Annotated in this window: 58 protein-coding genes (1 of these 58 cut by a window edge); 39 read left to right on the top strand and 19 right to left on the bottom strand. The window is 61.9% G+C overall.

The window, feature by feature from the left end; all coding sequences use genetic code 11:
• Positions 1-70: 70 nt before the first annotated feature.
• The 3 genes from ETC27_RS08870 to ETC27_RS08880 form a co-directional block, all read right to left on the bottom strand.
• Positions 71-1,306 (bottom strand): M23 family metallopeptidase, encoded by a 1,236-nt coding sequence (locus ETC27_RS08870; RefSeq protein ID WP_136254659.1) that lies wholly within the window; start codon positions 1,304-1,306, stop codon positions 71-73.
• The gene (locus ETC27_RS08875; protein WP_035414192.1) at positions 1,303-1,980 is read right to left on the bottom strand and encodes a DsbA family protein; all 678 of its coding nucleotides are present in this window, start codon (positions 1,978-1,980) and stop codon (positions 1,303-1,305) included. The genes ETC27_RS08870 and ETC27_RS08875 overlap by 4 nt, the downstream gene beginning before the upstream one ends.
• Positions 1,981-2,081: 101 nt before the next feature.
• Positions 2,082-2,996, bottom strand: a complete 915-nt coding sequence (locus ETC27_RS08880; RefSeq protein ID WP_136254660.1) for a cation diffusion facilitator family transporter — start codon at positions 2,994-2,996, stop codon at positions 2,082-2,084.
• A gap of 206 nt (positions 2,997-3,202) precedes the next feature.
• Between ETC27_RS08880 and ETC27_RS08885 the strand changes: the two genes are divergently transcribed.
• Entirely contained in the window at positions 3,203-4,585 is a 1,383-nt protein-coding gene (locus ETC27_RS08885) for a DegQ family serine endoprotease (protein WP_136254914.1), read from the top strand.
• A gap of 137 nt (positions 4,586-4,722) precedes the next feature.
• Here the strand turns inward: ETC27_RS08885 and cadR are convergent, their stop codons facing one another.
• Positions 4,723-5,130, bottom strand: coding sequence for a Cd(II)/Pb(II)-responsive transcriptional regulator (cadR, locus tag ETC27_RS08890; RefSeq protein ID WP_035414187.1), 408 nt, complete (start codon positions 5,128-5,130; stop codon positions 4,723-4,725).
• A gap of 97 nt (positions 5,131-5,227) precedes the next feature.
• On the opposite strand from cadR, the gene ETC27_RS08895 reads away from it, so the two are divergent.
• Together ETC27_RS08895 and ETC27_RS08900 are read left to right on the top strand one after the other, a co-directional pair.
• Positions 5,228-6,124 carry a cation efflux transmembrane domain-containing protein gene (locus ETC27_RS08895; RefSeq protein ID WP_136254661.1) on the top strand — a complete coding sequence of 299 codons (897 nt, stop codon included), beginning with the start codon at positions 5,228-5,230 and terminating at the stop codon, positions 6,122-6,124.
• Between the two features lie 193 nt (positions 6,125-6,317).
• Complete coding sequence (locus tag ETC27_RS08900) at positions 6,318-6,539, top strand: hypothetical protein (RefSeq protein WP_035414183.1); 222 nt, start codon at positions 6,318-6,320, stop codon at positions 6,537-6,539.
• Here ETC27_RS08900 and ETC27_RS08905 read toward each other — a convergent pair whose 3' ends face one another.
• The 3 genes from ETC27_RS08905 to ETC27_RS08915 all read right to left on the bottom strand — a co-directional run bounded on the left by ETC27_RS08905 (position 6,540) and on the right by ETC27_RS08915 (position 9,726).
• Entirely contained in the window at positions 6,540-7,172 is a 633-nt protein-coding gene (locus ETC27_RS08905; protein ID WP_240724862.1) for a class I SAM-dependent methyltransferase, read from the bottom strand.
• A gap of 55 nt (positions 7,173-7,227) precedes the next feature.
• Positions 7,228-8,844 carry a multicopper oxidase family protein gene (locus tag ETC27_RS08910; protein ID WP_136254662.1) on the bottom strand — a complete coding sequence of 539 codons (1,617 nt, stop codon included), beginning with the start codon at positions 8,842-8,844 and terminating at the stop codon, positions 7,228-7,230.
• A gap of 159 nt (positions 8,845-9,003) precedes the next feature.
• On the bottom strand, positions 9,004-9,726 hold the full coding sequence (locus ETC27_RS08915) for a cytochrome c biogenesis CcdA family protein (RefSeq protein WP_136254663.1): 723 nt from the start codon (positions 9,724-9,726) through the stop codon (positions 9,004-9,006).
• A gap of 248 nt (positions 9,727-9,974) precedes the next feature.
• On the opposite strand from ETC27_RS08915, the gene ETC27_RS08920 reads away from it, so the two are divergent.
• The 10 genes from ETC27_RS08920 (at position 9,975) to ETC27_RS08960 (ending at position 18,175) form a co-directional block, all read left to right on the top strand.
• Positions 9,975-10,607 (top strand): peroxiredoxin, encoded by a 633-nt coding sequence (locus tag ETC27_RS08920; protein WP_035414178.1) that lies wholly within the window; start codon positions 9,975-9,977, stop codon positions 10,605-10,607.
• An 82-nt stretch (positions 10,608-10,689) separates the two neighbouring features.
• Positions 10,690-11,097, top strand: a complete 408-nt coding sequence (locus ETC27_RS08925) for a heavy metal-responsive transcriptional regulator (RefSeq protein ID WP_035414177.1) — start codon at positions 10,690-10,692, stop codon at positions 11,095-11,097.
• An 88-nt stretch (positions 11,098-11,185) separates the two neighbouring features.
• Complete coding sequence (locus ETC27_RS08930; protein WP_136254664.1) at positions 11,186-13,675, top strand: heavy metal translocating P-type ATPase; 2,490 nt, start codon at positions 11,186-11,188, stop codon at positions 13,673-13,675.
• A 26-nt stretch (positions 13,676-13,701) separates the two neighbouring features.
• Positions 13,702-13,836 carry a hypothetical protein gene (locus ETC27_RS17690; RefSeq protein ID WP_275886765.1) on the top strand — a complete coding sequence of 45 codons (135 nt, stop codon included), beginning with the start codon at positions 13,702-13,704 and terminating at the stop codon, positions 13,834-13,836.
• Positions 13,837-13,899: 63 nt separating this feature from the next.
• On the top strand, positions 13,900-14,730 hold the full coding sequence (gene dsbG / locus ETC27_RS08935; protein ID WP_136254665.1) for a thiol:disulfide interchange protein DsbG: 831 nt from the start codon (positions 13,900-13,902) through the stop codon (positions 14,728-14,730).
• 57 nt (positions 14,731-14,787) lie between these two features.
• The gene (locus tag ETC27_RS08940) at positions 14,788-15,465 is read left to right on the top strand and encodes a TVP38/TMEM64 family protein (protein WP_035414174.1); all 678 of its coding nucleotides are present in this window, start codon (positions 14,788-14,790) and stop codon (positions 15,463-15,465) included.
• 33 nt (positions 15,466-15,498) lie between these two features.
• Positions 15,499-16,026, top strand: a complete 528-nt coding sequence (locus ETC27_RS08945) for a DsbE family thiol:disulfide interchange protein (protein WP_035414173.1) — start codon at positions 15,499-15,501, stop codon at positions 16,024-16,026.
• 68 nt (positions 16,027-16,094) lie between these two features.
• The gene (gene lgt / locus ETC27_RS08950) at positions 16,095-16,907 is read left to right on the top strand and encodes a prolipoprotein diacylglyceryl transferase (RefSeq protein ID WP_035414172.1); all 813 of its coding nucleotides are present in this window, start codon (positions 16,095-16,097) and stop codon (positions 16,905-16,907) included.
• On the top strand, positions 16,904-17,443 hold the full coding sequence (locus ETC27_RS08955) for a protein-disulfide reductase DsbD domain-containing protein (RefSeq protein WP_035414171.1): 540 nt from the start codon (positions 16,904-16,906) through the stop codon (positions 17,441-17,443). The genes lgt and ETC27_RS08955 overlap by 4 nt, the downstream gene beginning before the upstream one ends.
• On the top strand, positions 17,444-18,175 hold the full coding sequence (locus ETC27_RS08960; protein ID WP_035414170.1) for a sulfite exporter TauE/SafE family protein: 732 nt from the start codon (positions 17,444-17,446) through the stop codon (positions 18,173-18,175). It begins immediately after the preceding gene.
• Here the strand turns inward: ETC27_RS08960 and ETC27_RS08965 are convergent.
• Positions 18,169-18,600, bottom strand: coding sequence for a MerR family transcriptional regulator (locus tag ETC27_RS08965; protein WP_136254666.1), 432 nt, complete (start codon positions 18,598-18,600; stop codon positions 18,169-18,171). The genes ETC27_RS08960 and ETC27_RS08965 overlap by 7 nt on opposite strands.
• 257 nt (positions 18,601-18,857) lie before the next feature.
• Between ETC27_RS08965 and ETC27_RS08970 the strand changes: the two genes are divergently transcribed.
• From ETC27_RS08970 to ETC27_RS09010, 9 genes are all read left to right on the top strand, one after another.
• On the top strand, positions 18,858-19,103 hold the full coding sequence (locus ETC27_RS08970) for a hypothetical protein (protein WP_035414167.1): 246 nt from the start codon (positions 18,858-18,860) through the stop codon (positions 19,101-19,103).
• Positions 19,104-19,176: 73 nt separating this feature from the next.
• Positions 19,177-19,872, top strand: a complete 696-nt coding sequence (locus tag ETC27_RS08975; protein ID WP_224113378.1) for an SCO family protein — start codon at positions 19,177-19,179, stop codon at positions 19,870-19,872.
• 64 nt (positions 19,873-19,936) lie between these two features.
• Complete coding sequence (locus tag ETC27_RS08980) at positions 19,937-20,377, top strand: DUF411 domain-containing protein (RefSeq protein WP_035414165.1); 441 nt, start codon at positions 19,937-19,939, stop codon at positions 20,375-20,377.
• 15 nt (positions 20,378-20,392) lie between these two features.
• The gene (locus ETC27_RS08985; protein WP_071211088.1) at positions 20,393-20,956 is read left to right on the top strand and encodes a TlpA family protein disulfide reductase; all 564 of its coding nucleotides are present in this window, start codon (positions 20,393-20,395) and stop codon (positions 20,954-20,956) included.
• Positions 20,953-21,336 carry a hypothetical protein gene (locus ETC27_RS17430; protein WP_035414162.1) on the top strand — a complete coding sequence of 128 codons (384 nt, stop codon included), beginning with the start codon at positions 20,953-20,955 and terminating at the stop codon, positions 21,334-21,336. Before ETC27_RS08985 ends, ETC27_RS17430 begins: the two co-directional genes overlap by 4 nt.
• A gap of 17 nt (positions 21,337-21,353) precedes the next feature.
• Complete coding sequence (locus tag ETC27_RS08995) at positions 21,354-22,097, top strand: cytochrome c biogenesis CcdA family protein (protein ID WP_205742716.1); 744 nt, start codon at positions 21,354-21,356, stop codon at positions 22,095-22,097.
• A gap of 23 nt (positions 22,098-22,120) precedes the next feature.
• Positions 22,121-22,987, top strand: coding sequence for a WD40/YVTN/BNR-like repeat-containing protein (locus ETC27_RS09000; protein WP_035470136.1), 867 nt, complete (start codon positions 22,121-22,123; stop codon positions 22,985-22,987).
• Positions 22,980-23,438 (top strand): c-type cytochrome, encoded by a 459-nt coding sequence (locus tag ETC27_RS09005; protein WP_205742717.1) that lies wholly within the window; start codon positions 22,980-22,982, stop codon positions 23,436-23,438. Before ETC27_RS09000 ends, ETC27_RS09005 begins: the two co-directional genes overlap by 8 nt.
• A gap of 104 nt (positions 23,439-23,542) precedes the next feature.
• Entirely contained in the window at positions 23,543-23,767 is a 225-nt protein-coding gene (locus ETC27_RS09010; protein WP_035414157.1) for a hypothetical protein, read from the top strand.
• A gap of 237 nt (positions 23,768-24,004) precedes the next feature.
• On the opposite strand, the gene ETC27_RS09015 is transcribed toward ETC27_RS09010, so the two are convergent.
• A complete protein-coding gene (locus ETC27_RS09015) occupies positions 24,005-25,327 on the bottom strand; it encodes a methyl-accepting chemotaxis protein (protein ID WP_240724863.1) in 1,323 nt (440 codons plus the stop codon).
• 658 nt (positions 25,328-25,985) lie between these two features.
• On the opposite strand from ETC27_RS09015, the gene ETC27_RS09020 reads away from it, so the two are divergent.
• Positions 25,986-26,438, top strand: a complete 453-nt coding sequence (locus ETC27_RS09020; protein WP_136254667.1) for a MarR family winged helix-turn-helix transcriptional regulator — start codon at positions 25,986-25,988, stop codon at positions 26,436-26,438.
• Positions 26,439-26,719: 281 nt separating this feature from the next.
• Here the strand turns inward: ETC27_RS09020 and ETC27_RS09025 are convergent, their stop codons facing one another.
• Together ETC27_RS09025 and ETC27_RS09030 are read right to left on the bottom strand one after the other, a co-directional pair.
• Entirely contained in the window at positions 26,720-27,925 is a 1,206-nt protein-coding gene (locus tag ETC27_RS09025; RefSeq protein WP_136254668.1) for an MFS transporter, read from the bottom strand.
• A 37-nt stretch (positions 27,926-27,962) separates the two neighbouring features.
• Positions 27,963-29,150 (bottom strand): MFS transporter, encoded by a 1,188-nt coding sequence (locus ETC27_RS09030; protein WP_136254669.1) that lies wholly within the window; start codon positions 29,148-29,150, stop codon positions 27,963-27,965.
• Positions 29,151-29,412: 262 nt separating this feature from the next.
• Between ETC27_RS09030 and ETC27_RS09035 the strand changes: the two genes are divergently transcribed.
• The 9 genes from ETC27_RS09035 to ETC27_RS09075 all read left to right on the top strand — a co-directional run bounded on the left by ETC27_RS09035 (position 29,413) and on the right by ETC27_RS09075 (position 39,367).
• Positions 29,413-31,167 carry a transporter substrate-binding domain-containing protein gene (locus tag ETC27_RS09035; protein WP_240724864.1) on the top strand — a complete coding sequence of 585 codons (1,755 nt, stop codon included), beginning with the start codon at positions 29,413-29,415 and terminating at the stop codon, positions 31,165-31,167.
• A complete protein-coding gene (locus ETC27_RS09040) occupies positions 31,164-32,597 on the top strand; it encodes a sigma-54-dependent transcriptional regulator (protein WP_136254671.1) in 1,434 nt (477 codons plus the stop codon). Before ETC27_RS09035 ends, ETC27_RS09040 begins: the two co-directional genes overlap by 4 nt.
• 330 nt (positions 32,598-32,927) lie before the next feature.
• Positions 32,928-34,385: an alanine/glycine:cation symporter family protein gene (locus tag ETC27_RS09045; protein WP_136254672.1), complete on the top strand. Its 1,458-nt coding sequence runs from the start codon at positions 32,928-32,930 to the stop codon at positions 34,383-34,385.
• A gap of 230 nt (positions 34,386-34,615) precedes the next feature.
• Positions 34,616-35,248 (top strand): guanylate kinase, encoded by a 633-nt coding sequence (gene gmk / locus ETC27_RS09050; RefSeq protein WP_136254673.1) that lies wholly within the window; start codon positions 34,616-34,618, stop codon positions 35,246-35,248.
• Positions 35,249-35,330: 82 nt separating this feature from the next.
• The gene (gene rpoZ, locus ETC27_RS09055; protein WP_092525152.1) at positions 35,331-35,582 is read left to right on the top strand and encodes a DNA-directed RNA polymerase subunit omega; all 252 of its coding nucleotides are present in this window, start codon (positions 35,331-35,333) and stop codon (positions 35,580-35,582) included.
• Between the two features lie 64 nt (positions 35,583-35,646).
• Entirely contained in the window at positions 35,647-37,785 is a 2,139-nt protein-coding gene (spoT, locus tag ETC27_RS09060) for a bifunctional GTP diphosphokinase/guanosine-3',5'-bis pyrophosphate 3'-pyrophosphohydrolase (protein ID WP_136254674.1), read from the top strand.
• A gap of 86 nt (positions 37,786-37,871) precedes the next feature.
• Positions 37,872-38,261 (top strand): RidA family protein, encoded by a 390-nt coding sequence (locus ETC27_RS09065; RefSeq protein ID WP_136254675.1) that lies wholly within the window; start codon positions 37,872-37,874, stop codon positions 38,259-38,261.
• A gap of 4 nt (positions 38,262-38,265) precedes the next feature.
• Positions 38,266-38,793: an RNA 2',3'-cyclic phosphodiesterase gene (gene thpR, locus ETC27_RS09070; protein ID WP_136254676.1), complete on the top strand. Its 528-nt coding sequence runs from the start codon at positions 38,266-38,268 to the stop codon at positions 38,791-38,793.
• Between the two features lie 31 nt (positions 38,794-38,824).
• The gene (locus tag ETC27_RS09075; RefSeq protein ID WP_168709045.1) at positions 38,825-39,367 is read left to right on the top strand and encodes an acyloxyacyl hydrolase; all 543 of its coding nucleotides are present in this window, start codon (positions 38,825-38,827) and stop codon (positions 39,365-39,367) included.
• A 33-nt stretch (positions 39,368-39,400) separates the two neighbouring features.
• On the opposite strand, the gene ETC27_RS09080 is transcribed toward ETC27_RS09075, so the two are convergent.
• Entirely contained in the window at positions 39,401-40,270 is an 870-nt protein-coding gene (locus ETC27_RS09080; RefSeq protein WP_136254678.1) for an SDR family oxidoreductase, read from the bottom strand.
• Between the two features lie 79 nt (positions 40,271-40,349).
• On the opposite strand from ETC27_RS09080, the gene ETC27_RS09085 reads away from it, so the two are divergent.
• Positions 40,350-41,270, top strand: a complete 921-nt coding sequence (locus tag ETC27_RS09085) for a hydrogen peroxide-inducible genes activator (RefSeq protein ID WP_136254679.1) — start codon at positions 40,350-40,352, stop codon at positions 41,268-41,270.
• Entirely contained in the window at positions 41,267-43,348 is a 2,082-nt protein-coding gene (recG, locus tag ETC27_RS09090) for an ATP-dependent DNA helicase RecG (protein ID WP_136254680.1), read from the top strand. The genes ETC27_RS09085 and recG overlap by 4 nt, the downstream gene beginning before the upstream one ends.
• Positions 43,349-43,437: 89 nt before the next feature.
• Here the strand turns inward: recG and ETC27_RS09095 are convergent, their stop codons facing one another.
• The 3 genes from ETC27_RS09095 to ETC27_RS09105 form a co-directional block, all read right to left on the bottom strand.
• The gene (locus ETC27_RS09095; RefSeq protein WP_136254681.1) at positions 43,438-43,794 is read right to left on the bottom strand and encodes a hypothetical protein; all 357 of its coding nucleotides are present in this window, start codon (positions 43,792-43,794) and stop codon (positions 43,438-43,440) included.
• An 89-nt stretch (positions 43,795-43,883) separates the two neighbouring features.
• Positions 43,884-44,159: an HU family DNA-binding protein gene (locus tag ETC27_RS09100; RefSeq protein ID WP_136254682.1), complete on the bottom strand. Its 276-nt coding sequence runs from the start codon at positions 44,157-44,159 to the stop codon at positions 43,884-43,886.
• 151 nt (positions 44,160-44,310) lie between these two features.
• Positions 44,311-45,471, bottom strand: a complete 1,161-nt coding sequence (locus ETC27_RS09105) for an FAD-dependent oxidoreductase (RefSeq protein WP_136254683.1) — start codon at positions 45,469-45,471, stop codon at positions 44,311-44,313.
• A 101-nt stretch (positions 45,472-45,572) separates the two neighbouring features.
• Here ETC27_RS09105 and ETC27_RS09110 point away from each other — a divergent pair, with 101 nt between their 5' ends.
• The 4 genes from ETC27_RS09110 to phoR all read left to right on the top strand — a co-directional run bounded on the left by ETC27_RS09110 (position 45,573) and on the right by phoR (position 49,127).
• A complete protein-coding gene (locus ETC27_RS09110) occupies positions 45,573-46,100 on the top strand; it encodes a chorismate--pyruvate lyase family protein (protein WP_136254684.1) in 528 nt (175 codons plus the stop codon).
• A 29-nt stretch (positions 46,101-46,129) separates the two neighbouring features.
• The gene (ubiA, locus tag ETC27_RS09115) at positions 46,130-47,014 is read left to right on the top strand and encodes a 4-hydroxybenzoate octaprenyltransferase (RefSeq protein WP_136254685.1); all 885 of its coding nucleotides are present in this window, start codon (positions 46,130-46,132) and stop codon (positions 47,012-47,014) included.
• 114 nt (positions 47,015-47,128) lie between these two features.
• Complete coding sequence (gene phoB, locus ETC27_RS09120; RefSeq protein WP_136254686.1) at positions 47,129-47,818, top strand: phosphate regulon transcriptional regulator PhoB; 690 nt, start codon at positions 47,129-47,131, stop codon at positions 47,816-47,818.
• 4 nt (positions 47,819-47,822) lie between these two features.
• Positions 47,823-49,127 carry a phosphate regulon sensor histidine kinase PhoR gene (gene phoR / locus ETC27_RS09125; RefSeq protein ID WP_136254687.1) on the top strand — a complete coding sequence of 435 codons (1,305 nt, stop codon included), beginning with the start codon at positions 47,823-47,825 and terminating at the stop codon, positions 49,125-49,127.
• A 93-nt stretch (positions 49,128-49,220) separates the two neighbouring features.
• Here the strand turns inward: phoR and cysZ are convergent, their stop codons facing one another.
• Both cysZ and phoU read right to left on the bottom strand, forming a co-directional pair.
• Positions 49,221-49,967 (bottom strand): sulfate transporter CysZ, encoded by a 747-nt coding sequence (gene cysZ, locus ETC27_RS09130; protein WP_136254688.1) that lies wholly within the window; start codon positions 49,965-49,967, stop codon positions 49,221-49,223.
• Positions 49,968-50,066: 99 nt separating this feature from the next.
• Positions 50,067-50,795 (bottom strand): phosphate signaling complex protein PhoU, encoded by a 729-nt coding sequence (gene phoU, locus ETC27_RS09135; RefSeq protein ID WP_136254689.1) that lies wholly within the window; start codon positions 50,793-50,795, stop codon positions 50,067-50,069.
• A 298-nt stretch (positions 50,796-51,093) separates the two neighbouring features.
• Between phoU and ETC27_RS09140 the strand changes: the two genes are divergently transcribed.
• Positions 51,094-51,501 carry an acyl-CoA thioesterase gene (locus ETC27_RS09140; RefSeq protein WP_136254690.1) on the top strand — a complete coding sequence of 136 codons (408 nt, stop codon included), beginning with the start codon at positions 51,094-51,096 and terminating at the stop codon, positions 51,499-51,501.
• On the opposite strand, the gene ETC27_RS09145 is transcribed toward ETC27_RS09140, so the two are convergent.
• Both ETC27_RS09145 and uvrD read right to left on the bottom strand, forming a co-directional pair.
• The gene (locus ETC27_RS09145; RefSeq protein ID WP_136254691.1) at positions 51,502-52,602 is read right to left on the bottom strand and encodes a TRAP transporter substrate-binding protein; all 1,101 of its coding nucleotides are present in this window, start codon (positions 52,600-52,602) and stop codon (positions 51,502-51,504) included.
• A 134-nt stretch (positions 52,603-52,736) separates the two neighbouring features.
• Positions 52,737-54,772, bottom strand: the 3' portion of a protein-coding gene (gene uvrD / locus ETC27_RS09150) for a DNA helicase II (RefSeq protein ID WP_136254692.1). Its footprint extends 160 nt past the window's final position; the window shows 2,036 of its 2,196 coding nt (coding positions 161-2,196); its start codon lies off the right edge, out of view — the gene reads right to left on this strand; it ends in the stop codon at positions 52,737-52,739.

Consider the following 54,772-nt stretch of genomic DNA (forward strand, 5'->3'; position numbering starts at 1 on the left):
AGCGTCACGCGACGCTAGGTACATTGTGCCCACCGAGGCGTGTTTCACAGCAAGTCCACCTAAAGGCTTGTCAGTTCTCCAATGCGGCCAGATCGGAAGCAGCGGACGTTCCGATGGCTTTTTGCAGACGTGTCCGAGCCTCGAACAGTGCGCTGCGATACTCCTGGCGTGTGGGTGACTCACTCAGAATGAGGCGCTGCCCTTCCTCGAGGGGATCCACGGGGCGGTCATCCACCCTCACTTCGTAGTGCAGGTTGGGCCCCGTGGCGAGTCCGGAGGCCCCTACCTCACCCAGTTTGTCGCCGGCCTTGATAGAGTCCCCGACCGCCAGGCTGGCGGCGAATCGGTTGAGATGCGTATAGCGACTGATGGTGTCCGTATCATGTTCTACCTCGACAACACGTCCATAACCTCCCCGGCGACCGATGAAGGAGACGCGCCCCGGCGCCGTCGCCATGACCGGGGTGCCGCGAGGCGCGGCAAGATCGATACCGTCATGACGTCGGACCCCGCCGTACACGGGATGGCGCCGGTTGCCGAAGGGGGATGTCAGGCGTGCGCCGAAAATCGGGAACTGCAAGGTGTCTTGGAGGCTACCGTCCTTAAAGAGCATCACGCTGGCTCTCTGGTCCGCCGGCCATACCATCTCCAGCCGCTCCGCCTGGTCAGCCAACCCCATATAGGTCAGACGGGGAGGCCCGACTCGAGTGCCATCCTCACGGCGATCTTCTTCCCACAGTAACTGCAGACGCTCGCCACCCGAGATATCCCGGCGTGTGTCCATGAGTCCGCCCAGCAGCATGTCAAGCTCTGCTGCGAAACGCCTGGGTATCTCCTCAGCCTCCAAGGCGGCATAGAGTGACGTCTTGACATCTACTTCACGACCCAGGGTCAGGGTGTCGAGGCGAGGCTGGACAATGCGCGTCGACGGACGCTCACCCAGCGTGACCACGTACTGAATACCCGAGTCACGCTCGATGGCCACCGACACCGGCTGTCCCGTCGCCAGAGAGGTGAAAGTGATACGATCTCCGGGCCGCAATCGTCTTGGGTCGAACCTGTTCGCCAGCGAGGTCGCCGCTTGGGCGCGCAGCTCGGCATCCACACCAAGCTGCTGCAGCAGTGCGTCCAGGGTATCCCCTGGTGCCACGGTGAGCTCTTGGGCGACGCGACCCACCTTCGCGATAGCTTGTGCCCTGGCCGGTGCCGGCTTGGCCAGTGATAATCCGGCACGCTCTTGCCAACGGGCTTCGGCCAACACGGGGCTAAGGACCATCAGTCCCACTAGCAACCAGCGTCGTGTCATGATGCATCCTCTTCGCCGGAGACCTCGGCTACCTCACGGTTAACGGCGTCGACCAGCTCCTGCATGCCGAAGGGGTCCAACAGCTCGCCATTGACGAAGAAGGTCGGCGTCTTGCTGATCTGGTTGGCCTCGACGTCAGCCTTGTCCTGGTCGAAGACCGCCTGTACCTCTGGTGAATTGAGCTGCTCTTCGGCTACGGTTCTGTCCAGTCCGGCCTCGCTGGCGATCTCCATGATCGCTTCCTCATCGACACTGCCATGAGCCGCCCACTGGCTCTGCCGAGCCAGCAACGCCTCCAGCACCGGCTGGAATACGTCCTGGCGCCTGGCGACTTCCAGCACGCGAATGGCGGTTTCGGATACGTCTCCGTGGAAGGGCGTGTAGCGCACCACCAACCGCACCTTCTCGGGGTAGGCTTCCAGGATGCGCTTGGTCAGCGGATAGAAGGCACGGCAGGCCTCACAGGCCGGGTCGAAGAACTCCACGACCGTCACCGGTGCCTCTTCCGATCCTAGGACCGGCGAGTGTGCGCGCACCAGCGAATTCTCGGCCTGTGCACCCTCTCGGCTCGCCGTCTCGGCGCCCATGCCCAACAACGAGGGCCTCGACACGATCACGATGATGGCCGTCAGCATCAACGCTCCGGCCAGGATAAACGTCGCTTTTTTGTACATTTTTTCTCTCAATTTCAAAGAGTTAGGTTTAAAAAAGCTCAGGATGCTGCTGAGTGGAGCTCAGCCGCTGTTGGGTGCCTAAGTCGGCGAATAGTGGCGTGTTATCCATGCCCATAAAGGTTGGCATCCTGATGTGCATGATCAATATGCTCGAATTCCAAGCTGGAGTGGCCAATGCCAAAGCGCGCTTTCAGCTGAGCTTTGATATCCGCCTTGATCGCCTCGAGCTGCTGCCAGCCGGCTTCCGTCGTCACCACGTGGCAGTCAAGCGCGGCGGTATTCTCCTGCATTTGCCATAGGTGAACATGATGCACATCCTCAACCCCTTCGACGCTGCGCAGGAGATCAATGACGGATTGACCATCGACATCGGGTGGCGAGCCCAGCATCAGTGTCCGGATAGGGGTACCTATCTCCGTAAAGGCAAGATAGAGAATATAGAGTGCAATACCGATCGTAATCGCGGGGTCTACCCAGCGCATGTCATACAGCAGAATCAGTGAGCCCCCGATGATCACGGCGATGGACGCAAAGGCATCCGACAGGTTGTGCAGGAAGAGGGCGCGGATATTGACGCTATGTTTTTGCATCGACCAGGTGAGCAAGGCCGTTAGCGCATCGACAAGAAGAGCGACAATACCGATGATTACGACTATCCAGCCCTTAATCTCTGGCGGGTCGATCATGCGCATGGCGCCTTCATAAATTAGATAAATGCCAACGATAATGAGGGTGGTGTAGTTGATCAGCGCTGCGACAACCTCGATTCGGCCATAGCCAAACGTCATCTGTGAGTCGGGCGGTCGTCTCGCGATCTTGCGGGCAGCAAACGCAATGACAAGCGCAGCCATGTCGGAAAAATTATGCAGCGCATCCGCGATCAGCGAGAGGCTTCCCGCCAGAATGCCCCCAACGATCTGGGCAAGGGTCAATATCCCGTTGGCCCAGATGGCGATACTCACCCGACGGTCACCAGAGGTGGGGGCAAGATGGGGATGATCGTGATGATGTCCCATGCGTCATCCTTGTGGTGTCACCTGATGACCCAGCAGTATAAAACCTATAGCAACTCAAGCTTCAAGCCCGAACTCTGTTGAAGGCCGAGCCGGGGTTAGGAGTACGGAACTTTGCATAGTGGGCGCTGTACCAAGTTGGCTACCATGTTCCATGCCCCCGGAAGGAGCCCATTGTGATACCCAAGCCTTACTCGCACGCCTGGCTGATGAGCTTAGCTTTACTGCTGATGGTGGCAACGCCAGCCCTCGCCGAGCCACAGCTGCCGGACTTCACGGAACTGGTCGACGAGGCCGCGCCGGCCGTGGTCAACATCTCCACCTCCCGCAAGGTCGAGAGGTCCATGACGTCCTCACGGCAATTTGGGGGGCAGGAGGTGCCGGAGATCTTCCGTGACTTCTTCGACGACCGCTTCCCGATGCCACCTGGCGGTGCGCCCAATCGCAATGAAGAGCCGCGTCGGTCACTGGGGTCGGGCTTCATCTTCGATGAAGACGGCTACATCATGACCAACGCGCACGTGGTCAAGGAGGCCGACAAGATTCTGGTGCGCCTCAACGACCGTCGCGAACTCTCGGCCGAGCTGGTGGGGGCCGACGAGAAGACCGATGTGGCGGTCCTCAAGGTCGAGGCGGATAACCTACCCACCCTGCAACTGGGCAACTCCGACAACCTCCAGGTCGGCCAGTGGGTCGCCGCCATAGGCTCACCCTTCGGCTTCGACCACTCGGTGACGTCCGGGATCATCAGTGCCATCAACCGCACCCTGCCCCAAGACGTCTACGTTCCCTTCATCCAGACCGATGTGGCGATCAACCCGGGCAACTCGGGCGGACCACTGTTTAACCTCGACGGTGAGGTCGTGGGCATTAATTCCCAGATCCTGACCCGTAGTGGAGGCTACATGGGCCTCTCCTTCGCCATTCCCATTGATGTGGCACTGGATGTGGCCAACCAGCTCCGTGAAGAGGGGTACGTGAGCCGCGGCTGGCTGGGCGTCAGCATCCAGCCGGTATCCAAGGACCTGGCGGAGTCCTTCGGCATGGAGCAGGCCGAGGGTGCCTTGATTGCCCAGGTCGAGCCCGGCAGCCCTGGGACAGAAGGCGGCCTCAAGGCCGGTGATGTCATCCTTGAGGTGAACGGCCAGGAAGTGGACCACTCCACCACGCTGCCGCGCCTGATCGGTGAGACGGCCCCCGGCGAAGACGTCGATCTCTCCGTGTTGCGCGATGGTCAGCAGGAGACCATCACGGTGGAAGTTGGCGAGTGGCCGGATGCCGGCCCCGGTCAATCCGATGGCGACCCGGTTCGACTGGGCATCGCGGTTCAGCCGTTGAACGACATGGAGAAGCGTCGGCTTGGCATCGATCACGGGGTGCGCATCGTCAAGGTGGCCCCCGCCGGACATGCCGCTGCCGCCGGCATTCGCCCCGGCGATGTGCTGGTCAGACTGGGCCAGCAGCCGGTAGAGAGTCCGGAACAGCTGAAGGAGATGCTGACCCGCCTGCCAGATGATCAAGCGGTGCCTGTTCTGCTCAACCGCGAAGGCCGCACCTACTTCGTGGCCCTGCGAGTGGGCAATGGTGACTAACCGCGACTGAGTAGCGTTCAATACATCAGCACAGCGGCGCCCTGGCGAACAGGATCGCTGGGGCGTTTCTTCAGACTCTCGTACATTCTAATGCACGGCTGGGGAGGGTATCCGGATTTAATGGTTGATGCGTCAACCTACTGTTGGTGCATGCTTCCCTCGCTAATTCCAGCAAGAACCCCACACGCCTCAACTTCCCGGCCATCGTTGCAACTCGCTCTCAGTGAAACGAGTTGTTTCTCAAGCGCCTGTAGAGCGGTTATCTGCGAGCGCACGTGAGAGATGTGATCATCGAGCAAAGCGTTCACGGCGGCACAAGGTTGGTGAGGGTCGTCCTGATACCTCTGTAGCTCGTGAATCTCTGCTAGCGACAGGTCCAGGATTCTGCAGCGACAAATGAAAGCCAGCCGCTCACCATGTTCCTCGGTATAGACACGGTAACCGTTCTCCTGCCGATCAGGCGACGGTAACAGGCCCTGTCGTTCATAGAAGCGGATCGTCTGTGTATCGACCCCTACCAACTCTGCCAACTGACCAATACGCACCAAGCTCCTCCTCAACGGATTCTCTCCGCTCTGTTGACCTTATAGTGACTATATGGTTTTAAATGATAGCCCGATAATATTCAAGTGGAGTCGTATCATGAGCAAAACCTGTGGACCCCCCTGTGGCGGCGATGCGACGCCCATAGCGGATACCGATATGCGTCGCTCCTCCGAAGCATCGGGGAAATGGGTCAGCGTTTATGCCGTGCCGAAGATGGACTGTCCATCGGAAGAGCGAATGATTCGCCTGGCCCTGAACGGCTTTGAGGAGATTCGGGTGCTGTCCTTCGACTTGTCGAACCGCCGATTAGAGGTCGTGCATGACGGCGAGGTCGAGCCCATCACCGCAAAACTGACAACCTTGGGGCTAGGAGCCTCGCTTCAGGAAACGGCCGCTGCCGATCCTGAGTCGATCAAGGCGGTCGGTGACACGTCGGCCTCTGCCGCGCAGGAGTCCGGCACCCTGCGTTGGTTGCTCGGTATCAATGCGGTCCTGTTCGTGGTGGAAATGACGGCCGGCCTGATCGCGCACTCCACCGGCCTGATTGGAGAATCCCTGGACAATTTTGCCGATGCGGCCGTGTACGGGCTCGCCCTGTATGCGGTTGGGCATAGCGTAAAAATGCAGGTGCGTGCCGCGCATCTTGCAGGTGTGCTCCAACTGATTCTGGCGGTTGGCGTACTCGCAGAGGTGGTCAGGCGCTTTGTATTCGGTAGCGAGCCTGAATCGCTGATGATGATGGCGATTGCATTCGTCGCATTGATTGCCAATACCAGTTGTCTGCTGCTGATATCCAAACATCGAGAGGGCGGGGCGCACATGAAGGCAAGTTGGATATTCTCGGCCAACGACGTGGTGATCAATCTGGGGGTCATCACCGCCGGCGCCTTGGTCGCGTGGACCGGAACCAATTATCCGGATCTGATTATCGGCACCATCGCGGGGGTCATTGTGCTTAACGGTGCCAGGCGCATTCTGGCGCTCAAGGGTTAAATAATGTCCATTAGTAGCTATTCAGTGGTCTGCTGAGCCAGTTCACCTAGCAAAATCACTTCAAGCACGGCGCCAGTGATGCGGAGACACTCTGGAGCCTGGTGGCCTCCCTCGCCACGGGCAATGGCGCGCGTCCGATCTGGACGCCTTACGTCAGGATCCGGTCACGGCGAAGCTGCTGGGCATCGAGACCGTGCCGGCGGGACGCCGCCTCGGCAAATACCTGGTACGCATGGGGACGGCCCACCTCGACGCGCTCCAGAGCATCGCTCGCTACTGGGCAAGGCACTTGGCGCCGCCGATCCTGGACTATCAGGTCAAGACCCTGAGTTATGTGCCAGTGTTCGTGGATGGCACCGCCATCGAAGTGGATGGCCAGTTGTTCGGGGAATCGCCTCATTACACGAGGGCTTGATCAGCGGGGAACAGCAGCCCCCCAGAAATTGAAACCGGCAAACCTCGGGACCTTCGAAAGATAGCCCGTCTCCATCCGCTGGATACCGAAGCCTGCGTGCCCGATAAGCTCGGGTATGTCGCGGTTGAGATGGCAGCCCCCCGCCACTCTGCGCCACAGGGGATTGATACGGCGCTGCCACTGGCGTACGGCTTCGTCGGGCGCCGTGCCGTGTTCGCAGAACAGCAGTTGGCCACCCGGCTTGAGCACGCGACGCATCTGCTCCAACGCCCGGTGCCAGTCCGGAATCGTGCACAGGGTGTAGGTGAGCACCACGGTATCGACACTGTTGTCGTCGAGAGGGACCTCCTCGCCCGGCAGGTCCAGCCAGCGCACCTCAAACGGTGCGCTGGCAACATTGCGGCGGGCCTTGCGGCGCATGCCTTCGGCGGGCTCGAGCCCCCATACCAATTCGACCCGGTGCGGAGCGTAGTGGGGAAGGTTGAGCCCGGACCCCATACCCACTTCCAGGACTCGACCCCGGGCATGCGGCACCACGGCCGCCCGCTGCTGATCGATCGCCTTGTTACCGCACGCCAAGTGGAGGAGATGCGGCAGAACACTATTCTCGTAGAAGGACATCTGTATCCTCATCCCATGTGGTTGCCAGGCGGTCGAAATACGGTGTGATCGAAACAAGGCCAGTTCGTTATGCCACCACCTTGTAGTAGCGCATCATGCCGGCATCCTCATGCTCCATGTTGTGGCAGTGGTACATGTAGAACCCCTCGAAGTCCTTGAAGGTCAGGGCGATGCGCACCCGTTCTTCCGGGAACACCAACACCGTGTCATGCAATCCCGCGTCGATGATCCCATCGTGCAGGTCCGTCCTTCCACCCACTCGCTCGTGAATCTGGAATTGCAGTCCATGAACGTGCATAGGGTGCGGCATCATGGTGTTGTTGACGAACTCCCAGATCTCCGTCTCCCCCAACCGGACCATCTCGTCATCCGCCACCGTCGCGCCCTCCATCTGCCGGCCATTGATCGTGAACCCCTGCATCATGCGCATGCTCAGCTCGAAGCGGCGTACTGGCGTATCGGCCTGAACCGGGGAGGCCGGCAGGTCCTGAGCCAGACGTTCCGGCAGGGTTCCCGCATCGTTCGCCCGTGCGACGACGGCGAAGGTGACCAGCGGGAGCCGCTCGCTTCCCATCATGTCGCGCATCATGCCCCGATCCATCATGCCGTCCATCCGGTCGCCCATCATTCCTTGGCCCATCATCCCTCGGTCCATCATGTCACCACCGCCCATCATGCCGAGTTGGTACTCCTCGCTCACGAGCTGTACGGACTCTCCAGGTTCGGTGTCGCCAAAGTCGACCCACAGATCGATCCGTTGGGCCGGCGCCAGTGTGACCGAGCGACGTTGCTCGGGCTTGGCGAGCAGGCCACCGTCGGTGCCGATGACGGTCACCATCCGACCATCGCTCCAGGCCAGCTTGTAGATGCGTGAGTTGGAGCCATTGAGCAGACGCAATCGGTAAGGCTGTGTGGACACCTCGCGTCGCGCGTCCGGGTGGCCGTTCACCAGCACCTGTTCTCCCCGAAAGCCCCGCATGCGGGTCATCATCGCCCCCATGCCGCCACCGCCGATGTACTGAAGCTCATTGCCATTGCTAAAGGTGCGATCCTGCAGGATGAGGACCAGTTCCCGTTCTCCATCGGGGAGCCCCAAGGCACGCTCGGCGGCGTCGTTGATGATCAGTGGACCGGCAAGGCCGGCGTAACTCTGAAAGCCGACCCGGCCACCGTCGGGGCCGTGAGGATGGGGGTGGTACCAGTACAGACCGGCGCGATCCACGACATCGAAGGCGACCGTCGTGCTCGTCGCCGGCGCGATCGGCAGGCGCGGCTGACCATCCACGTCCGATGGCACGTGCAGGCCATGCCAGTGCACGGTGGTGTCTTCGGGGAGCTCGTTGTCGATGCGCACATGCACGCGCTGGCCGCGGCGCAGGCGGATTAGCGGGCCGGCATAGCTCTCACCCACCGGCGTCAGGGTATCTTCAGGCCCGACGATTCGCTCGGCCGTGTAGCGCCAGACGTCGCTCGGCGCACCGGGCAAGATGGAGACTTCATCGGGATGGGCGCGCAACCGCAAGCCGACGTCGAAAGACCCTGCCGTGGCCGTTGACGCGGGCGCCGCCAGCGCACTGGAGCGGAAGCCCCCGACCCACACCCCACTTCCCGCCAAAGCCGACAGCGCCGCCACACCGCCGAGGCGGCGCAATACGCTACGTCGTTGCAGGTCGACCTTGTTCATGATGTCCCTCCTTTTCACGATGGCCGGTGGGCCAAAAATGAGTGCTCTCCCCATGATGAATTCCCCGTTGAACGAAGGCGCGTGATGAGTGGCTCATGCGTCAATATCGTGTCAACCATGGCGATTACCGGATGTCTTGTTGGATAGCGCTGTGAGTGGTTACCCCAGTGTCGCCAGGGCCGGGAAGAGATCGACCATGATGCTGGAAAGCCGCGTCATGGTACCCGAGACGATGGCAATGCCCATGAGGATGACGATCGTGCCGGCGACCGGGCGAGCATAGGCGCTCCACCTCCCCAGACGTTGTCGATGCAGGGCGAATCGATTGATCAGCAGGGTGCTGGCGAGAAAGGGCAGCGCCAGGCCCGCCGAATAGGCGCTGAGATAAAGCATGCCGGCCTGGGCACTGGCGGCACTGGAGGTGGCCATCAGGATGGCGCCCAGGATGGGGCCGATGCAGGGCGTCCAGCCGATGGCGAAGGAGACCCCGAATACCGTCGCCGACAGGGGGGAGCCACCCTGGACATTCGGTGTGAACTGCAGAGTGCGCTGGAAAAACGACAACCGGAACACACCGGTCATGAACAGGCCCAGCACGATCACCGCCGAGCCGGCGACCCAGTTGAATTCCTGGCGATACCCCCGCATCAGCTGGCCGATACCACTGGCGCCGAGTCCCAACAGGATGAACACGATGCTGAAGCCGAAGACGAAGAAGGCACTGAGGATCAATGCCTCCAGCCGCCTGTCGGCCTTGTCGGCACTACCGCCCGTGACCACCGACAGGTAGGCCGGTAGCAGCGGGAGCGTGCAGGGCGAGAAGAAGGAGACCAACCCGCCGGCGAAGGCACCGATCAGACCGATAGAAGAGAGAGATTCCAAGGCGTTACGCTTCCTGGGGGTAAGGTGCTAGGCGCGAGGCAGCCTGGGGCCAGCCGCCGGCTTCGCATTTGGTTCGGCGGATGATTCTAAAGGTTACATCTACTGCAAGGTCAACCATGGATAAATGCCTTTCGATATAACGCAAAGGGATATACTCCTTTCCTCGAAAGCCCTTGACCTTAAAGTTGACTTCAAGGTTATCGTGTGTAGTGCATCATCCGACACTTGCCATAGATAAGGATAGCGAGATGACCCTACAGCTAGGGGAGATAGCTCCCGATTTCACGGTCGAATCCACCGAAGGCACGCTTGGCTTTCATCAGTGGCTGGGCAAGGACTGGGCCGTACTGTTCTCGCACCCCGCCGATTATACGCCAGTCTGTACCACGGAACTGGGCGCGTTTGCCAGGCGTAAGGACGAGTTCGCCGCGCGTGGCGTCAAGTTGGTGGGGGTATCGGTCGACCCCCTCGCTTCTCACCACGACTGGGCGAGGGATATCGAGCAGACCCAAGGTGCGGCCCTGAACTATCCCCTACTGGCGGACGCGGACCAGGTGGTGGCTCAGTTGTATGGAATGATCCATCCGAAAGCCGACCCCAAGGTGACGGTGCGTACCGTCTTCATTATCGATTCCGACAAGAAAATCCGCCTGACCTTGACCTACCCGCCCAGCACCGGGCGCAACGTCGACGAGATCCTGCGGGTCATCGACTCGCTTCAGCTAACCGACAAGCACAAGGTGGCCACGCCCGTCGACTGGCAAAACGGTGACGATGTCATCATCTTGCCATCGCTCACGGATGACGACGCCAGACAACACTTCCCCGACGGCTGGGATGCCAAGACGCCCTATCTGCGGGTCGTGCGTCAACCGGACTAATCGAAGTCACGGCTCGTGACTCAGGCTGCCCGGCCCAGTCGGGCAGCCGGAAGCTCCGATCCACAGTGTGAGAGGTGAAGCCATGCAAACCCTCAGTATCGGTGAGCTTGCCGAACGTAGTGGGATCGCCAGCCAAGCGATCCGATATTACGAGAAAGAGAAGCTCATGCCCGCCCCCCAACGGACGGAAGCCAATTATCGGCGTTATCCCCTGGATGCCGTGGCCAGGCTGCAATTCATCGTTCATGCCAAGCAGTGGGGCTTCACGCTCGACGAGATCCGTGAGCTGCTGATTCTCCAGGATGCCAACGGCGACCGGGCACAGGCAAAGCGCATCGCCGACGAGAAGCTGCACAAGATTCGCGAGCAGATCAAGCATCTCTCGCGGATTGAGGCCGTGCTGTCCCAAACCCTTGAGGAATGTGCGGGCGAAGGGCCGATGCAGGAAGGCTGCCCCATCGTCGAGGCCATCGCCGAGAAGGCCGAATGAGCGACGTCGTCGCCGCTGGAAGTGTAACGCCGGCGTCCCGAAGCGCGCACGCCGGGCCGGCAGGTAACCAAGCCAGGAGACCACAGTAATGACGGAAAACGTCGATATCGAGATTCGGGGTATGTCCTGTGCGTCCTGCGTCGGACGGGTGGAGCGGGCCCTCGGCCAGCAGCCGGGCGTGATTCACGCTCAGGTGAACATGGCCACGCAGAAGGCGGCGATCCAGATGGAGGGAGGTTCCACGACGGCCAGCCTGCTCGGCGCCATCGAAACGGCGGGCTATCAGCCGGTGGTGGAGAGCCTCGAGATTCCCGTCACCGGCATGAGCTGCGGATCCTGCGTCTCGCGGATAGAACGAGCGCTCGGCAAGCTGCCCGGCATGGTGGAGGCGAGTGTCAATCTGGCGACCCAGAAGGCCTTCGTCCGTTTCCTGCCGGGGACCGTATCGCTGGCACGCATTCAGCATGCCATCCGCGAGGCGGGCTATGAACCGCAGGAAACCGAGTCGCAGCAGCAGGCGGACGACGAGGATCGCGAGGGACGACGGCTTCGCCACCGGGTCATGCTCGCGGCAGTGCTCACCATCCCGGTGGTCATCATCGCCATGGGAAAAGTGATTCCCGCCTTTGATACGCTCTTGGCGAGCATGATGCCGCATCGCGGCTGGATGGGCGTCGAGTGGCTGCTGACCACGCCCGTGCAGTTCTATGCTGGGGCACGCTTCTATCGCGGTGGCTATGCCGAACTCCGGCATCTCAACCCGGGCATGAACAGTCTGGTCATGATCGGCTCGAGCGCCGCCTACTTCTATTCGGTCGCCGCTCTGCTGGTACCCGGCTTTTTCCCGGCTGATACCGCCGTGAGCTACTTCGAGGCGGCGGCGGTGATCGTGACGCTGATCCTGTTGGGACGCTACTTCGAGCACATCGCCAAAGGCCGTACCTCCGAGGCGATCAAGAAGCTCCTGCAGTTGCAGGCAAAAACCGCCCGCGTCATCCGCGATGGCGAAGCGGTCGAGGTGCCGATCGAGGCCGTCGTGCCCGGCGATCGCATCCTGGCCCGCCCGGGCGAGCGTATCCCGGTGGATGGCATCGTTGAAGAAGGCCATTCCTTCGTCGACGAGTCGATGATCAGTGGCGAACCGGTACCGGTTGCCAAGCAGCAGGATGCCGAAGTCGTCGGCGGCACCATCAACAAGAACGGCGCGCTTACCTTCCGCGCCACGCGGGTCGGTGCCGACACCGTGCTGTCGCAAATCGTCAAGATGGTGGAAGCGGCCCAGGCCGAGAAACCCCCGATCCAGCAGTTGGCCGACAAGATCGCCGGGGTGTTCGTGCCCGCGGTGATCGTCATCGCCCTGATCACCTTCGGTGTGTGGTTCGCCGTCGGGCCGGCCCCGGCGCTGTCCTTCGCCTTCGTTACCACGGTGAGCGTGCTGCTGATCGCCTGCCCCTGCGCGATGGGCCTAGCCACCCCGACCGCGATCATGGTCAGTACCGGCAAAGGGGCCGAGATAGGAGTGTTGTTTCGCAAGGGCGCGGCGCTTGAGACGTTGGCCAAGATGGATACCGTCGTGCTCGACAAGACCGGCACCCTGACTCAGGGTCGCCCCGAGCTGACCGATTTCGAGGTGATCGAGGGGCACGAGAACGAGGTGCTTCGCCTGGTCGCGGCGGTGGAAGCGCAGAGCGAACACCCCATTGCCGAGGCCATCGTGCGCGGCGCCCGAGCACGTGGACTCGAGCTGCCGGCCGTCAGCCATTTCAGCGCCGAGCCGGGCTACGGCATCGAGGCTGACGTCGCCGGTCACCGGCTTCACGTGGGGGCCGATCGCTACATGAACCGGCTCGGGATTGGGCTCGGCAAGGCGGAAGAGCGCGCCAAGGCGCTCGCCGAAGACGCCAAGAGCCCCCTCTATGCCGCGGTGGACGGTCGGCTTGCGGCGGTCATCGCGGTGGCCGATCCGCTCAAGGAGGGCTCGGCCGAAGCCATTTCAGCACTCAAGGCGCTGGGGCTGGAAGTGGCGATGCTCACCGGCGACAACCGCGCCACCGCCGACGCGATCGCCCGACAGGTCGGCATTCAGCGCGTACTCGCCGAGGTGCTGCCTGACCAGAAGGCGGACGAGATCAAGCGACTACAGGCCGAGGGCGGTAAGGTCGCCTTCGTGGGCGACGGCATCAACGATGCACCGGCGTTGGCACAAGCCGACGTGGGCATCGCCATCGGCACCGGGACGGATATCGCCATCGAGGCCGGCGATGTGGTGCTGATGCGTGGCGACCTGAGGGGCATCGTCAATGCCGTGGCGCTCTCCAAGCGTACCCACCGGACCATCATCGGGAATTTCGTCTGGGCCTATGGCTACAACGTGGCGCTGATCCCCGTGGCAGCGGGCGTACTCTATCCGTTCATCGGCGTATTGCTCAGCCCCATGCTGGCGGCAGCCGCCATGAGCGTCTCCAGCGTCTTCGTGTTGACCAACTCGTTGCGGCTACGCCGCTTCACGCCGGATATCGATGACGCTTCGCCGGTGACGGGCGGTGAGCCTCAGGCGGTTCGGGCCCGCCAAGTCTGAGTAGCAAAATTTAATAGGAGACCAAGATGATGGGAAGCGAAGCATGCACGTGGGGGATGGCAGGGATGGGGCTCATTTCCATCCTGCTGATTATCGCGCTGGTGTTTGGCGTCGCCGCGCTCGCCAAGTATCTGTTCTTCGGAAAGAAGCGTGATAGCTGACAGCCAATCGCTACAAGCAGGCACGATTCCGGGGTTGATCAGAGAGCGACAAAGAGACCGTTCATGAAGAAAATCATCTATTCCACTTATTGCCTTGTTATTGTAGGGCTGTTCGGTCTCATTACGCTCCCCGCTCTGGCGAAGGAAACGGGGGACGATTCGCTTGAAGGCCACCAGGCCATTAGTGCAGCCGATACTGGAGCTCCCCTGCCCGCATCGATTACGACATTATTGGATCAAGGACTCAAATTCCATGGAACCTTTAATGCCCCGGACGATATACAAGGTTATGCCTTGTCCTATGATAATGAGCCCGTGGCGGCTTATATTCCCTCCACTTCCGACCACGCTATCATCGGTACCTTAATTGATCCTCAGGGCAACGCTGTAATGGAAAACCAGCTTCAAGCTCTGGTGCTGGAACCGATGCTGGAAGCTACCTGGAGCGCGTTCGAGGACACTCGCTTCATTCCGGAAGGGGATGATGATGCATCACATATCGTGTATACGCTGACCGACCCCAATTGTCCCTACTGCAATGCACTGTGGAAGAGCTCACGACCTCTAATCGATCAAGGTGAACTTCAGCTTCGTCATGTGCTGGTCGGCGTTCTGTCAGAGGGCAGTCTCCGCAAGGCGGCCGCGATCCTTGAGTCGAATGCCCCAACCAAAGCCCTCGAAACCCATGAATTGAACTTCCGCAATGGCGGCATCAGTCCGGTGGTGCCGTCGGAGGAGAGTCGAGCGCTTCTTAGGCGGCATGCCCAGCTCATGCGAGAGGCCGGCGCCACGGGAACGCCGACCAGCTATTACCGCGATGATGAAGGTAATGTGCAGCGCATCAATGGTGCGGTGTCGACCGACCGGCTTCGCGACATATTGGGTGTCGAATGACGCGCCATAACGGCACAGGGGTGACATGAGATGTCATCTCACACAACTGAGATGAGTATGGCAAGCACGCTCGGTGTAAAACACAGGCTCATATTGGGAGCTTCTGTGCTGATTGGCTTGGTGATCCTCTATTGGATCCTGATGGAGACCGGTGCCTTATCGACGCTCACCAATAAGCAGGTCCTGCGTGAGTGGGTTGGCCAGTTGGGGGTCTGGGGGCCATTGACCATTATCGCCATGATGATAGCGGCCATTGTCATGAGCCCGATACCCAGTGGGCCGATAGCCATGGTGGCCGGTGCGATCTACGGCCCTCTATGGGGGACGGCGTATGTGGTCATCGGTGCCGAGGCCGGCGCGTTGCTCGCTTTCGGCATCGCTCGCCTGCTCGGCTATGAGGTGATCCATCGCTGGTCGCGTACTCGCCCCATCCTCGACTGGCTGGGCAGAGAACGCTCTCAGACGGGGTTGATGCTCGTCGTATTCGCATCGCGATTGGTGCCATTCATTTCGTTTGATGCCGTCAGCTACGCGGCAGGCCTGACACCGCTGGCCTTCTGGCGTTTCTTGATTGCCACGCTGGCTGGCGTACTTCCGACGGCGTACTTGATCGTCATGTTCGGGGAGATACTCATAGCTACCGACTCCCACGGCCTCGCGGTCGCGTTGATTCTGATCAGTGGCATCACGCTCCTGCCGATCCTGGCAAAACTCGTCTGGGCTCGGAATACATGAACCATGACAGCTGACATCCTGTGAGACGCATACGTGAAACGGCGACTGTTACTGCTTATTCCTCTGTTGGTTTTCCTGGGACTGGGGTTCTTCCTCTATCGTGGTTTGGAAATGAATCCTTTCGCTCGCGATTCGGCTCTACTGGCCAAGCATTTCCCACCCTTTACCCTGACAACTCTGGAAGCCCCCTCACGCCGTGTTGACGAGTCCCTCCTCAAGGGTGAGGTCACGCTGGTCAATGTCTGGGCGGAGTGGTGTCCAACCTGTAAGGAAGAGATGCCCCAGTTGCTGACACTGGCCGAACGTGGTGTGCGCTTGATTGGCATCAACTACAAGGACACCCGTGCCAAGGGGCTGGAGTTTCTTGACCATTTTGGACGACCTTTCGAAGTCAATATTTTTGATCCGGATGGCGATCTTGGGTTCGAGCTAGGTGTCTATGGTGTGCCAGAGACTTTCCTCGTCGATACCGAGGGCATTATCCGCTATAAGCATACGGGCTATATCACTCCCGAGGATGTTGAGAAAGTTATTCAGGAGATAGAAAAATGGCAGCAATGAGTCATCGAGCGTGCTGAAAGTTACTTTTATTGATAACGCGGCCGGTAACGGTCAGATAAGGAAGGCTTATGCTGCAATATCCTCAGATTGATCCCGTGGCCATTTCTCTGGGGCCAGTACAGATTCACTGGTACGGCCTGATGTACGTAGTCGGGCTGGTCGCCGCCTGGTGGCTGGGGCGTCGTCGTGCCCACCGCCTGGACCTGAATCACGATGATATCGGCGATCTGATCTTTTACGGTGCCATGGGGATCATCCTCGGTGGTCGTCTGGGCTATGCGCTGTTCTACGGGCTCGAGCAACTGCTGGCCAACCCACTGTGGCTCTTCAGAATCTGGGACGGCGGCATGAGCTTTCATGGCGGCCTGGCCGGTGTGTTGCTCGCGGCATGGCTGTTTGCCCGCAAGCACCGCCTGGCCTTCTTTCAGTTGACCGATTTCATCGCCCCGCTAGTGCCGATCGGCCTGGGTGCCGGGCGCCTCGGCAACTTCATCAATCACGAGTTGCCGGGAAGGGTCAGCGATATCCCTTGGGCGATGGTCTTCCCTCCCATGATGGGGCTGGGGCCGGAGCCGCGCCACCCTTCAGCGCTCTACGAGTTCGCCCTGGAAGGGGTAGTACTGTTTGCCGTGCTGTGGTGGTTGTCGCGCCGACCGCGCCAGCGAGGGCTCATCTCGGGGTTGTTCCTGGTGCTTTATGGCACCTTCCGCTTCGGCGTGGAGTTCGTGCGCCTGCCCGACCCCCAACTGGGGTTCATCGCCTTCGGCTGGCTGACCATGGGGCAACTGTTGACCTTACCGATGCTCATTGCGGGGCTGGCCCTGGTCATCTGGTCGAGGCGTCAGCCAGTGGATAGGGCGAAGGCGGCGGCGACCTCATGAACACGGCCTTCGCTTTTCTACTGGTGCTGCTGTTCGTCGCTACACCCGTAGCGGCCCGTGGAGAGTTTCCCGTGGGCGGTGGCAAAGGCTCCACCTTCAGTAACTCGGCTCAACGGGAATTCCTGCCGGCCGATGAAGCCTTCCGGGCTAGCGCCTGGCGAGACGATGAACGGCTCTATGTCGGCTTCCTCAATGCCGAGGACTATTACCTCCATCTCCACCAATTCGCCCTGGACAGCCGCGACGCGGACGTCAGCTTCGGTGAGCTGGCAATTCCCCCCGGCGAACCCATGGTGCACGCGTCTCTGGGGGAGATCGAGGTGTTCTATGACCAGGTGGTATTTAGTGCGCCCATCGAGGCGAGCGATGCCGCTACCGGGCCGCTGGCCATCACGGTGACCTTTCAGGGCTGCTCCGATCGGGGACTTTGCTATCCACCCGAGCAGGTCGAGCTCGACGCGCTTCACGGGTCGCCTCCGGCAGCCTTCGATTCTCCTCCTCGTGGTACTGGGGATAGCGAAAATAGAGCGCCTTGAATGGATCCCACCGGCCTGAGCCTACCGCCATTGGCGGCGGCTTTCGTCTTCGGCCTGCTCGGAGGGGCGCACTGCATCGGCATGTGTGGCGGGATCATGAGTGCCCTGACCTTTGCCGTGCCCCCCAGCATGCGGCAGCCGAGCCGCCTGGCGGGCCTCCTGCTCGGCTACAACCTGGGCCGCATCACCAGCTACATGCTCGCCGGTGCCCTGGTGGCGCTGCTCGGTTCCGTGCTCAACCATGCCCTGGACGGCATCGCCCTGGTGCTGCGTATCCTGGCGGCGGTCATGCTGATTCTGATGGCGCTGTATATCGCCAACTGGTGGAAGGGGTTGCTACGTGTCGAAGCCCTGGGTCGCTCGCTGTGGCGGCGTATCGAACCGCTTGGTCGAGGCTTGATGCCCGTCGTGAAGGTGCCCCAGGCCTTCGCGCTGGGCTCGATCTGGGGCTGGATGCCCTGCGGGCTGATCTATTCAATGCTGGCCTGGAGTCTGGCCGTGGCCGAGCCGCTACGCGCCGCGAAGATGATGGGGGCCTTCGGGCTCGGCACCCTGCCCGTCGTCCTGGCGACCGGTATGGCAGCCCGCCGCGTCTCGCTATGGATTCGCCATCCAGCGACCCGCACGCTGGCGGCGTTGCTGATCATAGCGTTTGCCGTCTGGCAACTCTGGCATCTGCACTCCATGACCGGCATGGACGATATGGCCAGCATGGCGCCGTCGCATCACTGATGGCCAATGCGCGGACCATCCGTGACGATGGCCGGTTGCTCCGATCCCAGCGATTCGATCAGTTGCTTCAGGCTAGGGGCCTCGGGACCATCATCGTGGCCGATGCTATCCAGCCATCGCGCTATCGCCTGAAGTTCTTGAATCCTCATGCAAATGTGGCGCCCTTGTTCAGCCAGCGGCGTGTGCCTATCAACAACCGGAGGGCTGTCTTGGTCCGCCCAGGTCAATATCTGCTTGATGTCTGGGAGGCCGACTCCCAACGAGCGAAGGCAATCAATGAGGCGCAGGCGACCCAGTGCCTCCTCGTCATAGAGTTGATAGCCGTTGCGCGGGTCCCGTTGCGGTCGTAACAACCCCTCACGTGTGTAGTGACGTACCGTTTCCGCAGTGACCCCACCAGCCCGAGCCAGTTCAGTGACTCGCATTGCCTTTTCCTTACCTACTCAGTTTCAGTCAGCCTACAACCGTGAGGCCGCCCAAAGGTCAAGGCCTGGTTATAGCGCTCAATGGGTGGCCGCCCGCATGACGCGGAAACGCCAAAAAATAAGGGCTTGACCTTGAAGTAGGCTTCAAGGATACCTTTCCAAGAAGCAGCGCTGCTGCAGGGTGGAAATCAAAGCCAAGCCGTGCCATCAGCCTTGCTGGTGGAAAGGTGAGTCCCAAGAAGATCGAGGAGAGTGTCATGCGGAAACGTCACACTGCAGTCCTGACTGTCGCTATCATCGCCACCAGTGCCTTCGGGACCGGCTCGCTCCTTGCACAGGAAGATCCGCAGCAGGAGCCAATGGAGGGCAAGGGCATGCATGGGGACATGATGCAAGAAGGTGGCATGATGGGGATGATGAGTGACATGAATACCATGATGGAAAAATGCAATGCCATGATGGATAAAATGCAACAGGGTCATGAAACCGACAGTAACGCCTGACGTGAGATCGCCAGGGGCTGCTCCGCAGAGGAGCAGCCATTTACATTTTAGTGGAGCGAGGGGAGAACAGCATTTGCGTAAATGCATCTATGCTCCATTAGCCATTCTCTGGCTGGTGGCAAGTGCTTCGTCCTTTGCTCATTCCCTTGAAGATGCCGAGGCAGAGTTGCAAGAGCGGGAACGCTACGCCCAGTTTGTCGACCAGCCGGCCCCGACTTTTTCCCTGGCCGGTGTTGAGGGCAACATCGTGGCATCTTCCGACCTGGAAGGTCGCGTCGTGGTGCTCAATTTTATCTACACCCGCTGCCAGGAAGCCTGCCCGGTGCACATGAACCTGATTGCCGAGGTTCAAGAGCGAGTCAACGATACCGGCCTACGAGATGATGTTGAATTTATCACCATCGCTACCGACAGCGAGGACTTTGCCGGCACGCACAACAACATGCGGGCCTACGGTGAAAATTTCGATCTGGACCCCGCCAACTGGCGGTTTCTTTATCGAAGCGAAAATGAGTTTGTCGACACCACACGCCAGGTCGCGGAAGCCTACGGTCTGAAATTCGACGATGTGGCCGAGGGCGTCCAGGCGCATGGCGTTGTGACTCATGTCATCGACCAATCAGGACGGATACGGGCCCGCTTTCATGGGCTCAAATTCGATCCGGAGCACCTAGTTTCCTATGTAAAGGTGTTGGCAGAAGGACCAGAGACATTATCCACCGGTGTGTGGGTTCGCATTCGCCATACTGTCGTCAACACCTTCGATTAATGCCGCGAGAGTATAGCCGGCCTCGCTGCCGAACGTTCTCGTGAACTCTATGGAGCCTTAGCGTATGAAACACTGGAAAGCGCTGACCATCGCTTCTCTATTGACCTTCCCCCTGACAGGGTTGGCAGCCGAGACGTCGGCAACCCTCTACAAGAACCCCAACTGTGGCTGTTGCGCCGAATATGCCAAGTATCTCGAACGAAACGGGTTCGAAGTGGAGACAATCGATACTCACGATCTCGCGAAGATGAAAGCCGAACACGATGTTTCCGAGAAACTGCAGGGTTGCCATACCACGCTCATCGACAACTATGTCTTCGAGGGCCACGTACCCGTGGAAAGCGTCACCCAGGTACTCGAAGAGAAACCTTTCATCAAAGGCCTGAGCGTACCCGGAATGCCACTTGGCTCACCGGGGATGTCGGGCGAGAAACAGGGCCCACTGGAGGTTTACACCCTGGCCTTTCAGCCGACCGATACCCCTGAAGTTTACGCCACCCACTGAAGGTGAGCCTTGGTGATGAGACAACTGATCGGGACCAGTTGGGTAGCGGTGGCATTGTGGGGAATGATCACTTCTTTGGCCGTCGCCGAACCACCCAAACGTGTGGGGCCGAATGGGTTTCTTCTCTGGGAAAGCCCACGCGAGGTGTCGGAAATCAGCTTCGAGGCTGGCGACGGTACTCCGCTGACGCTGACCACCTTCGGAGGAAAGCTGATCCTGCTCAACATCTGGGCGACATGGTGTGGCCCTTGCCGCGAGGAAATGCCCACCCTGGATGCCCTCCAGGCTGAATTGGGTGGGACAGATTTCGAGGTCGTCGCACTCTCGATCGATCGCAAAGGCATCGAGGTCGTCAACGAATTCTATCAGGAGGTGGGGATCGAGCATCTCGCTCCCTACGTCGATCCAACCGGCATGGCCAGCGCGAACCTCAGTGCCGTGGGTATTCCCACGACGCTTCTGCTCGACCGCCAGGGCAGGGAGATCGGACGCCTGGTCGGGGAGGCCGAGTGGGATACCCCTGAAATGATCGACTTTCTTGCCGAAACCATAGAAACCACCCAGGAGGACGCGCCATGAGTTGCTGTGACGACAAGCCCCAAAAGGGCCAAGAGAAAGCCGGACTGAAAGGCCTGGTAACAGGCCCACGCCGCTGGATGCTGCTGGGCGCTGTGGCGGTGGCTGGTGGTCTTGCCATGGGCTGGGATCAGTTGGTCCTGCTTGGGCTCGCGCCTCTCTTGGTGAGCCTCTTGCCTTGCCTTGTCATGTGCGGATTAGGACTGTGCATGATGAAATGCAAGGACAAGACAAACAAGTCGACCGACCAGGACGAAGTCACTGATACACAAGCCGGGGTGGAAGCCTCTACCGCGGTACCCACGGAGACGACATCCGCCAATCGCCAAGCGGCGAATCACCAGGTGCCGTCCGAGCGGCCCATATCCAAGCTCCAAGCCTAGCCGCGGGATAGGGGAGGATGCTGGAGCTTGCCAATATCGGCCTGGCGACGGCCTTTCTGGCGGGCCTGATCTCGTTCGCTTCGCCCTGTGTCTTACCGCTCGTGCCTGGCTATCTCTCCTTCGTCGCCGGGCGCTCGCTGGGGCAGATACGGGAAGCGGATCGACGGGAGCGACTCCGGGTGTTAACCCAGTCGATCTGGTTCGTGCTCGGGTTCACCACGATATTCCTGTTGCTGGGCGCCAGTGCCACGGCCATCGGGCGTCTGCTGCTGATCTATCGCCAGGAGGCGAACCTGGTCGGCGGTCTCATCGTCATCCTGTTCGGTGCCTTCATGACCGGGCTCATTCCGCTGCACTGGTTACAGCGGGAATGGCGGTTGATCGGCCGCCTCAAGGAAGCGGGCGGGGGGCCTGGTGCGGCCTACCTCCTAGGTGTGGCGTTCGCCTTCGGCTGGACCCCCTGCATCGGCCCGATCCTGGGCGCCATTCTGACCGTCAGCGCCTCGACGGCCAATGCCTCGAGCGGAATGGCGTTGCTCGGCATCTATTCGCTGGGCCTGGGGGTGCCCTTTCTGTTGACGGCGGTGTCGCTCGATCGCTTCCTGCACCACCAGCCATTCCTGCGCCGCTGGGGCCGAGTCATGCATCTGGCGGCCGGGCTGATCATGATCCTGATGGGCATCTTGATGATCACCGGCAAACTGACCGAGCTGTCCTATTGGTTATTGCGCACCTTTCCGGCGCTAGGCAGCATCGGCTAGCCATTATTCGAGGAAATATTGCAATGAACAAAATCACGGGTCGCTTCTGGCGTGCCCTGTCACTGACGAGCTGGGTCATGGCCAGTCTGAGCTTCGTCAGTATGGCCGGGGCCGCCGAGGAGGCATTGCCGTCGCTGAGTTATGACCAAACAGGCGAACGGCTGCTCAAAGTACAGGCCAACCAGCTTTTCGAAAGCACGGATGGCGGGGCGGCCTGGACGATGATTCCCTTACCCGACGAAGTAGCGGAGGGACGGTTGGTAACGGTATCGGAACCGGCAACAGCCGAACAGGCCCTCTATATCGCCGGCCCCTCGATCGGGGTGCAGCGCAGCACCGATCATGGAGAAACCTGGCAGGAACTCAACGATGGCTTGCCTAACCAGGACGTTACCGCCTTGGACGTGCACCGCCATCAGCCCGAGACACTCTATGTGGTGATTGCCGACGACGGCCTCTACCAGAGTGAGGATGCCGGCACGACCTGGAAGAAGATGGATAGCGGTCCTGCCCAACCCGTTCGCCGGCTCATCCACTCCGATATGGAGGGGAGCATGCAGACTGGCTGGCTCTATGCGGTGTCCGACGATGCGGTTCGCCTGTCGATGGATTGCTTCTGCGGCTGGCGACCGACCGGGGAGCTCGATGCCGGCAGAGTCTATGATCTGGCCTACAAGCTCGACGATCCCGAACACGTCTATGTGGCCACGGAGCAAGGCCTATGGCGCAGCGACAATGGCGGCCAGGAGTGGCAGCAAGTAAAGGGTGATGGCCCGACGTTCGTCACGCTTACGCTTGCGCCGCAGGGAACGCTCTATGCCCTGGATCGCGAGGGGGAGCTCATGCGCAGCGAAGATCAGGGCCAAACCTGGACACCCCCCGATGCGTAAGCGCTGGATCCTCGTCACAACGTGGCTGCTGATGAGTGCCGCCGGGCAGGCCATGGCGGGGGGTGGCCCCTCTTCGCGCGATACCTCTCGGCTGGAAGAGGGAGAAAGGATCTACCAGCAGTACTGTGCCAGCTGCCACGGCAGCGAGGGCGAGGGCCAGCCGAACTGGGAGCGCCAGAATGCCCAGGGCGAATTGCCCGCTCCCCCTCACGGGCCGGAGGGGCATACCTGGAAACACTCCGATGCGATGCTCTACCGGATCATCGCCGAGGGATGGCGCGACCCCTGGAACAAGACCGAGCGACTGACGATGCCGGCCTTCGAGAATGTCCTGACCCCCGCCGAGATCCGCTCCGTGGTGAACTATCTCAAGACGTTATGGACGCCGGAGCAACGACGTCATCAGGCGGAAGAAAGCGAGGGAGCCCCATTTCCGTGGCAGAGTGAGTAGCTGTGGGGCTAGGGAAGCGCTGCGTAAACACCTCCGCAGCTGACGGAGAGTCAACCGCAGGGTAAAACCTGGCTTTCTTGCCACTGTCTGACCAAAGCCAACCGATGAAGCAGATTTCTGTCGCTCAGGCTCAGCAACAGAACAAGAAGAAGGTTCCCCGCAGCGAACGGTGTCTGGGAAGCCTTGAACAGGACATCATGCACGCCCCCAAGGTCAGTAGCGGCATTTTCACCACTACGCTGCTGACATTACTCTCAATACCAGCCCAGAGATGGTGGACATTTCATCGCACGCACGAAGCCCCCTGCGAGAGCGTCACCTTGAGCTGATTGTGGTAGGTTTGCATTTGCTCTCAGCTAGGACTGTCTCTCTCCTACCAAATGGGGAGTAAGATGGGTAGGAACAAATAAAAAACTATGCACAAAATAAAACTAACCAACTGTTTTATAATTAAAAAATACATCAAATTACATCTTCAGATCCAGAACATCGAGTGAGGCTTGGCTACCCGCCGGCCAACGGCCGGCGGTAAATGACTCAAGCCACTGAATGCGCAGGCCTCAAGATCACAAGCTGTCGATCGCCTTGGATACCCGCTCGGCCCCGGACAGGATTTCGCTAATCACCGACTGCGTTTCGCCAACCCGCTCGCGGCTAGTGGCACTCTGTGTGACCACCGTATCCATTTTCCCGCTGGCCTGGCGAATCAGCTCGTTATTTTCCCCCAGTACCTGGGATATCCTCTTGGCGGCTTCGGTCGACCCGTGCGACAGACTTTTAACTTCCTTGGCAACAACCGAGAAACCCCGGCCGTGTTCGCCTGCTCGCGCCGCTTCGACTGACGCATTGAGAGATAACAGGTTAGTCTGCTGAGCGATGCGCGAGATGGTATTGGTGATCTCGTTAATCGTCTGAATCTGTTGATTGAGGGCATTAATGATGCTTTGTGCCCCTTCGGCTTCAGACGCCACATGCCTTGCGGTTTTTACGGCTTCTTCAAGCTGAGCAAGGCCATCCTTTGCGATCATTTCGGTCTGCTGCGATGTGGTTCGAGCCGATGCCACCGCGCGATGTGCAGCATGCTCCGCCTCAGTTTCTGACGTTATATCCGTGGCAAACTTCACCACCTTGAACACTCGGCCACTCTCATCAACGACTGGGTTATAGGTTGCTTCCAGCCAGACACTCTTCCCATCAGAGGCGACTCGCTTGAATTTTCCTTGCTGTAGCTTATTGCGGGAAAGCTCATCCCAAAACCCAGGATTTTCCTGATAAAACTCCTCAGGGCACAGCATGCTATGATGCTTACCTTTTATATCGGAAAGCCTGTAGTATACGGCATCAAGAAAGTTCTTGTTGGCACTGATGACATGACCATCCGGTGTAAATTCAATGACGGCCATTGAGGCATAAAGCGCACTGAGGACAGCTTCCTTATCGAAAGAATTATCGTGCTTTTCCGTCACGTCATAGGCAATCTTGAGTATATAAGACACCTTACCATTTTTGGCTTTTACGGGTAGGTAAGTGGCCTCGAGCCAGACACTATCCCCAGAGGAGCTGACCCGCTGAAAAGTCCCGCTTTGACTCTTCCCCTCAGACAACTCCTTCCAGAACTCCCTGTACGCATCAGACTGATGGATGTCCTGGGGGCAAAAAATCCGGTGATGCTTACCCTTCACTTCCCCTAGGCGATACCCGACACACCCTAGGAAGCTCTCACTTGCATCCAATACATTTCCCTGAACATCAAAAGTAATACAGGGAGTATGAGTCTTTACCGCTTCAAACAAATTACCTTCTAAATTTCTTCCAATCATCATTTCAGGCTCCCGACATAAAGGCACATCTTTATTTTGATTTTTTAAACCTCTACTGCTGATCCCCATACCGCCCGTTACGCCAATTCATTCGATATGATCCCGCCCCAATGGCGGTAATCCCTGAGTTAAATCAACCAGCGCAACGCGACAGAGTCGACCATTAACACAGCATTCCATGCCTTACGCGCGAGCCTGTCATCAGGACGTCGAGCCGACTTACGCGGCTATTCATTCCTCACGAGATCTGAGCCAAGCCTCCTTTTTTCTGGATAACACTCCCTGTTGTCAGCAGCTAGCTGATCGAGACACAAGCCATTCAAACAAATGAGAATGCATCTCAAATATCAACACGGACTCGCCGACACGGCCTTGCCGCGATTTGGAGCACCTCCATGAGCATATCGGCGGGCCTTGTCAGTCCTTTAGCTAAAAGGCAAGAACGTCGACCAGATAAAAGCAGCCTGCACACACTCCGCTCTGAAACCATCTCTTTTTACCCAAGCGCCAACTAAGCTGTCCCTTGAGCGTTGCTGCTTCGCAACGGGCTAGGCAAGTGCGTATAGTGTTGTGAGTGAGAACCGCTTTCATCACCGCCAAAATCGGGTATGATGCTGTTTTAAAAGATAAAATGATGTTCTCTTTCGCTGCTACAAAGTAGCGTTGGCACTCATCAATATATGTCGCTTACTAATAAATCGCACGCTACATAAGTTGGGCAATAGACATGACGGATCACGCCGACGACGACAGCCTGCTGACACTCGATAACCAGCTTTGCTTTGCGCTGTATTCCACTCAGCTCGCCATGAACAAGCTCTACCGTCGCCTGCTCAGTGAGCTTGACCTGACCTACCCGCAGTACCTGGTCATGCTGGTGCTTTGGCAGCATGGTCAAATGTCGGTGTCAAAGATTGGCGAGCATCTGGGCCTCGACTCCGCCACATTGACCCCGCTGCTCAAGCGCCTCGAAAGCCATGGCTTGGTCAAACGTCAGCGTTCCAGTGAAGATGAGCGTCGCGTCGACGTGAGCCTTACTGAGGCCGGTGTAACACTCAAGAAACGTGCCCGGGATGTCCCCAAGGCCGCCATCTGTGCCACTCACTGCGAACCGCAGGCGCTTGGACAGCTACGTGATGACCTCAATGCCCTCCGCCAGAAACTCAACAGCGGGGAATGAGTTTTTTACCCCTTTAAGTAGCTCGCTATTAAATAGCAGAATGATTTCTTCCCTCACCATCGAGATCGCTTTCCCTGTGCCCCTGCCATACAGGGGCTAGGATGAGAAAAAGGCACCGGTCGGTTTGGCACCCAGGCATGCCCCGACTCCAATGCCGCCCGCGGCAACATCGACGTGACACTTAAGTGTCGATGCCTGACTGCTGCCACTCAGAGAAATCCCCGCGCAAATAAAAACGCCGAGCTTTTAGCCCGGCGTTTTCGTTCAGGAAGACAGCTCTCTCAGGCCTTTGCCGTGCGCTGCCTCAGCCACAAAAGACTTAGCAGTGAGCTTCCCGCCAGCAGCGCGACGCCACCGGCGAAGGCCATGCCGGCAGGTGCCAGGCCGAAGGCGCGAATCGTCAGCCCGATCCCCACGACCGGAATCGATAAGGCAATATAGGCAACGATGAAGAAGGTTGCGGCGACGCCGCCGCGCTGGTCGGCGGGACTCGCCTGCACGACGGCGCCCAGACCGGCGCGAAAGGCCATGCCCTGGCCGATGCCCGCGATCAGAGCGCCGAGCAGGAAAAATGCCAGCGCACCAAGCCCGATGCCAATGCCCACCAGCGAGGCGCCAAGGATCACCCCGCCACAGCCCAGCGGCAACCGCCAGGGGGCCGGGAAGCGTTCCTGCACGAGTTGGCCAAGGGTCGAGGCGAAGAACACCGACCCTGCCGCCAAACCCGACAAGGCCAGGTTGTCATAGCCGAGCACGCCGATCATGAAGGCCGGCGCCGTGGCGGTGAAGAAACCTAGCAGCGCGAAGCCGGCGAAACCGGCAATCGCCGCAGGCAGGAAAATGTCGCGGACCTCCTCCGGCACCTTCAGCCGCTGCAGAGTGAGCCTTGGCCGCGCCGGGCGCGTAACGGTCTCCGGCGCCTTGAGGATCGCAAGCGCCGCCAGCACAGCAAGCCCCAGGTGAATGCCATAGGCCAGGCGCAGCGGCCAGGGCAGATACTCGACCAGCAAGCCGGCCACGATCGGCCCCAGTCCCAGGCCGCCCATGTTGACCGCGGTGGCCAGGAAGGCCGCCCGCCGTGACCAGGCCGCAGGTGCCAGCTCCATCACCGCCACCGTGGCGGTTGCCGTGAAGATGCCGGCAGAGATCCCGGAGACGAAGCGGCCGACCAGCAGGCTTGAAAGGCCATCGCTTGATAGGAAGATCACATCGCTGATCGCCGCCGCCGCCAATCCAGCCCCTAGCATCGGGCGCCGTCCAAGCTGATCCGACCAACGCCCAGTGGCCACCAGCGCGCCCATCACCCCTAGTGCATAGACGGCGAAGATCACCGTGATGGTCAGCTGCGAGAAATCGAAGCGCGCCTGATAGACCGGGTACAGAGGCGTAGGCAGCGTGGTGCCCAGCATGGTGATCAAGAAGGCCAGTGCCACGCCGAGAAAAGGCAGCGCCGAGGTCGGGGAGCGGCGTTCGCCTGCAGTCGTCATAGTCTCTCCTTGAGGTAAGAATAAGGTCGACGACGGTTCAAGCGGGCACCTGCGTCGCACGCTCCCGCGCCAATGCAATCAGGAAGATCGAAAGGCCGCCAAGCGCCATGGCCATGCCCACCAGGCCCGTGGCCGACCACCCCATCCCCATCGTCACCGCCACGCCACCCAGCCAGGCGCCGAGGCCATTGGCGATATTGAAGGCGGCATGATTGAGGGTCGCGGCCATGGTCTGAGCCTCGCCGGCGACATCCATCAGCCGGGTCTGAAGCGGTGGTACCAAGGCGCCGCAGGTACCTACCAGGCCGACGAACAGCAGACCACTCCATATCTGATCGGCGGCCAGGAAGAAGCCCAGTTGGCAGAGTGCGGCCCATACCAGGGCCCCGCCGATGGCACGACTCTGATCAATGTCGGCAAGCCGACCACCGGCGTAATTGCCAATGACTGCCCCCACACCAAATACCGCCAGCACCAGTGGCCCCAGCGCCTCGGACATGCCGGCTTGATGGGTCAGGGTCGGCATCGCATAACTGAACACGCTGAACATGCCCGCGAAGCCAACGCAGGCCACAGCCAGCGTGTAGAGCACCCGCGGCTTGGTAATGGCCGACAGCTCGGCGCGCAGGGAGCCCCCTTGATTGGCCGGCTGCACCGGCACCCAAAGCCTTACCAACAGCGCGGTGCAAAGTCCCAGCGCCCCCACCATCACGAAGGCCGCCTTCCAGCCCAAGAGGCCCCCCACCCAAGTGGCCAAGGGCGCACCGGCGAGGATTGCCAGGGTCAGGCCCATCAGCACCCGACCGACGGCGCGGCCGCGCTCGTGGGGTTCGGCGACATTGGCAGCTACCAAGGCCGCCACCCCCAGGTAGACCCCGTGAGGCAGGCCAGCAAAAAAGCGCAGCGCGACGAACCCATAGAAGGAAGGCGCCAGCAAAGTCAGCAGATTACTGGCGGCGAACAGCACCATCAGGCCGATCAGCAGTCCCCGACGGGGAATACGCGCGCTGATCGCCGAGATCAGTGGTGCCCCGACCACCACCCCCAGTGCATAGGCACTGATCGCAAGGCCCACCTCCTGAACCGCGATGCCGTAATCGGTGGCGATGCGCTGCATCAGGCCCATGATCACGAATTCTGTCGTGCCGATGGCGAAGCCCCCCAGCGCCAGGGCCTTCTCGGCCAGGCGGGGGTTCGGGGACGGGTGAATCGAGTCCGTTGTCATGTCACGCTCCTTGCGGCAGTGGCGACGCCACCGCCAGGCGGCGCGAAAAAGGAGGCATTATCCCAGAGGCCGGCGCGGTATGCGATAATCGCTCCCTTGCCGGGCGACGGATCATCGGCGCCCCGGGCGCATCGAAGGGCACCCGATGCCTCAGCCCTGCAGCGGCCTTGCCGCCGGGACCCGCAAGGCTGGCCTCGGTCAAGGCCCATCAGAGAAGATTTGCGAGTTGGGCCAATACATCACGTAGACTCCGGGGATGCCCGTGACGCCGACCGACACACTTCACCCCTTGAGCCTCATCGCCGTAAGGCGGTGGCGGTGGCTGCTGTTCTTGGCCTGCCTGGTCGCGCTGCCGGCCGCCGGGCGAGCCGCAGCGACCTCTGGCGACGACGACCGGGTGATCGTGATCGGCGGTGATCACTACCATCCCCCCTACGAATTCCTCGACGAAGACGGTCGCCCCGCCGGCTACAACGTGGAGCTGACCCGGGCCATTGCGGAGGTGATGGGCATCGAGGTGCGCATCGAGCTGGGCCCCTGGAGCGAGATGCGCCGTAAGCTGGAAAACGGCGAAATCGATGTCCTGGAGGGCATGTCCTACTCCGAGGCGCGCGACGCCGACTTCGACTTCGCTCCCGCCCACGCCATCGTCCACCAGTCGATCTTCGCCCGCCGCGGTACGCCGCCCGTGGAAGGCCTGGGGGATCTGCGTGGCCAGGAGGTCATCGTCCAACGTGGCGATATCATGCAGGATCTGCTGATCGAGCAAGAAGTGGGCGCCGAGCTGTTCCCCACCGATACGCATGCCGACGCGCTGCGTGCCCTCGCCGCCGGCCAGCACGACTATGCCCTGGTGGCCAATCTCCCTGCCCTGTACCTCAGCCGTGAACTGGGACTGACCAACCTAGTACCGGTCGCTCGTCCCTTCTCGCTGCGCTACGGCTATGCCGTCAGGGAGGGCAACGCCGACGTGCTCGCCCAGTTCAGCGAGGGCTTGGCCATCCTCAAGAACACCGGCCGTCATCAGGCCATCTACGACAAGTGGCTGGGCCCCCTGGAACAAGGGGAGGGCCTGCCCTGGAAACGGCTCGGCCTGATCGGCGCCATTGCCTCGGCGCTGCTGCTGCTGATCCTTGGCGGCATCGTGGTCTGGAACCGCCTGCTCAAGCGCGAGGTGGCGAGCCGCACCGAGGAGCTTCGCCGCCAGCAGCAGCAGCTGATCCAGGCCGACAAGATGTCCTCGCTGGGCGTCCTGGTCTCAGGCGTCGCCCACGAGATCAACAACCCCAGCGGCCTGCTGCTGCTGAACCTGCCGGTGCTGCGGGATGCCCACGACGATGCTCGCCCCATCCTCGAGGCCCACTATCGCGAACACGGCGACTTCCCGCTCGGCGGCCTGCCCTATTCGCGCATGCGCGACGAGGTGCCCTCGATGCTCGACGAGATGCTGGAAGGGACCCAGCGCATCAAGCGTATCGTCGGCGACCTCAAGGACTTCGCGCGACAGGGCAGCCCCGAGCTCGGCGAGCGCCTCGACCTCGACGAAGTGGTCAAGACCGCGGTGCGTCTGGTCGACAACTCGATTCGCCAGGCCACCGGCCGCTTCGAGGCGCACTACGCCGGCAACCTGCCCACCGTGCGGGGCAACGCCCAGCGCATCGAGCAGGTGATCATCAACCTGGTGCTCAACGCCTGCCAGGCCCTGGAGGGGCGTGACCAGGGCATCCGCTTGACCACCCGGCACCTTCCCGACGACAAGGCCGTGACCCTGGAGGTGTACGATGAGGGACGAGGCATCGACCCGGCGGCGCTCACCCGGTTGACCGACCCCTTCTTCACCACCCGCCGTGAGTGTGGCGGCACCGGGTTGGGGCTTTCCGTCTCCGCTGGTATCGTCCGCGAGCACCACGGCCAGCTGGACTTCGCCTCTCACCCCGGCCAGGGCACCACCGTCACTCTGACGCTGCCCGTGGCCTCGGACGACCACGCTGCCACCTCCCATCAGGACGACCGATGAGCATGAATCTCTATCCCGCCTTTGGCCTGCTGCTGGTCGATGACGAACCCTCTTACCTGCGCAGCCTGAGCATCGCCCTGGAACGCAATGGCGGCATCAACCATCTCCACCGCTGCCAGGACAGCCGTCAGGTGATGGACATTCTGGCGCGCGAGAACATCGGCCTGGTGACCCTGGACCTGACCATGCCCCACCTGTCGGGCGAGGAGCTGCTGCGACGCATCGTCGAGGAACACCCCGATGTCGGGGTGATCGTGATCAGCGGCCTCAACCAGGTGGAGACCGCCGTCGACTGCATCAAGCACGGCGCCTTCGACTACTTCGTCAAGACCGACGAGCAGAGCCGGCTGATCGAGGGCATCAAGCGGGCCATTCAGCTGCAGGAGCTGCGCCAGGAAAATCTGGAGCTGCGTCGACGCTTCCTCGACGACACCCTGGAGCACCCCGAGGCCTTCGCCGACATCATCACCGACGACAAGGGCATGCGCTCGGTCTTCCAGTACCTCGAGTCGGTGGCGCCCTCCAGTCAGCCATTGCTGATCGGTGGCGAGAGCGGGGTCGGCAAGGAGCAGATCGCCCGGGCCGCCCATGAACTGAGCGGCCGCCGCGGCCCGCTGGTCTGCGTCAACGCGGCGGGGCTCGACGAGGGCGTCTTCGCCGACACCCTGTTCGGGCATGAGAGGGGCGCCTTCACCGGAGCCGATCGTCCCCGTGCCGGCATGATCGAACAGGCCGCGGAGGGCACCCTCTTTCTCGACGAGATCGGTGACCTGAATCCGGCGTCCCAGGTGAAGCTGCTGCGCCTGCTGCAGGACGGCGAGTACTACCCGCTGGGCAGCGATCGCCCCAAGCGAGCCCGGGCACGCATCGTAGTGGCGACCCATCACGATCTCGAGGCATGTCAGCGAGAAGGCGGCTTTCGCAAGGATCTCTACTACCGGCTGCGCACCCATCAGGTCCAGGTTCCCCCGCTGCGCCGCCGCCGCGACGACATCCCGCTGCTGCTGGATCATTTCCTCGCCGAGGCCGCCGACGAGCTCGGCAAGCCGCGGCCGAGCTACCCGCCCGAGCTGCCGGTGCTGCTGGGCACCTACGCCTTCCCCGGCAACGTGCGCGAGCTGCGCGCCATGGCCTACGACGCCATGAGCATCCACCGCTCGCGGACGCTGTCCATGCAGGCCTTCAGGCAGGCCATCGATCCAAGCCTTGCCGGCGCCGAGCCGACGGTCGATGCGTCCGCCGAGCGCGCCGTCTTCGCGCCGGACGAGCCCCTGCCAACGTTGCACGAGGTCGCCGACCTGCTGGTCCGCGAGGCCATGCAGCGGGCCGAGGGCAACCAGTCGATCGCCTCAACGCTGCTCGGCATCTCCCAGCCGGCGCTGAGCAAGCGGGTGAAGAAGCTGCGCGAATCCGGCACGCAACCCCTATAACCCCGGCGACGGGATAACCAGGATTATAGCGCAACATAGTCCATTTATTTCAATGCTTTACTGAAAATCATCGCCCCCTAGGCGCTTCGAGGTTATACCCCTTCGCCCTGGCCACCAGCGCCAAATCCTGACAAAAAATCAAAAAAAACAATCATATACCGGAAGTATCACCATCTGGCATGCCCCTTGCTCCTGATTGGAGTGGCTCCATGAAGAGAGCCGCGACATTCCAAGAACAAGAGGTTCAACGATGCCAACCTTCATGAAGGCGGCCTTCCCGGCCGCGACCATCTCCCCTATCCAGCCGATTGCCCGCGTGGGAGGTGCCGCATGCTCGCTCTGATCAACGACCTGCTGTGGGGCAAGATACTGATCGCCCTGCTGATCGCCGTCGGCGTCGGCTTCACCCTGGCCTCGCGCTGCGTGCAGTTCCGCTACTTCGGCCGCATGTTCCGCATCCTCAGCGCCAGTCAGGCCTTCAAGAAAGACCAGCACGGCCACCTCAGCTCCTTCCAGGCCTTGCTGCTGTCAGTGGCCGGACGCGTCGGCGGCGGCAACATCGCCGGCGTCGCCGTGGCCATCACTCTCGGCGGCCCGGGCGCGGTCTTCTGGATGTGGATGGTCGGCCTGATGGGCATGGCCACCAGCTTCCTCGAATGTACCCTGGCGCAGGCCTACAAGACCGCCGAGCCCGACGGCACCTTTCGCGGCGGTCCGGCGCGCTACATCGCCCGCGGGCTCGGCCGCCGCTGGACCTGGCTGGCCGGCCTCTACTCGGTGCTGCTGCTACTGACCTTCGGCTTCGCCTTCACCGCCCTGCAGTCCTATGCCGTGGCCACCTCCTTCGACGACGCCTTCGGCATTCCGGCGCATGTCACCGGCATCGGCCTGGCCCTGCTGGTGGGCCTGATCATCTTCGGCGGCGTCAAGCGTATCGCGCGAGTCACCGAGGTACTGGTCCCGGTCATGGCGGGGGGCTACCTGCTGATCGCCCTGGTGGTGCTGGGCCTGAACATCACCCGGCTGCCCGACGTCATCTCCCTGATCGTCAACAGTGCCTTCGGCCTCGAGCCGGCCATCGGCGGCGGCATCGGCGCGGCCATCCTGATGGGCGTCAAGCGCGGCCTGTTCTCTAACGAGGCGGGGCTGGGCAGCGCACCCAACGTCGCCGCCGTCGCCTATGTCCCGCACCCGGTCAACCAGGGCATCGTCCAGGCGTTCTCGGTGTTCATCGACACCCTGATCATCTGCTCCGCCACCGCCTTCATCATCCTGCTCGGCGGGGCCTATGACCCGGCGGCCGGCGCCGGGATCGACGGCATCGCCCTGACCCAGGCCTCCCTGGCCGACCATGTCGGGGAGTGGGGCCGCAGCTTCGTCAGCATCGCACTGCTGATGTTCGGCTTCAGCACCATCCTCTACAACTACTATCTAGGGGAGAACAGCCTCGACTTCTTCAGCCGCCGTAATCGCACGCTGTTCAACGCCTTCCGCCTGGCCATCATCGGCCTGTGCACCTGGGGAGCGATGACCGACCTGGGCACCGTCTTCGCCTTCGCCGACACCACCATGGGACTGCTGGCCCTGGCCAACCTCATCGCGCTTATCATGCTGTTCAAGCCGGGGCTGCGTTTCATGCGTGACTTCGACGGCCAGATCAGCGCCGGCGTCAGCCAACCGATCTTCGAGGCCGACAAGTTCAGCGACCTGAACGTGGACCCGGCCGCCTGGAAGATCGAGCCCGAGGATCGCGATCGGGCCCAGCGGGCCGCCACGGCCAATCCCTGACGGAGCCTCTGCTTCCCAGCGTCATCGGCCCGGCCGCGGCACCTGCCGCCGCCGGGCCGTCGCGTCCTCTAGCCCCTCGCCAACGATATAGACGATGGGGGACAGGGCCTTTCGCCACCTGAGGCAGGATGCCCGAGCCGGGATGCTGTAGAGCGAGGGCCAATCTATGCGATACTTCGCGCCTTTCCGAGCCGCTTGCTCTTCAGCTGTCAACGTCAGGGACCTCGCTCATGCCCCAAGGCACCCTCTATATCATTTCCGCCCCCTCCGGGGCCGGCAAGACCAGCTTGGTCAAGGCTTTGCTCGAACACCTCGATGGTATCGGCGTCTCGGTCTCGCATACCACGCGTGAACAGCGTCCGGGCGAGGTGAACGACGTCAACTACCACTTCATCGATCATGAACGCTTCAAGGAGATGATCGAGCGTGGCGAGTTCTTCGAATACGCACGGGTCTTCGACAATTACTACGGCACCTCACGTCCGGCGGTGGAAGCCCGCCTGGCAGCCGGCGAGGATGTGATACTCGAAATTGACTGGCAGGGCGCCCGCCAGGTGCGTGCGCAGATGCCCGAGGCCGAGTCGGTGTTCATCCTGCCACCGTCCCGGGCCGCGCTGCGCCAGCGCCTGGCCGGCCGCGGTACCGACGATGAGGCCGTCATCGAGCGGCGCATGCGCGATGCCATCAGCGAAATGTCGCATTACGACGAATATGCCCATGTGATCGTCAATGATGACTTCGTGACCGCCCTGGCCGAACTCGAGGCACTGGTCCGCGGGCAGCGCACTCGGCTTGCCCGGGTACGCGAACGCCAGGGGCCGCTGCTAGCATCGCTCTTGTCACAACATGAAGGGCTACAGTAGACTGGCCGGTCCCCAAGCGTGCCCCTCGACAGGGCTTTCGAACGCATCATCTTTCCCATCCCTCGAACTCAGGTACCTGATCATGGCGCGAGTCACCGTCGAAGATTGTCTGGAACACGTTGAAAACCGTTTCAAGTTGGTGATGATTTCCACCCAACGCGCACGTCAACTGGCCCGCGGTTCCCGCGATGCCCTGCTGCCCTGGGAGAACGACAAGCCCACCGTCATGGCGCTGCGCGAGATCGCCGCCGAGAAGATCGACGAAAACGTGCTCAACGAACCGATCGAGGCGCCGGTGCGTCCCCGCCGCGAACCTGAGATGGGCGAGGAATGAGGCAACCTCACTGAATTCTGGTATCGTCAATCATTCCTTTAAGTTTCGGGTATAGGCGTGCTGCATGTTCACCATCGATGACCTGGCCGACCGCCTGGGCGGCTATCTTCCCTCGGAGGAAATCCGCCAGGTCAAGCGCGCCTTCTACTATGCCGAGCAGGCCCATGACGGCCAGCGTCGCCGCTCCGGTGAGCCCTATGTGACCCACCCGTTGGCGGTGGCCAACATCCTCGCCAACATGCACATGGATCATCAGGCCCTGATGGCCGCGATGCTACATGATGTGATCGAGGATACCGGCGTCTCCAAGAAGTCACTCGCCGAGCAGTTCGGCGAACCCGTGGCGGAGCTGGTCGATGGCGTCTCGAAGCTGACCCAGATCACCTTCGAGGACAAGGCCGTCGCCCAGGCCGAGAACTTCCAGAAGATGGTACTGGCGATGTCCCGGGATATCCGGGTGATCATCGTCAAACTCGCCGACCGCCTGCATAACATGCGCACGCTGGGCGCCCTGCGCCCGGACAAGAAGCGTCGCATCGCCCGCGAGACGCTCGAGATCTATGCCCGCATCGCCGGACGGCTGGGCATCAATACCATTCGTGTCGAGCTCGAGGACCTGTCCTTCCAGGCGCTGCATCCGATGCGCTCAGAGCGCATCAAGCGCGCGGTCGGCAAGGCCCGCGGCAATCGCCGCACCACCATTCGTCAGGTCCAATCGAGTCTGCAGAAATGCCTCGACGATGATGGCCTGCCGGGCACCGTGGTCGGCCGCCAGAAACACCTGCTGTCGATCTATCGCAAGATGCGCGACCAGCGCAAGCCGTTCGCCGAGATCATGGATGTGTTCGGTTTCCGCATCATCACCGACGACGTCGATAGCTGCTATCGCATCCTGGGCGCGGTGCACAATCTCTATAAGCCGGTGCCGGGGCGCTTCAAGGACTACATCGCCATCCCCAAGGCCAACGGCTACCAGAGCCTGCATACCACGCTGTTCGGCACCGGCGGCATGCCCATCGAAGTGCAGATTCGCACCCGCGAGATGGAGGCCATGGCCAACAATGGCATCGCCGCTCATTGGCTCTACAAGGCCGGCCAGACCGAGCGACCGATCGCCGCTGGCAGCCATGCCCGGGCGCGGGAATGGGTACGTGGCCTGCTCGAGATGCAGCGCCAGGCGGGCAATTCGCTGGAGTTCATCGAGCACGTCAAGAATGACCTCTTCCCCGATGATATCTATGTGTTCACGCCCAAGGGCGACATCATGGAGCTGCCCCAGGGCGCCACGGTGATCGACTTCGCCTACAGCGTACACACCGACATCGGCAACAGCTGCATCGCCTGTCGCATCGACCGCCACCTGGCGCCGCTCTCAAGCCGCCTGGAAAGCGGCCAGACACTCGAGATCATCACCGCGCCCGGGGCACGACCCAACACCGCCTGGCTGTCGTTCGTGATTACTGCCAAGGCGCGCTCGGCGATCCGTCATGCGCTCAAGCATCAGCAGCACACCGAGTCCGTACAGCTAGGGCATCGCCTGCTCAACAAGGCACTGGCCGATTACGAGCTAAGCCTCGAGGAACTGCCCCAGAGTGCTCTGCCGGCGCTTCTCAAAGAGCTATCGCTCAAGCGCAGCGATGAGCTGCTGGAATCGATTGGCCTTGGCAACCGTATGGCACATGCGATGGCTCACCGGCTCGCCAGCAGCGTACCAAGCGATCAACCGGCAGCGGATAGCGCGACCTCGGACGATGCCGAGCGCTCGATTCTCATCAGTGGCGCCGACGGCATGGTGATCAACTTCGCGCGCTGTTGCCATCCGCTACCCGGCGATCCGGTGGTAGGCCACCTGTCAGTCGGCAAGGGTATCGTCGTTCACCGCACCGAGTGCCGAAACCTGGCCGAACTGAAGAGCGATCCGGACAAGCTGTTCGCCCTGGACTGGTCTGAGAACATTCAGGAAGATTTCCCGGTGGCGCTGCGCATCCATATGGAAAGCCGCCGCGGCCTAGTCGCCGAGCTGGCAAGCCTAGTCACCGACGCCGATGCCAATATTGAACGCATCGGTATCGAGGAATGCGACGCCCGGTTGTCGATCGTCAACCTGACCCTGTCGGTTCGCGATCGCGTTCATCTGGCCCGCATCATGAAACGGATCCGCAACCTTCCCCGCGTCGACAAGATCAATCGCGTTCGCAACTAGCGTCTCGTTTTCTGCCCGCTCGATTCGCTCGGGCGGGCATATCCTTCGTATTACGTCCCCACCACAATCACAACAGGAGCACCGACATGAGCAACAAAGCCGTCATCAACACCGATAAGGCACCGGCCGCTATCGGCCCCTATTCCCAGGCCATCAAGGCCGGTAATACGCTCTACATCTCCGGCCAGATTCCCCTGGATCCGGCCACCATGCAGATCGTGTCCGACGATTTCGAAGCCCAGGCGCGTCAGGTCTTCAAGAACCTGTCCGCGGTTTGCGAAGAAGCCGACGGCTCCCTGCAGGACATCGTCAAGATCAACCTCTACCTAGTCGATCTGGACAACTTCGCGATCGTGAACCGCGTGATGGAAGAGGTCTTCACTACCCCCTACCCGGCACGCGCCGCCGTTGGCATCAAGGCATTGCCCAAGGGAAGCCTGTTCGAAGCCGAGGCGGTCATGGTCATCGGCGACTAAGCCGATGGCGAATCAGCGTCGGCTGTTCCTCGCGCTATGGCCGGACCCGGCCATGCGCGAGGAGCTGTCTCGGGCGACAGACCAAGCCCATCGCGCTTGTGGCGGGCACCCGGTAGCGCCCGAAAACTTTCACCTGACCCTGGCCTTCCTGGGGCAGGTACCTGACGAGCGCCTTCCCACCCTGCTGGCGTTAACTAACGCCTTTTCCTGGCCTTCCGGTACCATCACCCTCGATCGCGTCGGCTATTTTCAGCACACCGGTATGCTGTGGCTGGGGAGCCAGGCCCCGACACCTGATCTTCTGGGCCTCTATCAACGTCTCTGGCGATCCCTTGCCGATGAAGGGCTATCAGCGCCCGAGCGAGAATTTCTGCCCCACGTCACCCTGTTGCGACATGCAGCGCCCCCCTCTCCCGGCATTCTGCCAAGTGTCTCCCTCAGCTGGCACTATAATACGTTACAACTCATCGAGTCCGTGACCACCGCCGGAGGCCCACGCTACACCAGTCTGGCGACGTCATCCGGCGAATAGGCGACTGCTTTCGAGCCTTCGGGAGATGCGCATGCGACCAGGCAGACACAAGAGCACGCGGCACTGGCATGGCGTAATGATCATCGTCCTCATGCTCGGTTGGGGAACGGCCATGGCAAGCGACTGGGGGCTGGAAACCAGCCTGGAAGGTGGCGTCAGCAATGAAGAAAGTCCAACGATGACGCTCAGCCTGCATCGTGGCGTCACTGCCCCCTCATGGCTGCCTGGCGTGTTGCAGCCATGGTCACTGCAGCTATCCGGACGCTTGCTGCTGATGCCTGGGCGCAACAGCGAAAAATCGAATGCAGCATTGATCCTGGCTCCCGCACTGCGTCACACCTTCGACAGCGGTATTTTCGTCGAGGGCGGCATCGGTGCCGCCCTGTTTCTCGACGCTAAGCTGCGCGACAGCGAACTTGGCACGGCCGGCCAGTTCGAGGACCGCTTGGCCGTCGGCTGGCCATGGCGGAACGGCGCGCTTCACCTGGCCCTCACTCACTATTCGAATGCCAGTATCAAGGCGCCCAACGATGGACTGGAGGTGTTTTCACTGGGCTATCGCTGGCGGCTATAGCACGCTCGGCGCTAGCATGAAGCTCACATGCGCTCAGCGCTTTGGCAGAAAGCCACCGGCTTCGAGCACCTGAGCATAGCCCTCACGATAGCTCGGATAGCGGAAGACATAGCCGGAGGCGAGCAGCCGGGCATTGTTGCAACGCTTGCTGGCCCGGCGGCGCAGCGGTGACTGGATGACCTCGGTGGACTCGACCTTGAGTTTGGCGGCGAGCCAGGTCATCACTTCGTGCAGAGGCGCAGGTTCGCAGTCGCTTGCGAGATAAAGTGGCTCCAGCGGCGTCTTGTCCAGTGCGAGATGTATCAGATGCTCGAGCACACCGGCACAGTCATCGCGATGAATGCGGTTGGAATACATGGGGGGATTGGCGGCGGCAATGCGCCCCTCGTGGGCCTGGCGAATCAAGCGGTCGCGGCCCGGGCCGTAGATACCCGAGAATCGCACCACCGTCCCCGGCAACTGATGCGCGATCAATGCCTCCTCGGCCTCTTGCATCAGCTGGCCAGAGAAGCCACTGGGGGCGATGGGGCTGTCCTCGTCGACCTCTTCCCCTTCGCGTTGAGCATAAACGCTGGTGGACGACACGAAAAACACATGACGCGGCGGGGCCTTGCGGCCGGCAAACTCGGCGAGCACCGCCTTGAGCCCAGCCGGATAAGCGGCGCGGTAGGCCTCTTCTTCGAAGCGGTCGGCGCTCAGCACATAGACCAGAACGTCAGCATCGGGCAACTCGGCCACGGCGCCCTCGGCATTGATGTCGAGGGACAGCGGCTCGATGCCGCTTGACTCGATCTTTGTGGCTTGACGGCGAACGCCCACCACCCGCTGGCCAGCCTCCAGGAGACGCTCGCCAAGCGTTGAGCCGATATCGCCACAGCCAATAATCAGTGTCGTTTTCTTCACCTTTCCTCCGCCCCTTGATAAAAAGTATCTATCAGAACCATCCTGTTCATTAACCGCGAGAGCGCCACCAGGCATCACCATGACTCTAACAGAACTCCGCTATATCGTAACCTTGGCGCAGGAGCGCCATTTCGGGCGCGCCGCCGAGCACTGTTTCGTGTCCCAGCCGACACTGTCGGTGGCGGTCAAGAAGCTTGAAGAAGAGCTTGGGGTGGCGCTGTTCGAGCGTTCCAAGTCGACGGTACAGGTCACGCCGCTGGGCGAGCAGATCATCGAGCAGGCCCAGCGCGTGCTCGAGCAGTCGAGCGTCATTCGCGAGCTGGCCAATGCCGGCAAGGACCAGTTGGCAAGCCCGCTTCGCATTGGCGCCATCTACACCATTGGCCCCTATCTGTTTCCCTACCTGATACCGGAGCTGACCCGCAGCGCACCACAGATGTCGCTGTATATCGAAGAAGGTTTCACCGCAGACCTGCGGCGCAAGCTGAGAAGCGGTGAACTCGACGCCATCATCGTCGCCCTGCCCTTCACCGATACCGACGTGCTGACCAAGCCGGTTTACGACGAGGAGTTCGAGGTGCTGATGCCCGCCGATCACCCCTGGACCTCACGGGACAGCATCGCCAAGGAAGACCTGCTTCAAGAGCGGCTGCTGCTGCTTGGCGAAGGGCACTGCTTCCGTGACCAGATCCTCGAGGCCTGCCCGGCCATCAGCGCCAAACTCAACAGCCCCAGTAATACCCTGACCGCCGAGGGCGGGTCACTCGAGACCATCCGTCACATGGTGGCCTCGAAGCTTGGCATCACGGTGCTGCCTTCTTCGGCCATCGGCACCGGACACTACGAGGCCGGCGTCCTCACCTCTCGCCCCTTCGCCAATGATGTGCCCTCGCGCACGGTGGCGATTGCCTGGCGCGCGAGCTTCCCGCGCCCCAAGGCCATCGACACCCTCACCGAGGCTATCCGGCGCTGCCGGACCCGTCAGCCCGAGACAACATGAGTGAGCTGACCCAACACGTCAGTGCGCTCAAGGGCGTCGGCGAGGCCCTCGCGGGCAAGCTCGATCGGCTAGGGATAACGAGCATCGCCGACTTGCTCTTCCATCTGCCGCTGCGCTATCAGGACCGTACCCGGGTAACGCCGATCGGCACGCTGCGTGCCGGCCACGAAGCAGTGGTACAGGGCGAGGTCGCGGCCTGCGATGTGATCAAGGGCCGGCGACGCAGCCTGCTGGTGCGCCTCACTGATGGCTCCGGCATCTTGAGTCTGCGGTTCTTCCATTTCTCGCCGGCACAGCAGCAGCAATTCCAGCCCGGCACACGGGTGCACGCCTTCGGCGAGGCGCGCGCCGGTGCCACGGGGCTTGAGATCTATCATCCGGAATATCGCCTGATCAAGGCCGGCGAGGCGGTCGTCGACGAGCACCTGACCCCGCTCTATCCCGCCACCGAGGGCCTCAACCAGGCGCGCCTGCGTGGCCTGATCGACCAGGCCATGAAGCTGCTCAGCGAGGCGCCGGAGGCGCTCCCCGACTGGATTCCTGCCAGTCTGCGCGAGCGCTTTCAGTTACCCGAGCTGCATCATGCTCTTCATTATCTGCACCATCCGCCTGCCGAGGCCGATCTGGATCAGCTGCGGGAGGGCACTCACCCCACCCAACGCCGCCTGGCGATGGAAGAGTTACTGGCCCATCAGCTCAGCCTACGGGTAGTGCGCCAACGTATTCAGGCAGACGGTGCCCCCTCACTGCCCTCTGGCCGCAGCCTGCAGGCCCGCTTCGTCTCGAAGCTGCCGTTCTCGCTGACCGGCGCCCAGCGCCGGGTGCTCGATGAAATCGGCGCAGATCTCGAGCGCGCGGTGCCGATGCTGCGCCTGGTGCAGGGCGACGTGGGGTCGGGCAAGACGGTAGTGGCGGCGATGGCGGCGCTTACCGCCATCGCCGGCGGCTGCCAGGTGGCCATGATGGCGCCCACCGAGCTGCTCGCCGAACAACACTACCGCACCTTCCGTGACTGGCTCGAGCCGCTGGGTATCGAGGTGGCCTGGCTTGCCGGCAAGCTCAAGGGCAAGGCCCGACTCGATACCAAGGCGGCGCTGGCCGACGGCCGCATACAGCTGGTGGTCGGCACGCATGCGCTCTTCCAAGCCGATGTGCACTTCAAGTGCCTGGGGCTTGCAATCATCGACGAGCAGCACCGCTTCGGGGTTCACCAGCGCCTGGCGCTGCGCGAGAAAGGCGAAGCCGCTGGCCTGACGCCCCATCAGCTGGTGATGACGGCCACCCCGATTCCGCGCACCCTTGCTATGAGTGCCTACGCCGACCTTGATGTCTCGGTGATCGACGAGCTGCCGCCGGGGCGCACGCCGGTGCAGACCGTCGCCGTCCCCGACGAGCGGCGCCCGGAAGTGGTCGCCCGCATCGAGCGCGCCTGTGCCGAAGGCCGCCAGGCTTATTGGGTCTGTACCCTGATCGAGGAATCCGAGGCGCTGCAGTGCCAGGCCGCCGAAGCCACTCACGAGAGCCTGACCGAGGCATTGCCGGGTCTCGCCATCGGGCTGGTGCATGGCCGCATGAAGGCCGGTGAGAAAGCCGAGGTCATGGCGGCCTTCAAATCCGGTGAGCTGGATCTCTTGATCGCGACCACGGTGATCGAGGTCGGGGTCGACGTGCCCAATGCCAGCCTGATGATCATCGAGAACCCCGAGCGGCTTGGGCTCTCGCAGTTGCATCAGTTGCGCGGCCGGGTCGGGCGTGGCGCCACCGAAAGCTTCTGTGTGCTGCTCTATCACCCGCCCTTGTCGGCGCATTCGCGGGAGCGGCTGGGGGTGATGCGCGAGACCACGGACGGTTTTCGCATCGCCGAAAAGGACCTGGAACTGCGTGGCCCGGGTGAAGTACTGGGCACCCGCCAGACGGGGCTTGCGGCCATGAAAATCGCCGATCTGGAACGCGACCGTGATCTGCTCGAGCGGGTCGGGCCACTGGCGCGGGCGCTACTCGAAGAGTCTCCCGCCTCAAGCGCGCCCTTGATCCGGCGCTGGCTGGGCGAGGAAGCCGGACGCTACGGCCAGGTCTAGGCAGCAGGCATTAGCGCGTTGGGCTAATGGCTCAGCCCAGGGTTAACCGCTCAGGTCTGTAGGCAAAGGTACGCAGGGTCGCCTGACGCCTACAGCCGAGAGAGTAAGCGCTGCAGCTTGGCCAGGTCGCCACTGTCGCCGACCAGGCGCAGCCTGCCGTCTATCAGGCCCTCGCGGAAGGCACGAGACGTGGGCTTACGCAGTACCTTGACGGCCGTGGCGGTGTCTTCGAAGCGAAGCTCGAGATCGAGATCCACCGGCAAGCCAGGCCCTGAGGTGATACGGGCAGGCGTCATCCGGTAATGGCGAGCAATCGAGAGATCTTCGGTGCCGATCCCCCAGTCCAGATGGCCAAGTTCAGCCAGGGCATCGCGGAAAGGCGCCTTGCGACGCCGGGCGCGCTTGAGCATCACGCTCAGAAGCCAGAGCATCAATCGAAGCGTCATGGGCATATCCCGGAAAGGAAATCATTCCACCGACCTTGGCACGGCCGGTGGAGCGCGTTATTGATCACGCGCCATTCGCGGTCACGCTGTTACTTGGTGACGGCGTCTTTCAGCGCTTTACCGGGCTTGAAGGCCACGGTCTTGCTGGCGGGGATGGTCAGCGGCTGACCGGTCTGTGGGTTCTTGCCGGTGCGGGCGGCACGCTCGCGAACGGTGAAGGAGCCAAAGCCGATCAAGGACACATCCTGCCCTTTGGCGACACTGCCGGTGATCTCGTCGAGAATCACGTTAAGCACCTGGCTGGCCTTGTCCTTGGATAGGTCGGCACGATCGGCGATCGCCGAGGCGAGTTCTGGTTTGCGCATGTATCCCTCCTGGTAGTGCGGTTCAAGGCAGCATCTGCCGCCTCTGACAATATGAGGCCGGCTCCTGATGGAGTCGGAAATAGTCGAGCCCAAGCCGTTGGCTGGCCAAGATGCCGAGGTGACATAAATCGCCACGGCAACAACAACGACCTTAGATTAGCAATGCAGGGGCGGCTCGTGCCAGTTCGACTTTCCGACGCACGCAGGCGCCTGTCAACGCAAATCCAATCATACGTCCGTTTTCATCCTCCGCCAGGGCACTCCAGTCGCGCCCCTCGCCTTCGATACGCCAACGAGCGGGGGTCTGGTCAGGCGGCAGCGCGACCACCGGCAGCAATGGCGTCTTGACCAGGATCGGCCAGGGGCCGTAGGTGACCGGCGTCGGGGTGCCGGTGAGGGTCGCCGCCAGCGCCTTGGCACCGACCTGCAGGGGCTGCACGTACATGGCATTGACGCCATCGACGCAGGCCACATCACCCAACGCATGGATGCCGGGTGCCGAGGTGGCCAGATAGCGGTCGGTATGCACACCCCCGCTGCCTACGGCCAAGCCGGCGGCCTCGGCGAGGCCCGTGCGCGGTACCAGGCCCGTCGCCACCAGCACCAGATCGGCCTCGAGCGTCCGGTCATCGTCGAGGGTCAGCATCACCTGATCGCCGGCGTCACCAAGCGCCGCCAGCGTGTGGCCGGTCTCGAGCGCGATGCCGGCCTCATGAAACGCATCGCTCAAGGCATTGCCCAGCGTGTCGGGCAACAGTCGCGAGAGCGGCGTGGGCTCCGGGGCGATCAAGGTCACGCCATGGCCGCCGGCGACCAGATCATTGGCGTACTCACAGCCCACCAGGCCGCTACCGATGATCGCCACCCGCGCCGGACGGGCGAGCCGCTCGAGGGCAGCATGAAAAGCGCGGTAGTCGTCGAGGTCATTGATCGAAAAGACGCGCTTGTCGAGGCCTGGCGGGATTGTAAAGGGCGCGACCGGCGCCGCTCCGGTGGCCAGCACCAGCTCGCTATAGGGCAGCGTCTCGGTTCCTAGCGCTAGACGGCGCGCGGTGGGGTCGATCGCCGTGACCCGCGTATGAGTGCGCACGACGGCCTCGAGGCTCTCGGCAAGCGACAGCGCGTCGCGGCTGGCCAGCCGCGACGGCGGCAACCCCTTGGCGAAGCCGGTGGACAGCATCGGCTTGGAATAGTCGTCGCCGCTGTCGGCGGTGATCAGCGTGATCGGCCGCGCGGCATCTCGGGCACGCACCTGACGAGCCAGCTGAATGCCGGCCATACCGGTACCGAGAATGGTCAAGGGTGCAGTCATGGCGCTCCCGACAAGCAATAACGTGGACGCTGCATGATACACTATGCGCCCCGATATTGGCCTGGAGGCGCCCGGTGCGCGATCACCCGACATCTCCCCCTATGAGTACTAGATGGCGCCGTTGGCAGCCTGCTGCCGTGGCCAGGCCGGCCATGAGCCCCGGCTGGTGGCGCTGGATCGCCAGCCGCGACTCGCTGACAACGCGACTGATCGGTGCCGCCGATGGCCGTCCCTTTCGTGTGCAGCTGCTTGACCAGCGCATCGGCTACCCCACACATGATGAAGCGCAGGCATTGGGGCTCAGGCCCCGACAGCTTGCCTGGCTACGTGAGGTGGCGCTGTGTATCGATGAGCGCCCCTGGGTAGTGGCCCGCTCGGTGGTGCCGCTTGCGAGTCTACCCGGCCAGCGCCTGGACCGACTCGGCGAACGCTCGCTTGGCCACTGGCTGTTCCGCCAGCCGAATCTCGAACGCGGCCCCATTGACGTCTGCCGTGCCGCACCCGGCTTTCATGAAGGCCGGGGCCCCTGGGGCCGGCGCTCGGTATTTCGCCACGGTCGCTTCACGATACTGGTACAGGAATTCTTCCTCGACACCATGGCCGATGACCTGGGCTTGCCGCCGCGCTAGGATAAGACCCTCTCGCTCTGGAGGCTTTGATGGATCACGCAACCCGTCCCCGCGGCCTGGCCCGCCTGCCCGACTTCCTGGCGCTGATGCGCCTAGATCGCCCGATCGGCACCTGGCTGCTGATGTGGCCGACCCTGTGGGCACTGTGGCTCGCCGCCGAGGGGTTGCCTTCGCGCCCCCTGCTGCTGATCTTCGTCGCCGGGGTCTACCTGATGCGCGCCGCGGGCTGTGTGGTCAATGATTTCGCCGACCGTCACCTGGATGGTTACGTCAAACGCACCAAGACGCGCCCACTGGCCACCGGACGCATTGCTGAGCGCGAGGCCAAGACACTGTTCGCGCTTCTGGTCGCCGTCTCCTTCGTGCTGGTGTGCTTGACCAATGGCCTGACCGTGCTGCTGTCGGTGGCGGCGGTGGCCCTGGCCGCGGTCTATCCCTTCATGAAGCGCTATACGCACCTGCCTCAGGTCGTGCTGGGGGCCGCCTTCTCGATGGCCATTCCCATGGCCTTCTCGGCGGTGACCGGTGAGGTGCCCATGGAGGCCTGGCTGCTGTTTGCGGCCAACCTGTGCTGGACGGTGGCCTACGACACCGAATACGCCATGGTCGACCGGGATGACGACCTTGAGATCGGCATCAAGTCGACGGCCGTGCTCTTCGGCCGTGCCGACATCCTGATGATCGTGCTGCTGCAGCTGGCGACACTCGCGCTGTTGGGCCTGGTCGGTGCGAGGCTGGCGTTGGGTGGCTTCTTCTGGCTGGGGCTTGGCGCCATGGCGGCCATCTTCGCCTATCAGTTCACCTTGATTCGTGGCCGTGAGCGCGACCGCTGCTTCAAGGCCTTTCTCAACAACCACTGGGCGGGTCTGGTGATGTTTGCTGGCCTGGCGTTGTCGCTGTGGCCGTCGCACTGACGCACTGGCACAGCGCAGATGTGGCTTGTCATGCCGGGCGCTCTGTCATGGCAATGTCATGTTAGCGTGGTGGAATCGTCATCATCTTGTCATTGTTCCTTTGAGGCCAGCCAGATGAGCACCAAGACCGTTCTGATTGTCGATGACGAAGCGTCTATCCGTGAGATGATCGCCATTGCCCTAGAAATGGCCGACTATCAGGTCCTTGAGGCCGACAGCGCCCAGGCCGCCCATGCGATGGTCGTCGATCATAAGCCCGACCTGCTGGTGCTTGACTGGATGATGCCCGGCACCAGCGGCATCGAGTTGGCCCGGCGTCTGAAGCGTGACGAAACTACCTCTGACCTGCCGATCATCCTGCTCACCGCCAAGGGTGAGGAAGACAACAAGATCCAGGGACTCGAGGCTGGGGCGGATGACTACATCACCAAGCCCTTCTCGCCGCGTGAACTGGTGGCACGCCTCAAGGCCGTGCTGCGCCGCTCGACCCCCCAGGGCGTCGAGCAGGCGGTCGAGGTCGAGGGGCTGATGCTCGATCCGACCAGCCACCGGGTCAGCACCCACGGCGATCCGCTGGAGATTGGCCCCACCGAATACCGCCTGCTGCAATTCTTCATGACGCATCAGGAACGCGCCTACACTCGCAGCCAACTGCTCGATCAGGTGTGGGGCGGCAATGTGTACGTCGAGGAACGCACCGTCGATGTGCACATTCGGCGCCTGCGCAAGGCGCTTGGCGAGGCGCACCAGCACCTGATCCAGACCGTGCGCGGCACGGGCTATCGCTTCTCTGCCAAGGGCTGAGCCAATGCAACTCTGGTCACTGGAACTCTGGCGCCTGAGCTGGCTGGCCGGCGTTCTGAGCCTCGCGGGCCTGGTTTTCGGCGCCCCCGGCGTGGGCCTGGCAGCAGGCCTGGGGATCTATCTGGCGTTCCATCTTCGACAGCTTAACGCCCTGCATCGTTGGCTCGCCCAGTCGCGACAGAGCGAGCCGCCCGAGGCCAGCGGTATCTGGGGCGATATATTCGACCGCCTGCATAATCATCAGAAGGCTCAGGCCAAGACCCAACAGCGCCTGCGCAACACCATCCAGCGCATCAAGGACTCCTCGGAGGCGATGAGCGACAGTGTGGTGATGCTGGATCGCCGCGGCGATCTCGAATGGTGGAATAGCGCCGCCGAATCCATGCTGGGTCTGAGAACCCGACAAGACCGTGGCCAACACATCACCAACCTGATCCGGGCCCCGCTGTTCGTTGAGTACTTCGACAAACGGGATTACCGGGAGCCGCTGACGCTGACCTCGCCGATCGATGATCGTCGGATGTTGCAATGTCAGCTGACGCTCTATGGTGATGACGAACGCCTGCTGATGGTGCGTGATATCACCCGCCTGCACCGCCTGGAGCAGATGCGTCGCGACTTCGTGGCCAACGTCTCCCACGAACTGCGCACGCCGCTGACGGTACTCAACGGCTACCTGGAGACCTATGCCGACCATGCCGAGCTGATGCCGCCCCGCTTGGCCAGAAGCCTTGGCCAGATGCAGGATCAGACCACTCGCATGCAGAATCTGGTCGATGACCTGCTGATGCTCTCGCGCCTGGAGATCGACCAGCCAAGCGCGCACGACGAGTCGGTATCGCTTGCGCCAATGCTTGATGACATCCTGCGCGACACCGAGTCACTGTCCGCTGGCCGTCACCAGGTGCGCGTGGAGATCGAATCCGCTCAGTCGCTGCGCGGTGACCCCAAGGAGCTGCGCAGCGCCATCTCCAACCTGGCCTTCAATGCCGTACGCTACAGCGGCGAGGGCTGTCATATCGTGCTGCGTTGGCGCGACCATCCTGCCGGTGCGGCCCTTGAAATCGAGGACGATGGTGAGGGCATCGACCCGGTACATATTCCGCGTCTCACCGAGCGCTTCTACCGGGTCGACAAGGGCCGTAGCACGGCCACCGGCGGCACCGGCCTGGGACTTGCCATCGTCAAGCATGTGCTACTGCGCCACGATGCTCGCCTGGAGATCTCGTCTTACCCCGAGAAAGGGGCGGTGTTTCGCTGCGTCTTTCCAAGCAAGCGCTTGATCAAGAATGAAGCGCTTTCGACATGACACCGACACGCCGATCGGCGTGACCTAGGTGCGCCGGAAAGGGCCATTACACTTAGTGACTAAACACCTAGGGGTAGGCAGGCTAATGGAGACTCAGCGGCGGGTCGCGACGGCCTCACCTGGCGCGCCCAGCTCGCGATAGTGGCGGTCCCACATCAATACCGAGCCTGCCACCGCGCCGGGCAGCAGGAAGAGGTTGGCCAACGGAATCCAGGTCAGTAGCGTGACCCAGCCCCCATAGGTCAGGGTCGGCCACCAGCGCCGGCGTAGCCGACGGCGCATGTCGGCGAAGCTGACGGCGTTGTTGTCCATCGGGTAGTCCAGATAGGTGATGGCCATCACCCAGGCCGAGAACGCCAGCCACAGCGGCGGCGCCAGGAGATTCACTACCGGCACCCAGCCCAGCACGAACAACAGCGCCATGCGCGGCAGGATATAGCCGAGCTTGACCAGCTCGCGGCCCAGCGCATCGATACCCGTCCGCAAGAGACCGCGCTCGTCCTGCGGAGGCCGACCTGTCTCGTGCGCCTCGACCTTGGCCGCCAGAAAGCCATAGAAAGGAGCGGCGATCAGGTGTGTGACCAGGGTGAAACTGAAGAACACCACCAGCACCAGCGTCACCACGAAGAGCGGCCATATCAGCCATTCGAGCCAGCCAAGCCAGCTGGGGACCATCGCCATCCAGCCATCCAGCCAGCCGCCGAAATGGCCAAGCACGAACCAAAGCCCGGCGACATAGACCACCAGATTGACCAGCATCGGCAGGAACACATAGCGTCTCAGGCCCGGACTGAATACTAGCCGGGTGCCTCGGGTCAGCGCCGTCAGGGCGTTGAGCATCCTCTCGCGACTCCTCTTCTGAATGTTTCTCAACACAAATGACACCGCCGCACGAAGCGGCGGCGATGCGATGGTCTGATACCGCCTGGGCGGCCTTTCTCAGCGGGGCGTCTTGAGCGCCTCTTCGTCCAGATCGTCCGGATTGACATGGCGGATATCCAGCCCCTTGACCAGATAAATGACGTACTCGGCCAGGTTGTTGGCATGGTCACCGATACGCTCCAGGGCACGCAGCACCCACATCACGCTCAACACCGAGGTGATGGAGCGAGGATCTTCCATCATGAAGGTCATCAGTGAGCGCATGGCGCTGGTGTATTCGCTATCGACGGCTTCGTCCTCGTGAACCACCTTGAGGGCTAGCTCGACATCGAAGCGCGCGAAACTGGTCAGCGAATCGCGCACCATATGACGCACTCGCTCGCTGATATGGCGCACCTCAACGAATCCTTTCTTGCCATTACCGGATTCACTGAGCGACATGGCGTTGCGCGCGATCTTGGTGGCTTCGTCGCCAATCCGCTCGAGATCGGATACCGCACGCGTCACCGCCAGTACCAAGCGCAGGTCGGAGGCCGCCGGCTGGCGATGCGCCAGCACTCGCGTGCACTCCTCATCGATCTTGATCTGCATGTCGTTGACGGTACGATCCTGCTCGTTGACCTTCTGAGCCAGGGCCGAGTCGCCTTCGAGCAGGGCGTTGACGGCGTCCTGAACCTGCTTCTCGACCAGACCACCCATGGCCATTAAGTGATTCTTAAGATCCTCCAGCTCATTATTGAACTGGCGGGAAATATGCTGGCTGTGGGTATCGCTGGTGATATCCATGAAGACACTCCTCTAGGGCGCGCAACATACCCTGCGCCCGGTTTCATATGCTTGGGTCCGCGCGAACCGCGGTGGTGCTGTGTGCCCTGCCACTGGCGAATACGTCAGGGCCAAAGCGTGCCTTGGGATGGTGCAGCAAGCAGGTTGCAATCCGATGACGGCAGACACCTTATTCCGCGGGTGGTGAGGTCCAGGGCCGACGGTTATGATGAGAGCGTTAACCGCGCCCCGCGTGGACCACCTCTTGGCTTTATAGTACTACACCTTCGACAACAACGAGCCCACTGGAAACGCCGCCATGACCGATCTCGATGACGTTCCCACGCCTCAGGGGCAACTAACGCTGAAACTGCTCGCCACGCGCCAAGATACCAACCTCTATGGCGACATCCCCGGCGGCTGGCTGGTCGGCCACATGGACCAGGCCGCCGAGATGGCGGCGGGTCGCATCGCTCACGGGCGCACCGCCACGGTGGCCATCGAAGCCATGGATTTCCTGTGTCCGGTGCGCGAGGGCTCGACGGTCAACATCTTCACCGAACTGCGCGAAGTCGGCCGCAGCTCAATCAAGATAGATGTCGAGGTCTGGATCCGCACCCCTCACGAGCGCAACCCCGATGAGCTCCAGAAGGTCACCGAAGCGCGCTTCGTGATGGTCGCGATGGACGATAACGGCCGCATCCGCGTCGTACCCGACGGCCACTGATCAGCCGCTGACTAACTCCCGCGTCTTCAGATAGGCAAACTCGCCGACATCACTGAACGGTCGTACCAGCGACTGGAAGTCGCGATAAGACTCCAGGATCTTGCGGGAGTCTTCGTCGGCTTCGGTCTGTTTCGCCAACACTTCCTGCGAGGAGTCGTAGAGCGCCTGGATCACCTCGTCGGGGAACTGACGCAGCTTGACCCCATGTTCTTCGACCAGCGTCTTCAGGGCCTCGGCATTGCGCAGCGTGAACTCGTTGATCATCGCCAGGTTAGCGGAGCGCGCCGCTTCCTCGACCACGACCTTGAGATCATCCGGCAGCGCCTGCCAGGCATCCAGGTTGACGGTGCCTTCAAGGATCGCGCTGGGCTCGTTCCAGGCCGAGGTGTAGTAGTAATCGGCGACCTGATGCAGGCCGAAGGCCAGGTCGTTGTAAGGCCCCACCCAGTCAGAAGCGTCCAGCACCCCGGTCTGCATCGAGGTAAAGATCTCGCTGCCCGGCATGTTGAGCGTGGTCACGCCGATGCCGTTCATGGCCTCACCGGCGAGCCCCGGCAGACGCAGTTTCAGCCCCTGCATGTCCTCGAGCGAGTTGATCTCGCGCTTGAACCAGCCCGCCATCTGGGTGCCGGTGTTACCCACCGCGAAGGGCTTGAGGTTGTGCTTGGCGTAAAGCGCATCCCAGAGCGCCTGCCCATCGCCCTGATACAACCAGGCATTGGTCTCTTGTGTGGTCATGCCGAAGGGCACGGCGGTGAACATCTGCGCCGCCGGCACCTTGCCACGCCAGTAGTAGGACGCCGAATGCCCCATCTGGGCGGTGCCCGACGAGACCGCATCGAAGACTTCCAGCGCCGGGACCAGCTCGCCGGCGCCATAGACCTCCACCCGCATGCGCCCGCCGGACAACTGCTCGATGCGTTTGGCAAAGTCGTTGGCACCGGTCCCCAAGGCAGGAAAATTCTTCGGCCATGAGGTGACCATCTTCCAGGTAATGGTTTCTTGGGCACGGGCGGTGGAAACGAAGGGCGCCGCGGCAATGCCAGCGGCGCCGGCGCCCAGGGCGGTGAGGAAATGACGGCGGTGAAGGGGGCGTGACATGAAGGGTCGGCTCCGGTTGGCGGATTATCGGTATCGTCGTGCTTGTGTCCGACCCAAAGTATGCTTGAGGCTTGATTTGGCGGGCAAGTCCGCCACTCTATCTAACGCTAGGCGGCCTCCCTAACGCGCTGTCGTTAAAGCGGCGTGAGCTTGGCGAAGCCCAGCACCAGCCACTTATCGCCTTCCCCCTCGAAGCTGACCTGCACTCGGGCCCGCTCGCCTGTGCCCTCGGCGTTGAGGATCACCCCTTCGCCGAACACCGGATGGCTGACCCGCTGCCCAAGCGACAGCGAAGGCAGGTCGTCACCGCCGTTGACCGAGGTCTGGGCCGGGGCGTGGCCGGCGGTGACCGGACGCGAGATCTGGCCGCGCAGGCGTACCTCTTCGAGATACTCTGCCGGAATCTCGCGCAGGAAGCGTGAGGGCCGCTGGAAAGTCTCCTTGCCATGCAGGCGACGCAGCTCGGCGTGAGTCAGGTAGAGCTTCTGCATCGCTCGCGTCAGCCCCACGTAGCACAGCCGGCGCTCCTCCTCGAGGCGACCGGGCTCCTCCATCGACATCTTGTGCGGAAACAGGCCCTCCTCGACACCGGCGATGAACACCACCGGGAACTCCAGGCCCTTGGCCGAGTGCAGGGTCATCAGCTGCACGCAGTCTTCGAAGTCGTCGGCCTCGTGATCGCCGGCATTGAGCGCCGCCTCGGCGAGAAAGGGCTCCATGGCGGCGGCACCCTCGCCGACCTCCTGGCCGTTCAGGGCTTCACCCTGAGTGAAGGCGCGGGCGGCGTTGACCAGCTCGTCGAGGTTCTCGACCCGGGCCTGGCCCTTCTCGCCCTTCTCGCTGCGGTGATGCTCGACCAGCCCTGACGCTTGAGTGACATGGGTGATGATCTCGTGAAGCGCCATGCCGGCGGTATCGTTGTCGAAGCGCTCGATCAACTCCGCGAAGGTGCGCACCGCGTTGCCGGCACGGCCCTTGAGGGTGGCGTCAGCGAGACAGTCATGCAGTGCCTGCCACAGGGAGACATCGGTGATCCGCGCCCGCTCGCGGAGGATCTCCACGGTGCGGGTGCCGATGCCCCGAGCCGGGACGTTGATCACTCGCTCAAGCGAGGCGTCGTCCTCGCGGTTCAGTAGCAGGCGCAGATAGGCCAGGGCGTTTTTGATCTCCAGCCGCTCATAGAAGCGCTGGCCGCCGTAGATACGGTACGGCATGCCCTGGCGGATCAGGGTCTCCTCGAGCACCCGCGACTGGGCGTTGGAGCGATAGAGAATGGCGATCTCGCGACGCGCGAAACCTTCCTTCACCTGAGAGGCGATGGTGTCGACGATATAGCGGGCCTCATCCAGGTCGTTAAAGCCTGCATAGAGCGAGATCGGTGCGCCGCGCTCGCCGTCGGTCCACAATTCCTTGCCCATGCGGCCGGTGTTCTGGCTGATCAGGGCGTTGGCGGCCTCGAGGATGGCGCTGGTCGAGCGATAGTTCTGTTCCAGACGCACCGTCTTGGTGTCCGTGAACTCCTCTTCGAAGCGACGGATGTTCTCGACCCGGGCACCGCGCCAGCCATAGATCGACTGATCATCGTCGCCGACCACGGTGATGCCGGCCTGCTCGCCGGTCAGCAGCTTCAACCAGGCGTACTGCAGGGTATTGGTATCCTGGAACTCGTCGACCAGCACATGAGCGAAGCGCTCCCGGTAGTGGGCGAGCAGCGCCGGGTTGTCGCGCAAGAGCTCGAGGCTTCGCAGCAACAGCTCGCCGAAATCGACCAGGCCGCCGCGCTCGCAGGTCAGCTGATAGCGCTCATAGAGATCGACCATCTGGCCGAGATAGGCATCGCCGTGGGTCTGCACCTGATGCGGGCGCAGGCCCTCTTCCTTACAGCCAGAAATGAAGTACTGCACCTGACGCGGCGGAAAGCGCTCATCGTCGATGTTGTGATCCTTGAGCAGACGCTTGACCAGGCGCAGCTGATCGTCGCTATCGAGGATCTGGAAGTGTTGCGGCAGCCGCGCGTCCTGCCAGTGGGTGCGCAGCAGGCGATGAGCGATGGAGTGGAAGGTGCCGACCCAGACATTGCGCAGCGACTGCCCAAGCAACGCCTCGAGGCGCGTGCGCATCTCGCGCGCGGCCTTGTTGGTGAAGGTCACGGCGAGGATGGCATAGGGCG

Origin of the sequence: Onishia niordana (genome assembly GCF_004798965.1) — a bacterium.
In the GTDB taxonomy this organism is placed as follows: domain Bacteria; phylum Pseudomonadota; class Gammaproteobacteria; order Pseudomonadales; family Halomonadaceae; genus Onishia; species Onishia niordana.

What these genes read in the sequence shown, in the direction of transcription:
- ETC27_RS08870 (WP_136254659.1), bottom strand. Translation starts at nt 1,306, where the DNA reads ATGACACGACGCTGGTTGCTAGTGGGACTGATGGTCCTTAGCCCCGTG.
- ETC27_RS08875 (WP_035414192.1), bottom strand. Translation starts at nt 1,980, where the DNA reads ATGTACAAAAAAGCGACGTTTATCCTGGCCGGAGCGTTGATGCTGACG.
- ETC27_RS08880 (WP_136254660.1), bottom strand. Translation starts at nt 2,996, where the DNA reads ATGGGACATCATCACGATCATCCCCATCTTGCCCCCACCTCTGGTGAC.
- ETC27_RS08885 (WP_136254914.1), top strand. Translation starts at nt 3,203, where the DNA reads ATGAGCTTAGCTTTACTGCTGATGGTGGCAACGCCAGCCCTCGCCGAG.
- ETC27_RS08895 (WP_136254661.1), top strand. Translation starts at nt 5,228, where the DNA reads ATGAGCAAAACCTGTGGACCCCCCTGTGGCGGCGATGCGACGCCCATA.
- ETC27_RS08905 (WP_240724862.1), bottom strand. Translation starts at nt 7,172, where the DNA reads ATGAGGATACAGATGTCCTTCTACGAGAATAGTGTTCTGCCGCATCTC.
- ETC27_RS08910 (WP_136254662.1), bottom strand. Translation starts at nt 8,844, where the DNA reads ATGAACAAGGTCGACCTGCAACGACGTAGCGTATTGCGCCGCCTCGGC.
- ETC27_RS08920 (WP_035414178.1), top strand. Translation starts at nt 9,975, where the DNA reads ATGACCCTACAGCTAGGGGAGATAGCTCCCGATTTCACGGTCGAATCC.
- ETC27_RS08925 (WP_035414177.1), top strand. Translation starts at nt 10,690, where the DNA reads ATGCAAACCCTCAGTATCGGTGAGCTTGCCGAACGTAGTGGGATCGCC.
- ETC27_RS08930 (WP_136254664.1), top strand. Translation starts at nt 11,186, where the DNA reads ATGACGGAAAACGTCGATATCGAGATTCGGGGTATGTCCTGTGCGTCC.
- ETC27_RS17690 (WP_275886765.1), top strand. Translation starts at nt 13,702, where the DNA reads ATGATGGGAAGCGAAGCATGCACGTGGGGGATGGCAGGGATGGGGCTC.
- dsbG (WP_136254665.1), top strand. Translation starts at nt 13,900, where the DNA reads ATGAAGAAAATCATCTATTCCACTTATTGCCTTGTTATTGTAGGGCTG.
- ETC27_RS08940 (WP_035414174.1), top strand. Translation starts at nt 14,788, where the DNA reads ATGGCAAGCACGCTCGGTGTAAAACACAGGCTCATATTGGGAGCTTCT.
- lgt (WP_035414172.1), top strand. Translation starts at nt 16,095, where the DNA reads ATGCTGCAATATCCTCAGATTGATCCCGTGGCCATTTCTCTGGGGCCA.
- ETC27_RS08955 (WP_035414171.1), top strand. Translation starts at nt 16,904, where the DNA reads ATGAACACGGCCTTCGCTTTTCTACTGGTGCTGCTGTTCGTCGCTACA.
- ETC27_RS08960 (WP_035414170.1), top strand. Translation starts at nt 17,444, where the DNA reads ATGGATCCCACCGGCCTGAGCCTACCGCCATTGGCGGCGGCTTTCGTC.
- ETC27_RS08965 (WP_136254666.1), bottom strand. Translation starts at nt 18,600, where the DNA reads ATGCGAGTCACTGAACTGGCTCGGGCTGGTGGGGTCACTGCGGAAACG.
- ETC27_RS08970 (WP_035414167.1), top strand. Translation starts at nt 18,858, where the DNA reads ATGCGGAAACGTCACACTGCAGTCCTGACTGTCGCTATCATCGCCACC.
- ETC27_RS08980 (WP_035414165.1), top strand. Translation starts at nt 19,937, where the DNA reads ATGAAACACTGGAAAGCGCTGACCATCGCTTCTCTATTGACCTTCCCC.
- ETC27_RS08985 (WP_071211088.1), top strand. Translation starts at nt 20,393, where the DNA reads ATGAGACAACTGATCGGGACCAGTTGGGTAGCGGTGGCATTGTGGGGA.
- ETC27_RS17430 (WP_035414162.1), top strand. Translation starts at nt 20,953, where the DNA reads ATGAGTTGCTGTGACGACAAGCCCCAAAAGGGCCAAGAGAAAGCCGGA.
- ETC27_RS08995 (WP_205742716.1), top strand. Translation starts at nt 21,354, where the DNA reads ATGCTGGAGCTTGCCAATATCGGCCTGGCGACGGCCTTTCTGGCGGGC.
- ETC27_RS09000 (WP_035470136.1), top strand. Translation starts at nt 22,121, where the DNA reads ATGAACAAAATCACGGGTCGCTTCTGGCGTGCCCTGTCACTGACGAGC.
- ETC27_RS09005 (WP_205742717.1), top strand. Translation starts at nt 22,980, where the DNA reads ATGCGTAAGCGCTGGATCCTCGTCACAACGTGGCTGCTGATGAGTGCC.
- ETC27_RS09010 (WP_035414157.1), top strand. Translation starts at nt 23,543, where the DNA reads ATGAAGCAGATTTCTGTCGCTCAGGCTCAGCAACAGAACAAGAAGAAG.
- ETC27_RS09015 (WP_240724863.1), bottom strand. Translation starts at nt 25,327, where the DNA reads ATGGGGATCAGCAGTAGAGGTTTAAAAAATCAAAATAAAGATGTGCCT.
- ETC27_RS09020 (WP_136254667.1), top strand. Translation starts at nt 25,986, where the DNA reads ATGACGGATCACGCCGACGACGACAGCCTGCTGACACTCGATAACCAG.
- ETC27_RS09025 (WP_136254668.1), bottom strand. Translation starts at nt 27,925, where the DNA reads ATGACGACTGCAGGCGAACGCCGCTCCCCGACCTCGGCGCTGCCTTTT.
- ETC27_RS09030 (WP_136254669.1), bottom strand. Translation starts at nt 29,150, where the DNA reads ATGACAACGGACTCGATTCACCCGTCCCCGAACCCCCGCCTGGCCGAG.
- ETC27_RS09040 (WP_136254671.1), top strand. Translation starts at nt 31,164, where the DNA reads ATGAGCATGAATCTCTATCCCGCCTTTGGCCTGCTGCTGGTCGATGAC.
- ETC27_RS09045 (WP_136254672.1), top strand. Translation starts at nt 32,928, where the DNA reads ATGCTCGCTCTGATCAACGACCTGCTGTGGGGCAAGATACTGATCGCC.
- gmk (WP_136254673.1), top strand. Translation starts at nt 34,616, where the DNA reads ATGCCCCAAGGCACCCTCTATATCATTTCCGCCCCCTCCGGGGCCGGC.
- rpoZ (WP_092525152.1), top strand. Translation starts at nt 35,331, where the DNA reads ATGGCGCGAGTCACCGTCGAAGATTGTCTGGAACACGTTGAAAACCGT.
- spoT (WP_136254674.1), top strand. Translation starts at nt 35,647, where the DNA reads ATGTTCACCATCGATGACCTGGCCGACCGCCTGGGCGGCTATCTTCCC.
- ETC27_RS09065 (WP_136254675.1), top strand. Translation starts at nt 37,872, where the DNA reads ATGAGCAACAAAGCCGTCATCAACACCGATAAGGCACCGGCCGCTATC.
- thpR (WP_136254676.1), top strand. Translation starts at nt 38,266, where the DNA reads ATGGCGAATCAGCGTCGGCTGTTCCTCGCGCTATGGCCGGACCCGGCC.
- ETC27_RS09075 (WP_168709045.1), top strand. Translation starts at nt 38,825, where the DNA reads ATGCGACCAGGCAGACACAAGAGCACGCGGCACTGGCATGGCGTAATG.
- ETC27_RS09085 (WP_136254679.1), top strand. Translation starts at nt 40,350, where the DNA reads ATGACTCTAACAGAACTCCGCTATATCGTAACCTTGGCGCAGGAGCGC.
- recG (WP_136254680.1), top strand. Translation starts at nt 41,267, where the DNA reads ATGAGTGAGCTGACCCAACACGTCAGTGCGCTCAAGGGCGTCGGCGAG.
- ETC27_RS09095 (WP_136254681.1), bottom strand. Translation starts at nt 43,794, where the DNA reads ATGACGCTTCGATTGATGCTCTGGCTTCTGAGCGTGATGCTCAAGCGC.
- ETC27_RS09100 (WP_136254682.1), bottom strand. Translation starts at nt 44,159, where the DNA reads ATGCGCAAACCAGAACTCGCCTCGGCGATCGCCGATCGTGCCGACCTA.
- ETC27_RS09105 (WP_136254683.1), bottom strand. Translation starts at nt 45,471, where the DNA reads ATGACTGCACCCTTGACCATTCTCGGTACCGGTATGGCCGGCATTCAG.
- ETC27_RS09110 (WP_136254684.1), top strand. Translation starts at nt 45,573, where the DNA reads ATGAGTACTAGATGGCGCCGTTGGCAGCCTGCTGCCGTGGCCAGGCCG.
- ubiA (WP_136254685.1), top strand. Translation starts at nt 46,130, where the DNA reads ATGGATCACGCAACCCGTCCCCGCGGCCTGGCCCGCCTGCCCGACTTC.
- phoB (WP_136254686.1), top strand. Translation starts at nt 47,129, where the DNA reads ATGAGCACCAAGACCGTTCTGATTGTCGATGACGAAGCGTCTATCCGT.
- phoR (WP_136254687.1), top strand. Translation starts at nt 47,823, where the DNA reads ATGCAACTCTGGTCACTGGAACTCTGGCGCCTGAGCTGGCTGGCCGGC.
- cysZ (WP_136254688.1), bottom strand. Translation starts at nt 49,967, where the DNA reads ATGCTCAACGCCCTGACGGCGCTGACCCGAGGCACCCGGCTAGTATTC.
- phoU (WP_136254689.1), bottom strand. Translation starts at nt 50,795, where the DNA reads ATGGATATCACCAGCGATACCCACAGCCAGCATATTTCCCGCCAGTTC.
- ETC27_RS09140 (WP_136254690.1), top strand. Translation starts at nt 51,094, where the DNA reads ATGACCGATCTCGATGACGTTCCCACGCCTCAGGGGCAACTAACGCTG.
- ETC27_RS09145 (WP_136254691.1), bottom strand. Translation starts at nt 52,602, where the DNA reads ATGTCACGCCCCCTTCACCGCCGTCATTTCCTCACCGCCCTGGGCGCC.